Origin of the sequence: Nonomuraea sp. NPDC049400 (assembly GCF_044466425.1) — a bacterium.
Classification (GTDB): Bacteria; Actinomycetota; Actinomycetes; order Streptosporangiales; family Streptosporangiaceae; genus Nonomuraea.
The window spans coordinates 227,639-285,309 of sequence record NZ_JBITMP010000002.1; the positions used below are offsets into that span (position 1 = coordinate 227,639).

45 protein-coding genes (2 of these 45 running past the window's edge) are annotated in these 57,671 nt (G+C 70.4%); 10 read left to right on the forward strand and 35 right to left on the reverse strand.

The genetic code is table 11. The annotated features are described in order from the left end of the window. From ACIBVN_RS03010 to ACIBVN_RS03080, 15 genes are all read right to left on the reverse strand, one after another. Positions 1-587 carry the 5' portion of a DUF5605 domain-containing protein gene (locus ACIBVN_RS03010; protein WP_397132028.1) on the reverse strand. Its footprint begins 418 nt before the window's first position, so only the first 587 of its 1,005 coding nucleotides appear in the window; it begins with the start codon at positions 585-587; the stop codon falls past the left edge of the window. A gap of 5 nt (positions 588-592) precedes the next feature. Continuing rightward, entirely contained in the window at positions 593-1,966 is a 1,374-nt protein-coding gene (locus ACIBVN_RS03015; RefSeq protein WP_397132384.1) for a DUF5060 domain-containing protein, read from the reverse strand. Positions 1,967-1,979: 13 nt separating this feature from the next. Further along, the gene (locus tag ACIBVN_RS03020) at positions 1,980-3,428 is read right to left on the reverse strand and encodes an ABC transporter substrate-binding protein (RefSeq protein WP_397132030.1); all 1,449 of its coding nucleotides are present in this window, start codon (positions 3,426-3,428) and stop codon (positions 1,980-1,982) included. Next, positions 3,425-4,609, reverse strand: coding sequence for an exo-alpha-sialidase (locus tag ACIBVN_RS03025; RefSeq protein WP_397132032.1), 1,185 nt, complete (start codon positions 4,607-4,609; stop codon positions 3,425-3,427). Before ACIBVN_RS03025 ends, ACIBVN_RS03020 begins: the two co-directional genes overlap by 4 nt. Then, a complete protein-coding gene (locus ACIBVN_RS03030; RefSeq protein WP_397132034.1) occupies positions 4,606-5,667 on the reverse strand; it encodes an exo-alpha-sialidase in 1,062 nt (353 codons plus the stop codon). Before ACIBVN_RS03030 ends, ACIBVN_RS03025 begins: the two co-directional genes overlap by 4 nt. Next, entirely contained in the window at positions 5,664-6,704 is a 1,041-nt protein-coding gene (locus tag ACIBVN_RS03035; RefSeq protein WP_397132036.1) for an ABC transporter ATP-binding protein, read from the reverse strand. Before ACIBVN_RS03035 ends, ACIBVN_RS03030 begins: the two co-directional genes overlap by 4 nt. Then, positions 6,701-7,696 carry an ABC transporter ATP-binding protein gene (locus ACIBVN_RS03040; RefSeq protein WP_397132038.1) on the reverse strand — a complete coding sequence of 332 codons (996 nt, stop codon included), beginning with the start codon at positions 7,694-7,696 and terminating at the stop codon, positions 6,701-6,703. Before ACIBVN_RS03040 ends, ACIBVN_RS03035 begins: the two co-directional genes overlap by 4 nt. After that, positions 7,671-8,795: an ABC transporter permease gene (locus ACIBVN_RS03045; protein ID WP_397132040.1), complete on the reverse strand. Its 1,125-nt coding sequence runs from the start codon at positions 8,793-8,795 to the stop codon at positions 7,671-7,673. The genes ACIBVN_RS03040 and ACIBVN_RS03045 overlap by 26 nt, the downstream gene beginning before the upstream one ends. Before the next feature lie 6 nt (positions 8,796-8,801). Beyond that, positions 8,802-9,800 (reverse strand): ABC transporter permease, encoded by a 999-nt coding sequence (locus ACIBVN_RS03050; RefSeq protein WP_397132042.1) that lies wholly within the window; start codon positions 9,798-9,800, stop codon positions 8,802-8,804. Positions 9,801-9,809: 9 nt separating this feature from the next. Next, positions 9,810-11,792, reverse strand: a complete 1,983-nt coding sequence (locus tag ACIBVN_RS03055) for an ABC transporter substrate-binding protein (RefSeq protein WP_397132044.1) — start codon at positions 11,790-11,792, stop codon at positions 9,810-9,812. Positions 11,793-11,807: 15 nt separating this feature from the next. Continuing rightward, positions 11,808-14,102, reverse strand: coding sequence for an Ig-like domain-containing protein (locus ACIBVN_RS03060; protein WP_397132046.1), 2,295 nt, complete (start codon positions 14,100-14,102; stop codon positions 11,808-11,810). A gap of 298 nt (positions 14,103-14,400) precedes the next feature. After that, positions 14,401-15,423: a sugar-binding transcriptional regulator gene (locus tag ACIBVN_RS03065; protein ID WP_397132048.1), complete on the reverse strand. Its 1,023-nt coding sequence runs from the start codon at positions 15,421-15,423 to the stop codon at positions 14,401-14,403. Between the two features lie 132 nt (positions 15,424-15,555). Beyond that, positions 15,556-15,711 carry a hypothetical protein gene (locus tag ACIBVN_RS03070; RefSeq protein ID WP_397132050.1) on the reverse strand — a complete coding sequence of 52 codons (156 nt, stop codon included), beginning with the start codon at positions 15,709-15,711 and terminating at the stop codon, positions 15,556-15,558. Positions 15,712-15,762: 51 nt separating this feature from the next. Continuing rightward, positions 15,763-16,998, reverse strand: a complete 1,236-nt coding sequence (locus ACIBVN_RS03075; RefSeq protein WP_397132052.1) for a hypothetical protein — start codon at positions 16,996-16,998, stop codon at positions 15,763-15,765. A gap of 29 nt (positions 16,999-17,027) precedes the next feature. After that, complete coding sequence (locus ACIBVN_RS03080; protein ID WP_397132054.1) at positions 17,028-18,473, reverse strand: pectinesterase family protein; 1,446 nt, start codon at positions 18,471-18,473, stop codon at positions 17,028-17,030. 145 nt (positions 18,474-18,618) lie between these two features. On the opposite strand from ACIBVN_RS03080, the gene ACIBVN_RS03085 reads away from it, so the two are divergent. The 3 genes from ACIBVN_RS03085 to ACIBVN_RS03095 all read left to right on the forward strand — a co-directional run bounded on the left by ACIBVN_RS03085 (position 18,619) and on the right by ACIBVN_RS03095 (position 24,126). Continuing rightward, positions 18,619-19,491: a nucleoside hydrolase gene (locus ACIBVN_RS03085; protein WP_397132056.1), complete on the forward strand. Its 873-nt coding sequence runs from the start codon at positions 18,619-18,621 to the stop codon at positions 19,489-19,491. A gap of 187 nt (positions 19,492-19,678) precedes the next feature. Continuing rightward, the gene (locus tag ACIBVN_RS03090) at positions 19,679-22,030 is read left to right on the forward strand and encodes an ATP-binding protein (RefSeq protein WP_397132058.1); all 2,352 of its coding nucleotides are present in this window, start codon (positions 19,679-19,681) and stop codon (positions 22,028-22,030) included. Positions 22,031-22,038: 8 nt separating this feature from the next. Continuing rightward, a complete protein-coding gene (locus ACIBVN_RS03095) occupies positions 22,039-24,126 on the forward strand; it encodes an ATP-binding protein (protein WP_397132060.1) in 2,088 nt (695 codons plus the stop codon). A 53-nt stretch (positions 24,127-24,179) separates the two neighbouring features. Here the strand turns inward: ACIBVN_RS03095 and ACIBVN_RS03100 are convergent, their stop codons facing one another. Continuing rightward, on the reverse strand, positions 24,180-25,562 hold the full coding sequence (locus ACIBVN_RS03100) for a hypothetical protein (RefSeq protein ID WP_397132062.1): 1,383 nt from the start codon (positions 25,560-25,562) through the stop codon (positions 24,180-24,182). 340 nt (positions 25,563-25,902) lie between these two features. Here ACIBVN_RS03100 and ACIBVN_RS03105 point away from each other — a divergent pair, with 340 nt between their 5' ends. Then, on the forward strand, positions 25,903-26,397 hold the full coding sequence (locus tag ACIBVN_RS03105) for an IS5 family transposase (protein WP_397132064.1): 495 nt from the start codon (positions 25,903-25,905) through the stop codon (positions 26,395-26,397). 509 nt (positions 26,398-26,906) lie between these two features. Here the strand turns inward: ACIBVN_RS03105 and ACIBVN_RS03110 are convergent. From ACIBVN_RS03110 to ACIBVN_RS03140, 7 genes are all read right to left on the reverse strand, one after another. Next, the gene (locus ACIBVN_RS03110) at positions 26,907-29,825 is read right to left on the reverse strand and encodes a glycosyl hydrolase (RefSeq protein WP_397132066.1); all 2,919 of its coding nucleotides are present in this window, start codon (positions 29,823-29,825) and stop codon (positions 26,907-26,909) included. 91 nt (positions 29,826-29,916) lie between these two features. Then, positions 29,917-31,728: a right-handed parallel beta-helix repeat-containing protein gene (locus ACIBVN_RS03115; RefSeq protein ID WP_397132068.1), complete on the reverse strand. Its 1,812-nt coding sequence runs from the start codon at positions 31,726-31,728 to the stop codon at positions 29,917-29,919. Then, positions 31,725-32,492, reverse strand: a complete 768-nt coding sequence (locus ACIBVN_RS03120; RefSeq protein ID WP_397132069.1) for a hypothetical protein — start codon at positions 32,490-32,492, stop codon at positions 31,725-31,727. The genes ACIBVN_RS03115 and ACIBVN_RS03120 overlap by 4 nt, the downstream gene beginning before the upstream one ends. 8 nt (positions 32,493-32,500) lie before the next feature. Then, a complete protein-coding gene (locus ACIBVN_RS03125; protein WP_397132071.1) occupies positions 32,501-34,435 on the reverse strand; it encodes a hypothetical protein in 1,935 nt (644 codons plus the stop codon). A gap of 2 nt (positions 34,436-34,437) precedes the next feature. Beyond that, positions 34,438-35,244 carry a carbohydrate ABC transporter permease gene (locus ACIBVN_RS03130; RefSeq protein WP_397132073.1) on the reverse strand — a complete coding sequence of 269 codons (807 nt, stop codon included), beginning with the start codon at positions 35,242-35,244 and terminating at the stop codon, positions 34,438-34,440. After that, on the reverse strand, positions 35,241-36,173 hold the full coding sequence (locus ACIBVN_RS03135; protein WP_397132075.1) for a carbohydrate ABC transporter permease: 933 nt from the start codon (positions 36,171-36,173) through the stop codon (positions 35,241-35,243). Before ACIBVN_RS03135 ends, ACIBVN_RS03130 begins: the two co-directional genes overlap by 4 nt. Then, positions 36,170-37,441: an ABC transporter substrate-binding protein gene (locus ACIBVN_RS03140; RefSeq protein ID WP_397132077.1), complete on the reverse strand. Its 1,272-nt coding sequence runs from the start codon at positions 37,439-37,441 to the stop codon at positions 36,170-36,172. The genes ACIBVN_RS03135 and ACIBVN_RS03140 overlap by 4 nt, the downstream gene beginning before the upstream one ends. A gap of 161 nt (positions 37,442-37,602) precedes the next feature. On the opposite strand from ACIBVN_RS03140, the gene ACIBVN_RS03145 reads away from it, so the two are divergent. Then, the gene (locus ACIBVN_RS03145) at positions 37,603-38,784 is read left to right on the forward strand and encodes an FCD domain-containing protein (RefSeq protein ID WP_397132079.1); all 1,182 of its coding nucleotides are present in this window, start codon (positions 37,603-37,605) and stop codon (positions 38,782-38,784) included. 141 nt (positions 38,785-38,925) lie between these two features. On the opposite strand, the gene ACIBVN_RS03150 is transcribed toward ACIBVN_RS03145, so the two are convergent. Continuing rightward, on the reverse strand, positions 38,926-41,325 hold the full coding sequence (locus tag ACIBVN_RS03150; protein ID WP_397132081.1) for a glycosyl hydrolase family 95 catalytic domain-containing protein: 2,400 nt from the start codon (positions 41,323-41,325) through the stop codon (positions 38,926-38,928). A 181-nt stretch (positions 41,326-41,506) separates the two neighbouring features. Here ACIBVN_RS03150 and ACIBVN_RS03155 point away from each other — a divergent pair, with 181 nt between their 5' ends. Next, positions 41,507-42,337: an amidohydrolase family protein gene (locus ACIBVN_RS03155; protein ID WP_397132083.1), complete on the forward strand. Its 831-nt coding sequence runs from the start codon at positions 41,507-41,509 to the stop codon at positions 42,335-42,337. On the opposite strand, the gene ACIBVN_RS03160 is transcribed toward ACIBVN_RS03155, so the two are convergent. From ACIBVN_RS03160 to ACIBVN_RS03185, 6 genes are read right to left on the reverse strand one after another with little or no spacing between them, the layout of a single operon-like run. Then, a complete protein-coding gene (locus ACIBVN_RS03160) occupies positions 42,330-43,376 on the reverse strand; it encodes an aldose 1-epimerase family protein (RefSeq protein WP_397132085.1) in 1,047 nt (348 codons plus the stop codon). The two genes, ACIBVN_RS03155 and ACIBVN_RS03160, sit on opposite strands and share 8 nt — an antisense overlap. Then, positions 43,373-44,071 (reverse strand): SDR family NAD(P)-dependent oxidoreductase, encoded by a 699-nt coding sequence (locus ACIBVN_RS03165; protein ID WP_397132087.1) that lies wholly within the window; start codon positions 44,069-44,071, stop codon positions 43,373-43,375. The genes ACIBVN_RS03160 and ACIBVN_RS03165 overlap by 4 nt, the downstream gene beginning before the upstream one ends. Further along, positions 44,068-45,096, reverse strand: a complete 1,029-nt coding sequence (locus tag ACIBVN_RS03170) for a hypothetical protein (RefSeq protein ID WP_397132089.1) — start codon at positions 45,094-45,096, stop codon at positions 44,068-44,070. Before ACIBVN_RS03170 ends, ACIBVN_RS03165 begins: the two co-directional genes overlap by 4 nt. Further along, a complete protein-coding gene (locus tag ACIBVN_RS03175) occupies positions 45,084-46,274 on the reverse strand; it encodes a CaiB/BaiF CoA transferase family protein (RefSeq protein ID WP_397132091.1) in 1,191 nt (396 codons plus the stop codon). Before ACIBVN_RS03175 ends, ACIBVN_RS03170 begins: the two co-directional genes overlap by 13 nt. Beyond that, positions 46,274-47,038, reverse strand: coding sequence for an enoyl-CoA hydratase/isomerase family protein (locus ACIBVN_RS03180; protein WP_397132093.1), 765 nt, complete (start codon positions 47,036-47,038; stop codon positions 46,274-46,276). Before ACIBVN_RS03180 ends, ACIBVN_RS03175 begins: the two co-directional genes overlap by 1 nt. Before the next feature lie 27 nt (positions 47,039-47,065). Then, on the reverse strand, positions 47,066-47,776 hold the full coding sequence (locus ACIBVN_RS03185; protein WP_397132095.1) for a FadR/GntR family transcriptional regulator: 711 nt from the start codon (positions 47,774-47,776) through the stop codon (positions 47,066-47,068). Between the two features lie 83 nt (positions 47,777-47,859). Here ACIBVN_RS03185 and ACIBVN_RS03190 point away from each other — a divergent pair, with 83 nt between their 5' ends. From ACIBVN_RS03190 to ACIBVN_RS03205, 4 genes are all read left to right on the forward strand, one after another. After that, positions 47,860-48,507 carry an aspartate/glutamate racemase family protein gene (locus ACIBVN_RS03190; RefSeq protein WP_397132097.1) on the forward strand — a complete coding sequence of 216 codons (648 nt, stop codon included), beginning with the start codon at positions 47,860-47,862 and terminating at the stop codon, positions 48,505-48,507. Continuing rightward, the gene (locus ACIBVN_RS03195; protein WP_397132099.1) at positions 48,504-49,751 is read left to right on the forward strand and encodes a RuBisCO large subunit C-terminal-like domain-containing protein; all 1,248 of its coding nucleotides are present in this window, start codon (positions 48,504-48,506) and stop codon (positions 49,749-49,751) included. The genes ACIBVN_RS03190 and ACIBVN_RS03195 overlap by 4 nt, the downstream gene beginning before the upstream one ends. Positions 49,752-49,800: 49 nt before the next feature. After that, positions 49,801-51,120: a four-carbon acid sugar kinase family protein gene (locus ACIBVN_RS03200; RefSeq protein WP_397132101.1), complete on the forward strand. Its 1,320-nt coding sequence runs from the start codon at positions 49,801-49,803 to the stop codon at positions 51,118-51,120. Between the two features lie 158 nt (positions 51,121-51,278). After that, positions 51,279-52,031 (forward strand): SDR family NAD(P)-dependent oxidoreductase, encoded by a 753-nt coding sequence (locus ACIBVN_RS03205; protein ID WP_397132103.1) that lies wholly within the window; start codon positions 51,279-51,281, stop codon positions 52,029-52,031. Positions 52,032-52,164: 133 nt separating this feature from the next. Here ACIBVN_RS03205 and ACIBVN_RS03210 read toward each other — a convergent pair whose 3' ends face one another. The 5 genes in view from ACIBVN_RS03210 to ACIBVN_RS03230 are tightly spaced (at most 3 nt apart) and all read right to left on the reverse strand, a layout consistent with a single transcriptional unit that may run on beyond the window. Then, positions 52,165-53,235: an Ldh family oxidoreductase gene (locus ACIBVN_RS03210; protein WP_397132105.1), complete on the reverse strand. Its 1,071-nt coding sequence runs from the start codon at positions 53,233-53,235 to the stop codon at positions 52,165-52,167. 3 nt (positions 53,236-53,238) lie between these two features. Further along, positions 53,239-54,018 (reverse strand): alpha/beta hydrolase, encoded by a 780-nt coding sequence (locus ACIBVN_RS03215; protein ID WP_397132107.1) that lies wholly within the window; start codon positions 54,016-54,018, stop codon positions 53,239-53,241. Then, positions 54,015-56,051, reverse strand: coding sequence for a glycosyltransferase family A protein (locus ACIBVN_RS03220; RefSeq protein ID WP_397132109.1), 2,037 nt, complete (start codon positions 56,049-56,051; stop codon positions 54,015-54,017). Before ACIBVN_RS03220 ends, ACIBVN_RS03215 begins: the two co-directional genes overlap by 4 nt. Further along, the gene (locus tag ACIBVN_RS03225; protein ID WP_397132111.1) at positions 56,048-57,142 is read right to left on the reverse strand and encodes an alpha-hydroxy acid oxidase; all 1,095 of its coding nucleotides are present in this window, start codon (positions 57,140-57,142) and stop codon (positions 56,048-56,050) included. Before ACIBVN_RS03225 ends, ACIBVN_RS03220 begins: the two co-directional genes overlap by 4 nt. Continuing rightward, on the reverse strand, positions 57,142-57,671 hold the final stretch of the coding sequence (locus tag ACIBVN_RS03230) for an amino acid adenylation domain-containing protein (protein ID WP_397132113.1). The gene runs 1,639 nt beyond the window's last position; the window shows 530 of its 2,169 coding nt (coding positions 1,640-2,169); the start codon falls outside the window, past its right edge — the gene reads right to left on this strand; it ends in the stop codon at positions 57,142-57,144. The genes ACIBVN_RS03225 and ACIBVN_RS03230 overlap by 1 nt, the downstream gene beginning before the upstream one ends.

Sequence of the window (57,671 nt, forward strand, 5' to 3'; positions counted from 1 at the left end):
TCGGCGGTCAGGCTCAGCCACGGATCGTCCGAGTCCCCCTCGTACCCGCACATGTCCATGAGCACCGGCTTGTGATGGTCGCGCGTCTGCATCCAGGCGTCCCGGGGGCTGGGCGCGCGCACGCTCCCATGGGTGAAGGCGCGCCGCCACAACAGCGGCGACCCCGCCTCCACAGTGATCGACAGCGGGTGGTGACCGGGGTCCTCCTCGGCCACCAGATCGGCCAGGCGCGCCCAGTCGTGCTCCGACAGGAACGGGAAGGCGGCGGGATCGGCGGCCAGCGACCACCACACGTTCGCGTGGGGAGCCAGCCGCGGGACCACCTCCGCCAGATAGCGGACCGCCGCGCCCAGGTCGGCGATGCCGTCACCGGGATGCAGCAGCACCAGCTCCGCGTCCACGCCGATCGCCGCCAGCTCCGCCACCCGCTCTTCCAGCTCGTCGAGCGTGCACCTGGTGGCGCACGCCGCCATCCGCACCCGGTCGAAGGGCGAGGACTCCAGCGTGGCGAGCGTCTGGGCGCGCCGCTTCTCACCGTGCAGGTGCCAGCCGAGCGCGGTGGTCGCCATCGGGCCAGCAATGGTCATCGGCCTCACACCCTCGTCATTCGCAGCGCCAGGTACGGCCGGCGCGGCAGCCCGACCCGCACCCGATCCCGGTGCGTCCCGTCCACCGGGGCGATCGTCATGTTCCAGGCGTCGATCAGCTCGGCCGCGTACTCGCCGTCCGGTGGCAGCTCCACCGTGACGTGGGCCGGTTGCCGCCGCCCGAGGTAGCGCAGGACGGTGCCGTCGCGGCGCTCCTCCATGATCCGGCGCAGGAAGGCGATCCTGGCCGGGCTCTCCCCGAACAGCGCGCCGCCATTGCCGATCCAGGCCCTCTCCTGGTGGCCGGTCAGCGACTCGCCGTGGCCCACGTAGCCGCCGCGCGCCATGCCCTCCCAGAACCGGTCCACCAGCTCGGCGCCGGTGACGTTGCCCCAGCGCTTGCCGAGGTTGCCCTCGTAGCAGATCTCGTCGATCACCACCGGCTTGGCGCAGGCCGTGAGCCACTCGCCGGTCAGCGTGGCGTCCCAGTGCTGGATGCTCTGGTGCGTCACCCACGGCTTGGTGAAGTCGTACAGCGACGCCACCTCGTACATCCGCGTCCCGTTGTGGATCGACCGCAGATGCTCGTACGGGTCCAGCCGGAGAATCGTGCGCAGGAGGTCGTCCCAGTCGTGCACGGTCTTGGCCCGGTTGAAGTCGTACTCGTTGGCGGCCGACCACCACACGTTGCGGTAGGCCGCCAGGCGGGCGATGACGTGGCGCAGGTAGGCGTGGTCGGTCTTGCGGCCCATGTCCTCCACGCCGCGCAGCCCGCCGTCGTACGGGTGGAAGAGGATCACGTCGGCCTCGACCCCGATGTCCCGCAGGTCGCGGACGCGCTCCTCCAGGTGGCGGAAGAACACCGGGTTGAAGCGGGTCTTGTCCAGGCCGTCCGGATCCGCGCCGGCGAACGGCACCTCCGGCGGCGCCATCTGCCCGGTCGGCAGCACGCACATGCGGATCTTGTTGAACGGCGAGGCCGCGAGCGTGCGCAGCGTCTCGCGCTCGCGGTCCTCGTCCATGTCGTGCGTCCAGTGGTAGCAGGTCGTCCCGAACGGCAGGTACGGCGTTCCGTCCGCGTAGGCGAAGCCGGTCCCCACGGCCCGCACGGGGCCGTGGTTCCCGGAGGAAGCAGGCGTCACCTCGAAGCCGCCCGTGTGCCCGTCCAGCTCGGCGACGTTGCTGACGGTCGTGAACCGCCACGGACCCACCGCGTCCGGCATGAACCGGACGCGGTAGACGCCGTCACCGTCGTAGAAGCCCTCGGCCTCCACGATGCGGTTGCGGTACTGGTACCGGGCCGACAGGCGGACCTCCGCGAAGGGGTTGCCGCCCGCCGGACCGGCCAGCTCGAGCTCGTGGACGCCCCAGCGTTCCACGGTGGTCAAAGGGTCACCAGTCCTTCCCGGCGGCGGCCTGAGCCTTGATGTAGGCGGGGATGCCCTCCTGCTCGGTCACGGTCAGCGACTGCTCGGGCGTCATGCCGTCGCGCAGGACGTGCTGGCGGAAGACCTGCCACAGGGGCAGGTCCCAGTACTCGGTGTTCTGGTAGTTCTTCACCGTGGCGTTCTCGCCCCAGTAGACGGCCGAGGTGTCGAGGTTCGCCAGCTCGGGCACGCTCTTGCCGAAGTTCGACACGACGGCGTCGGTCTGCAGGACGGCCTTGACGCCCTGCTTCGACAGCTCCGTCTGGGCCTCCTCCGACACCAGCCACTTCACGACCTGCAGCGCCTGGTCCTTGTGCGCCGCCGCCGGCGGGATGAACGCGGCCCGGCTGTTCGGCTGGTAGACCGCCTTGGAGCCCGACTGCAGCACCGGCACCGTGGAGACGCCGATGGAGACGCTCTTCGCGTCCTCCTTGAACTGCTCCTCGTCCCCGTCCTCGATGAACAGCTCGCGGCCCGCGTACATGTTCAGCCGCGACAGCGTGTCCACGGCCATGGCCAGGTGGCCCGGCTTGGCCATGTCACCCTTGAAGAAGTCGTTCACGGTGGTGAACTCGTTGCGTGGGATCATCAGGAACCGGTACAGGCTCTCCACCTGCTGCTTCCACCCGTCACCGGTGATGCTCACCTTGACGTCCTCGGGCTTGGGCTGCTCGCTCGTGGTCGGCAGGAACGGGTAGAGCCCGAGCTGGTTGAACTCGAGGTACTGGTCGGGGTGCTGCATGTAGCCCTTGTAGTGGTCGAGCCCGTCGTCGCGGGTCAGCCTCTTGGCCAGCCGGTACGCCTCGTCGTACGTCATGCCGGCCTTGGGGTGGGGCACCCGGAACTTGTCGAAGATCTTCTTGTTGTAGAGCAGCACGTGCTCGTCGATGAAGAGCGGCACGCCGTAGATGCCGCCGTCGGAGCGGGACTTGACCAGCTCGACGGCCGCCTGGTTCAGCTTGCCGAGGTCGATGCCGGCCTGCTGCAGCGACGGGGTGAGGTCGCCGACCCAGCCCAGCGGCTCGAGGTCGCGGTCGATGCGGGTACGCGGGTCGTCGATGACGATGTCGGGCGTGACGCCGGCCTTCTTCAGGTCCTCGTAGCGGACCGGGTAGTCCCACGTCGCGTACTTGATCTTGACGTTGGGGAACGCGGCGCGCAGCTTGTTGCCGATGACCTCGTCGAAGACCTTGCTCGCCTGCCGGTTCTCATCGGCGGTGGCCTCGAACGGCTTGTAGTTGGCCGCGAAGACGAACAGCTCGTCGTCGCAGACGCTGAACGGCTTGTTGTACTTGTTCGGCACGTCCTTGCAGGCCGCGGCCGAGGCCCAGGAGTTGGCAGGGGCGGAGACCGGGGCGGTGGTGACGGTCAGAGCGAGCGCGAGCAGCGCGAGCCCACGGGCCTTCATGTTCATTCAGACTCCCCCTTGGAAGGCGTGTAGCTGCACCTGGGCACGACGTTGCGGCGCACGCCGTTCTTGAACTCGGTGATCGTGTGCTGGGGCCAGTTCGACAGCAGGCCCACGGCGTCGCGGAGATACTGCTCGTTGAAGACGACGTGCCGGATGTTGTTGCGGTTGTAGGAATAGACCATGTGGATGAAGCCGTCGCTGCTCTGCGTCATCACCGGGTAGGTGAACTGCGGCCCCGACTGGGCCTCCACGTCGACCGAGTTCTCCCAGGTCCGGCCCTTGTCCGGAGAGAGCGACACCCGCATGGGGGAGCGGTGCTCGACCCAGGGGTTGTAGGCCAGCACCAGCTTGCCGTTGTCCAGCTTGAGCGCGGCGATCCGGGAGTTCGGGTTGCCGATGGGCTCGGCCACGGGAGCGCTCCACGTGCGGGCGAAGTCGGTGGACTGGCTCTTGTAGATGGCGCCGTCCCCGGTGCGCATGTACGCGACCAACTTGCCCGGCTCGACCTCCACCACCGTCGGCTGGATCGAGCTCTTCGGCGTGCGGATCCAGCTCGTGTGCTCCTCCGGGTACGCCTTCCACGAGCTCATGTCCTGGCTGAACACGTAGAAGCCCGAGCTGGACCCGGCCTCGTCGTAGATCGGCACCAGCACCTCGCCGTTCGACATGCGGATCGGGTTGGTGCCGACCATCCACCCCCACTCCCTGCGGATGTAGGCCGGGTCGCTCCAGGTGTGGCCGCCGTCGTCCGAGGTGATCAGCCTGATCGGGGCCTGTGCCCAGCCGCGCCCCTCGATCGTCACGAAGAACAGGTACAGGCGCTTGCCGTCCGACCACAGCACGGGGTTGCCGTCGGCCTTGCCCGGCTCGTCGAACACCACCTCGGGTGTGGACCAGGTCCGCTTGCCCACCGCCAGGCGCGACAGGTAGAGCGCCTGGTTGGACGCGCCCTCGGAGGTGCCGCCGTAGTAGACGGTCACGATGTCGCCCGTCGGCGCCTGCGCGATCGCGGCGGCGTGCACCTTGGGGACGTTCGGGTCGGGGGCGGCCACGTCCTGGCGGCAGGCGTAGGAGCCGGTGGGCTCCACCTGCACCTGGCCGCCGCCGTCGTCGTCGGTGAAGTACGACGGGACGGCCACGGCTGCCGCCAGCGCCCCGTATAAAATGCTCTGCCGGAATTTCATGGCTGGCCAATCTCCAGATATTTGATGGTTTTGCGCAGGTAGGAAAAGGCGACGTGCAGGCGTCCGCCGCCGCCGTCGACGACGCTCGGATAGGAGTAGCCGAGCTCGTTCTGCCAGTACTCGGGGTCGGTGTCCTGCAGCACCTGCCGGTACGGCCAGCAGGCGCCGCCGTCCTCCGACACCGCGAGGACCAGCGGGGTGCGCACCGCTTTCTTGCGGAGTTGCCCGTTCTTGCTCACCCATCTGAACTGGTCGCGCTCCAGGCTCGCGTCGTTGTAGACGAGCGCGAGCCGTCCATCCACCCTCGTGAGCTGGACGGAGGAGTCGTTGTTGGGCAGGCTGGTCCGCTCGGGAGCGGACCAGGTCCGGCCGTCGGACGAGGTCGAGGCGTGGATGCGGCCCGCCCTCCGGTCCCTGAACAGCGCGAGCAGCCCGCCGTCAGGCCGCCGCGCGATGGTCATCTGCACCACGTCGCCGCTGCCGGGGACCTCGTGCTCGTCCCACGTGCGCCCGCCGTCCGCGCTGACCTTGACGACGCTGCGGTCGCCGGACTTCCCGCAGTGGTAGGCGGGCAGCAGCCAGGCGCCGCCGTCCAGGATCAGCGGCGGGTGCCGGACGAAGGTGCCGGGCTCGGCGAAGAGCACGCGCGGCTCGCTCCACGTACGTCCCGCGTCCGCGGAGGTCCTCGCCACGACGTGCGCGGTGGTCTGGTCGTACGGCTCGCTGGAGGTGTGCAGCAGCCAGACCAGCCCGTCCGCCTCGAACAGCACGGGGTTCTGCTCGCTGCGCCCCGGGTCGGCGGCGACGACCCGGGGCCGCTCCCAGCGGTCGCCGGCCAGCCGTGACAGCACGACGTTCGTGCCGGGATGGCCCTCCTCGGGGCCGCTGAACCAGGTGCACAGCAGGCCGCCGTCGCTCGTGCGCAGCAGGTTGGCCGCGTGGTTGTCCGGCCCGTGCGGCGCGGGCAGCAGCGCCTCGCGCGCACCCGGCAGGACCGCCGAAGGGCGCACGATGCCGTCGAAGCGCGGATCGGCTGTGTTGATTGCTCGCTCGCTCATGCGCTCATCTCCCGCACGTCGGGGTCGGGCACGCCGCGCAGCTCCAGCTCCTCCGCGAAATGGCAGGCCACCCGGCGGCCCCCGACCTCGCGCAGCGGCGGCGGGTCCGTACGGCAGGTGTCCTTGGCGTACACGCAGCGCGGATGGAACGGGCACCCCGGCGGCACGTGCGCCGGGTCGGCGATGTCGCCCAGCAGCTTGATCCGCTCCCGGTGCCGCTTGGCCGCCGGATCGGGGTCGGGCACCGCCGACAGCAGCGCCTCGGTGTACGGGTGCCGCGGCCGGGCGTACAGCTCCTCGGTGGGGCCCTGCTCGACGACCTTGCCCAGGTACATGACCGCGACGACGTCCGCGACGTGCTCGATGATGCCCAGGTCGTGGCTGACGAACAGGTAGGCCAGGCCCGACTCCTCCTGCAGGTCCATCAGCAGGTTGAGGATCTGGGCGCGGACCGACACGTCCAGCGCGCTCACCGCCTCGTCGGCCACCACCAGCCGGGGCGACAGGGCCAGCGCCCGCGCGATCCCGACCCGCTGGCGCTCGCCGCCGCTGAAGGCGTGCGGGTAGCGGTTGGCGTACTCGGGGCGCAGGCCCACCCGGTCGAGCAGCTCGCCGACCCGCGCGTCGATCTCCTCCTTGGTGCCGTACTTGTGCGCCCGCATCGGCTCGCCGATGATCTCGCGCAGGGTCTTGCGCGGGTTGAGCGAGGAGTGCGGGTCCTGGAAGATCATCCGTACCTGCGCCCGGTACGGCTTGAGCTCCTTCTCCTTCAGCCCCGCGACGTCGATCACCGAGCCGTCCGGCTGCCGGTAGAGCATGCGCCCGCCGGTCGGGTCGTGCGCCCGCACGATGCAGCGGCCGAGCGTGGTCTTGCCGCAGCCGGACTCCCCGACCAGGCCGAGCGTGCTGCCCGCCGCGATGGTCAGGTCCACCTGGTCCACGGCCTTCACCGCACCCACCTGTCGGCCCAGCAGCCCGCTGCGGATCGGGAAGTGCTTGGTCAGCCCCTCGATGCTGAGGAGAGGTTCGGTGCTCACGCTTCCTCCTCGTAGAGCAGGCAGGAGACCTCGCGGTCGCCTACCGGAACCCGGCGCGGCGGCACCGTGTCGCACTTCCCGGCCAGCACGGCGTCACAGCGCGGGTGGAACGTGCACCCGTCCGGGCGGTCGAACGGCGGCGGCACCATGCCCTTGATCGCCGTCAGCCTGGTGCGCGAGGCCCGCCCGAGCCGGGGCATCGAGCGCAGCAGCGCCCGCGAGTACGGGTGCCGCGGCTCGGCCAGCACCTGTTCGGCGGCCCCGTACTCGACGACCCGGCCCAGGTACATGACCGCCATGCGGTCGGCCACCTGCGCGGCCACTCCCAGGTCGTGGGTGATCAGCATGATCGCCATGCCGAACTCCGCCTGCAGGTCCCGCAGCAGCTCCAGGATCTGCGCCTGGGTGGTCACGTCCAGCGCGGTCGTCGGCTCGTCGGCGATGAGCAGGCTCGGCCGGCACGACAGCGCCATCGCGATCATCGCCCGCTGCCGCATCCCGCCGCTCAGCTCGAACGGGTAGGCGTCCACCCGCCGCTCCGGCTTGGGGATGCCGACCCGGTCGAGCATCTCGATCGCGCGCTGCCGGGCGGCGGCCTTGCCGACGTTCTCGTGCAGCCGGACCGCCTCCACGATCTGGCTGCCGATCGTGTGCACCAGGCTCAGCGACGCCATCGGCTCCTGGAACACCATCGCGATGTCCCGCCACCTGATCTGCCGCAGCAGCCTGCGGTCCGCGCCGACCAGCTCGACGGGACCGCCCTCGCGGTGCAGCGTGATCCGCCCGCCCTCGATGTGGCCAGGCGGGTCCACCAGGCGCAGGATCGAGCGCGCCATGACGCTCTTCCCGCAGCCGGACTCGCCGACGATGGCCAGCGTCTCGCCCTTGCGCACCCGCAGGTCCACGCCGTCCACCGCGCACACCACGCCGTCGTCCAGCAGGAAGTGGGTACGCAGGTCCTCGATCTCAAGCAGCACGTCGTCTGCGGCCACGCCGGCTCCCTCCGTAAGGATCGGCGGCGTCACGCAGACCGTCACCGAAGAAGTTCATGGCCACCACGACGATGACCACCGCGACGCCCGGCGCCAGCAGCCAGGGCGCGTTCGCGACCACGCGGACGTTCTGGGCGCCCTCCAGCAGCACGCCCCAGCTCACCGCGGGCGCCTGCAGGCCGAGCCCGAGGAAGCTCAGGCTCGTCTCGCCGAGGATCATGCCCGGGATGGCCAGCGACAACGACGCGATGATGTGGCTGGCGAACGACGGGATCATGTGCCGGAAGATGATCGACAACCGGCTCACGCCGTCCAGCCGCGCGGCCATGACGAAGTCCTCCTCGCGCAGCGACAGGAACCGCCCGCGCACGTCCCTCGCCAGCCCGGTCCACCCGATCAGCGACAGGATCACCGTGATCGCGAAATACCTGGTCAGCGGCCCCCAGTCGGTCGGGAGCGCGGCCGAGAGCGCCATCCAGAGCGGGAGCGTCGGGATCGCGATGAGGAACTCGATCACCCGTTGCACGGCGTTGTCCACGCCGCCCCCGAAATATCCGGATATGCCGCCTATGAGCATGCCGAGTAAGAAGCTCGCCGCGACGCCCACCAGCCCGATCGACAGCGACACCCGGGCCCCGTGGATGAGCCTGGACAGCAGGTCGCGCCCGTTCTGGTCGGCGCCGAGCAGGAAGACCGGCTCGCCCTTGGTGACCGGGCCGATCAGGTGGATGTCCGACGGGATCAGGCCGAGCAGCTTGTACTCGTCGCCGTGCACGAACAGCCCGACGTCGATCCGCTTGCCCGGGTCCTCGGTGTAGCGCTGCTCGTACGTCTTGGGGTCGCGCTCGGTCCGGTAGCCGCGCACGTAGAGGCCCAGGTCGCCGGAGTAGCGCAGCGGCTGCGGCGGCGCGTACGTCATCGACGTGTTCGCGGTCGAGCTGGACATCGGCGCGAAGAACTCCGCGAAGATCGCCCCGAAGTACACCGGCACCAGGATGGCCATGCCGGCCAGCGCGAGCCGGTGCCTGCGGAACTGCCGCCACATCAGCCGCCACTGCGGCAGCGTTCCCACTTCCTTGGAAGGTCGCCTGAGGAACATGTGGCGCTACTCTCTCTTGTACCGTTTGCGGATTCGCGGGTCCCACCACGCCAGCGCCAGGTCGCTCACCACGGTTCCGATCACGGTCAGCGTGCTGAGGATCATGATGAAGCTGCCGACCAGGTACATGTCCTGGTTCATGACGCCGTTGAGCAGCAGCGGGCCGCCGGTCGGCAGGCTCATGACCACCGACACGATCGTCTCCCCGCCGATCAGCCCGGGCAGCAGCCAGCCGACCGTGCTGAAGAACGGGCTGAGCGACATCCGCACCGGGTACTTCAGCAGCAGCTTCCACTCCGGCAGACCCTTGGCCCTGGCCGTGTGCACGTACGGGCGGTAGAGCTCGTCCAGCAGGTTCGCCCGGGTGACCCGGATCATGCCCGCGGTGCCCGACACGCCGATCACCACGATCGGCACCCACAGGTGGCCAAGCAGGTCGAGCATCTTGCCCAGGTTCCAGGCGGCGTCCTGGAACTCGGGTGAGAACAGGCCGCCCACGCTCTGGCCGAAGAAGCGGAAGCCCACGTACATGAGGACCAGGGCCAGCATGAACTCCGGGACCGCCATGCCGATGAACCCGAAGAAGCTCGCCGTGTAGTCGCCCCACGAGTACTGCTTGACCGCGCTGTAGATGCCGATCGGGAACGCGATCGCCCAGACCATGAGCAGCGAGCTGATCGACAGCATCGCCGACAGGGCGACCCGCTCGCCGATGAGCGTGGAGACCGCCTGATTCCAGGCAAACGATTGACCAAAATCGCCGTGGAAGACGATCGCCGTGATCCAGCTCCAGTACTGCACCAGGAGCGGCTCGTCCAGGCCGTAGCGGTGCCTGAGGTTGGCGATCTCCGCCGGGGTGATGCCCTCGCCGCCCGCCTGCGCGTTCGCGACGAGCGTCGAGACGTAGTCGCCCGGCGGCAGGTTGATGATGACGAACGTGACGATCGAGATCGCCCAGAGCGTCACCACCACGTACACCAGGCGGCGGCCGAAGTAGCCCAGCACGTCGGCCCCTCAGAGGGAGTACTGCTCGGGCTGGGTCGGCCCGGGGGTCACGGGGGCGGAGGCCATCGAGTCGGGCACGTTCTTGAAGCTGTTCGACACGATGCCGTACTCGTCCGGGTACGTGCTGATGCCGATCGCGTAGAACTGCTGCGCCGCGATCTCCACGACCTTCTTGGCGGACTCGATCGCCTTGGTGGAGTCGTACTCGGTGCGCATCTTGGTGAACGCCTCGAGCTGCTCCTTGACCTCCTTGGGCGGCTCGTCGCCGGACTTGCCCTTGCTGCCGTACCACTGCGCCCAGCGGATGGCGTAGCGCGCGCTGCCGGAGTTGCTCGGCACGTAGTAGTGGTCGCCGCCGGTGCCCGTGATGATGTCGAAGTCGCTGCACGTGTACGACGAGGCCTGCGGCTGGTTCGCCATCGTGCGCTCGGTGAACAGCGTGTCCGCCACCGGGTCCACCCGGAGCCCGACCCCGACCGCCTCCCAGCCCTTCTTCACGAACTCCAGCGCCTGGGTGTGGTGCGGGAACTCGGTGCTGGCCATGACCGTGACGACCAGCGGCTTGCCGTCGGGACCCAGGCGCTTGCCGTCGGCGTCCTTCTTGGTCAGCCCGGCCTTGTCCAGGAATTCGTTGGCCTTGGCGACGTCGTACTCGGTGTACTGCTTGGCGAACTGCTCGTTGTAGACCACGTTGCGCTTGGACGGCGCGGCCTGCCACGGCTCGCCCTGGCCGGCGTACACGCCGTCGATGATCTCCTTGCGGTTGATCGCGTACGACAGCCCGATCCGGAAGTCCTTGTTCCTGAACAGCTCACGCAGCTTCTCGTCCGCGATCGTCTGGTTGAACTGGATGATCATCGTGTTGCTCAGCCGGCTCGGCACGTCGAACAGCCGGTATTTGCCCTTCGCGGCGTTCTGGGCGACCAGCGGCTTGTTCTCCGGCGTGTTGAAGTTGCGCAGCTGCATGCCGAGCTCGCCGTTCATGATCTTCAGCAGCTCGACCTGGACGTCACCGAGGAGCTCCGCCCTGAACCGGTCGAAGTAGGGGAGCTGGCGCCCCTGCTGGTCGACCTTCCAGTAGTACGGGTTGCGCTCGGCCACCAGCGCGGTGCCCTTGCCGACCGGGTTGCTCACCTTCCAGGCGTGCAGCGTGGGCTGGTCGGCGTTGTGCCACGGGTCCTGCTTCAGCATGAACAGCTGCGTCCAGTCCTCGAGCTGCGCCTCCTTCGCCAGCTGGTCGACGTCCGGGTTGTACTTCTTGTGGAACTGCTTGAGGTAGTGCTTGGGCAGCAGGAACCCGGTCGCGCCCGGCCGCTCGAACGTCGCCACGGCGATCTGGAACAGGAAGCCCGCCTTGGGCTCCTTGTAGACGTACCGGACGGTCCGCTCGTCCACCTTCTCGACCTTCACCCGCTCGGTGGTGCTCCCGTTCTCCAGGAAGAGGTCGTAGATGCCGGTGGTGTGCAGGTCGTGGTAGGTCGCCACGTCCTCGAAGGCGAACATCAGGTCGTCGGCGGTGCACGGCTGGCCGTCCGACCACTTGAGGCCCTCGCGCAGGCGGAAGACGTACTCCCGGCCGTCGTCCTTGACCTCGAACTCGGCCACGTTGGCCACGATGTCGTCCAGGCCCTTCTGGCCGTTCGTGCCGGGCTTGAGCCTGACCACGGGCTCGTACCCGAGGGTGCTGGTCAGCCACTCGAGGTCGTCCTCGCCGACGATGGCCGAGGCCCACGTGCCGCCGTACTTGCCCGCTTCCTTCAGCGGCGTGACGACGAGGGGGTTCTTCGGCAGGCGCTGCTCGAGCGGCGGCAGCTTGCCGCTCTTGACCAGCTGCGCCAGCGCCGGCGCCTCCTTGGCCGACAGGTCCGCCGCCTGCGCGGCGCCGCCCGTGTCAGGGCTGGTGTCGAAGAAGCTGCATCCGGTGGCGGTCGTCAGCAGGAGAAGGCCTCCGCCGCGGAGCAGGTTCCTCCTCGTCAACGGTTGGTGTGTCATTGGCGTGCTCCCGTTCTAACGATTGACCTTCACCTGGCTGAATGTGGCCGCGGTGTAGGCGTGGACGGCGTTCGCCTCCTGGTTCCCGTCGACCGCGAGGCCGATGTAGAACCGGCCGGTCCGCATCGCGATGCGCTCGTAGCCGATGCGCGTCCAGCTCAGCGTGTCCGTGGAGATGAAGGCCTCGAACTCGTTGTCGCCGCCGGTCAGACTGCGGCAGACCAGGCGGAGCCAGTACGGCTTGCCCTTGTCGAGGGGCTTGTCCGCGACGGCCGGATAGAGCCCGACGCTGGCCTGCTTGCCCTGGCCGGCGACCCTGATGGCCTTGGCGCGCTTGCCGTCCTCCGACCAGCCGAGTGCGGCCAGCATGAACGGCGAGTTCGGTGCGAGATCCTGGCGCACCATGAGACCGGCGACGGCCTCGACGTGCTCCCTGCTGATCTCGTCGATCCTGGCGCTGATCTCGATGACCTCGCCGCGCTTGCTGAACCCGACGGCCTGGTAGGCGAAGTGGAAGGAGTCCTTCCAATCGGCGATCTTCCCCGAGCCCTTCACGGTGATCGTGCCGTCCTGGACCACGGTGTGCCCGGGAATGGGCACCTCGCCGATGTCCTGGGCCTTCCAGGGGGCGGTGCCGCCGGCCTGGTTGACGTGGATCGGCACCAGTGACGAGGCCGTCATGGACCCGGTGCTGTCGGTGGCCCTGGCGGTCAGGTAGTAGGACCCGTCCGCCACGCCCGCCCAGGTCACCTCGTACGGCGCCGAGGTGGCCTCGCCGATCTTCTGGTCGCTGTGGAAGAACTCGACCTTGGCGATGGAGGCCTGGTCGAGGGCCTTCGCGCGCGCCTGCACGGTCACGTTCTGGCCGGCCCTGAACACCTGGTCCGTGGTGGGCTGCGTGATCGCGACCTCGGGGTTGCGGCTGCCGGTCCGCTGGATGGAGTTCAGGTACCGCTCGAGGTTGGTGTAGCCGCTCGCGTCCACGGCGTTGCGGTCGTCGGCGCTCTCGGGGTTCAGCCCCTGCGCGCGCTCCCAGTCGTCCGGCATGCCGTCGTGGTCGCTGTCGGCCGGCGCCAGGTCGGAGGGCAGCGGCACGAAGCCGCCCACGTCTTTCTGGGAGTTGATGTGCCGGCCGGTGCCGGTGCGCACCTCGTTGATCAGCCGGGCGTCGACGGCGTCCCGTCGGGGTAATATCGCGCCGACCTGGTCGAGCACGGTCGTGTACGCCTCGGCGGGCGTCTGCGCGGTGATGCTGTTCTCGAACTCCACGGGCCTGGGCAGCAGCGTGATGCCGCCGACCGGGTAGGTGATGCCACGCGTGTTGTCGGCGGTCACGTCGGGGTGGCCCTCGATCACGTTGCCGCTGACGTGCCACTGCCCGAACCGGCCCGGCGCCACGATCTCCCGGGCGATCGCGGGCAGCGTGTTGGGGCCCGGCTTGTAGTAGTTGCCCACCAGGTTGACGCCGTTCGACCACTCACCGCCGTAGCACGACGTGATCCCGTGGTTGTAGATCACGTTGTTGCGGTGGTCGACCACCATGTTCATGCCTTCGGTGAAGCTGAACCGGGGGTTGCGGGCGTTCTGGTGGACCAGCAGGTTGTGGTGGTACGTGATGTTGTCGCCGCCCCACAGGCCGCCCATGCCGTGGCGTCCCTTGTCGTGCACCGAGTTGGTCAGGCCCTCGGAGATGATGCACCACTGGACGGTCACGTTCGTGTTGCCGTAGACGGAGAAGCACTCGTCCACGCCCCAGCTGAAGGAGCAGTGGTCGATGATGACGTCCCGCACGCCCCGGGCGCCGAACGTGTCGATGCCAGTGCCCAGCTCGTCGCCGCCGCGGAAGCGCAGGTAGCGGATGATGATGTTGTTGCCCCTGATCTTCGTCTCGTTGCCGGTGACGCAGATGCCGTGGCCGGGGGCGGTCTGACCGGCGATGGTCAGGTTGGAGCCGGTGATGTCGAGGCCGCCCTTGATCCGGATGTTCCCGGAGACCCGGAAGACCACCGTCCCGTCGGACTTCGCCACCGCCTCCCGCAACGACCCGGGACCGGAGTCGTCGAGATTGGTCACCTCGTAAACGGCGCCGCCGCGGCCGCCGGTGGTGTACATCCCGGCGCCCTCTGCCCCGGGGAAGGCGGGCACGCCCTTCGCCGACGTGGCCGTGGGGCTCTGGGTGGCGGCGGCGGCCACGGCGGCGCCGGGCACGCTGCCCCACGCCACGGCGGGGGTGACCAGCGCCGCGGAGCGCACGAAATCCCGGCGACTGAATTCTGATTGCTGGCGATCGAAGCCAAGGGCCTCGGTCATGCGAAACGCTCTCTTTCCGCCCGAATAGACAGGGCTGTGCCGTCCTTCGGCACGACTCCGGACCACGCTGTCGCTAGGTGAGAATTTTTATTCAGCCATGAATGGAGTGGATTCATCACATCGTGAACGACACCGTTGTGACTGTCAAGAGCGCTTTCCGACGCAGCCAGATGATCCGGTAAACGCCGGTGGATGCCCAGCGGACGCCGCATCGGGGCTCGACGTTGTGGCATGCCGGAGACGCCCCCGGTGTCCGCGTCCGGGGGCGGGTCGGCGGGCCGGCGGTCCGCCGGTGAGGTCAGTCCTTGAGGAGTTGCTCCGCCACGCCCACATCCGTGATGAGCGTGTTCACCCAACCCCCTCGAAGCGCCGCCCGGATCGCCGCGGTCTTGCGCCGTCCCCCCGCGATGGCGATCCGCCGGGGCACCCGGAGCAGGTCGGCGGCCGGGATCCCCAGGATGCGCTCCTCCAGAGGAGAGTCGACCAGCCGCCCGTCGGCGTCGAAGAAGCGCAGGCACACGTCGCCCACCGCCCCCAGCCCCCGCAGCGTCTCGAAGTCCTCCTCCGTGATGGCGTTGCCGCTGTCGCGCAGCAACGGTGACGGATCCAGGCTCCCGATCCCCACCAGCACGGTGGTCAGCCGCGACCAGGCGTCGACCACCTGGCGCACCACCTGGTCGTCCGAGAGCGCCTGCCGGGCCATCGCCGAGCCGACGAGGCCGGGTGCGGGCAGGAAGACGGGCTCGGCGCCGGTGAGGTCGGCCAGGTGGGCGGCCAGGCGGGTGGCCTGGACCTGCGCGGACCCCTTGCCCACGCCGCCGATGAGCTGGACGACCTCGTCCGCCACCCGTACCGGCCGGCGCTGCATGGCCTCCACCGTGGCCAGCAGGCTGGCGCTCCAGGAGGAGATGCCGAGGTGCTCGCCGCCGATCAGGGTGGCGTCCAGGTACGTCGCCCCTGCCGAGCCGAGCGCGGCCACCACGTCGTGGTTGTCGCCGGCGGCGTCCACGATGATGATCTGCTCGACGCCGTACTTGCGCTCGAGGTCCTCCTCCAGCAGCGCGTGCACGCCGCTGGGCACCACGACCACCGTGCGTACGATGCCGATCTCCGCGGCCTCCTTGAGCAGCCGCGACACCCGAGGCTGCGAGATGCGCAGCTGCGCGGCGATCTGCGGCTGGCGCACCCCGTGCTCGTGGTAGAGCCGGGCGACCCGCACCAGGAGCCGCATGCGCTCCGACTCCTGGCCGAGCCGGCGACCGCTGAACCTCAGGGGCTCGCCGCCGGAGCGGCCCTTCTCGAACTGACTTTCAGCTCCCACGATCGCTGGCCTCCGCTTCGGCTCCGCCGCTTGTGCTGGTCCGGTGGCGAGCCCGGCCCACTGCTGAGTCCCATTTTGCTAGCGCGCGGCGACGCTCGCATGACGATGGGCCAGGCGCATGGGACGCCTTCGTCATGGCCCGGCCTGAGGCCCCGCGAAGGCCCGCGGTTTCGACCCGCCGAAATGCGCGTCGACCGGCCCGCGAATGTCGAGGCTCGGCGAAAGCAGCGCGTGCACGATGGCGAATTGATCGTCCGCCGCGTTCTTGGAAAAGGTCCTGCCCGGCATGGACGGCCTCCGCTGCGAATATTCATTCAAAGCTGCATCTATATTCCGATATTATGTTGTGACATTTGTGGTGTCAAGATCCCAGAGGATGACGGACAGCGCGTACGGCGAGATGGTGTGGTCGTCGTGCGTCGCGTCCTCCAGCAGGTCCCACCGCCCCTGCTCGGGCCGCCCGCCGGCCAGCAGCGCGACCCGGTCGCGCACGGGAGCCTGGTAGACGCGGTGCCCGACCCCGTTGAAGCAGCACTCGTCGAACCGGTTGAGTATCTGCAACTGCCCCCGTCCCGCGCCGACGGAGGCCAGCACGTACATGTCGAGGAAGTCGTCGGAGGTCGCGGCGTAGAAGCCGGGCAGCGCGTCCTTGGTCTGCTCGAAGTCGCCGGTCGTGGGGCGCGGCTTGGGAGAGGCGGGACGCAGGAAGAACGGCAGCGACCCCGCCGTGGGGTAGCTGCGGGTGACGCGCGGGTCGAGCGCCGAGAACACCGTCGTCGTCCAGCCGCCGCCCGACAGGCCGATCATCTCCACGCTCTTGGGCTGGTACGTGGCCTGCGCGTAGTTGAGCGTGACCGTGAGCGGCTCCAGGAAGAAGGTCAGCGTCGAGAACTCGGCGCTCTCCCAGGGCGGCAGCTCGCGGTGGGAGGGGTTGGGCAGGAGCTTGGCCGGGTCCTTGGGGTCGGCGATCTGCTGCTGGTTCCAGTGCTGGAACGGCATCGCGTACGCCATCACGCGGTAGCCGCGGTCGAGCAGGGGCTGGACGGTGCGGAGCATGGTGTCGAACGGCTCGCCGTGGCCGTTGTGGTAGAGCGCCAGGCGCCTGTTCCAGGCGCGGTGCGGGACGATGTCGTACACCTTGGCGGACACCTGGTGACGCAGGGGGACCGTCAGGCGGTCGATCCTGCGTACCCCGGTCAGGGAGGCGAAGTCGGGCGCGCTCACGCCGGTCTCGACCGTGGGCAGCGTCTTCGGCCGTCCCGCGCCCTTCCAGATGTAGTCGGTCATGGCCTTGCGCTTGGCGGCGATGTCGGCGGCGGAGCCGATGCCGATCAGCGGCTCGATGTCCACGCCCGCCACGGCGGCGGGCAGGGTCTTGTACTCGGGGCCGAACCTGGCCGCGACCTCCTGGTTGACCGGCGCCACCGGCCGCGGCGTCCCCTTGCCGCCGTGGGCGCCTTCGGCGGGGCCGGTCGCCGCCGCCGCGGGACCCGCCGTCGAACCCGCGACGGCCGCCGCGCCGATGCCGCCCAGCACCCCGCCCAGAACGGTGCGCCTGCTCGCTGACCTGTCCATCTCATTCCCTTCAGTGATGTTCCATGACCTCAACGGCGCCCCGGCTCGGGATCCCATCCGCCCAGGACGAACGAGGGATCGCTCCACTGCTTCGCCTCGGCCGCCGTCATCTGGCGTGAGCAGGCCAGCCGCTGCGAGGTGTCGATCGCGCGACCGGTGGTCAGGTCGGTGCTGCCGTACTCCCAGAAGGAAAGACTCTGCGCCTGCGCGCAGTCGTTCGGGTCGATCACCCAGCCCACGGGGGCGATGTGGCCGTCCATCCTGGTGTCGATGAAGACCGCCTGGCTGTGCGTGAACCGCCACACGGCGCTGCGGCTCAGCGTCACCGAGCCGTCGGGCACGCCGGGGGCCCGGGTCAGCCTGGTGCGGACGAACACCGCTCCCGGGCGGGTCTCGTCGTTGCGGCTCTGCGAGATGTAACCGGCGTCCGTGGACTCCAGCACCGAGTCCTGGATGAACACCGTGCCGGTGCCCCACACGAAGTCGGTGTCGCCGCTGATCCGGCTGCGGGTGACGAAGCCCTTGCCCTGAAGGCGCAGGGTGTCCTGGTGGCTGCGCAGGTCCACGCGCTCGAGCGTGATCCGCTCGTTGTTGCCCCTGAACGCCTCGGCCTGCGAGCCGCCGTCGGGTGTCGTGTTGTGCAGCGTGAGGTCCTGGATGCGGAAGTCGGCCGCGTCCACCCCGAACATCGCCCGCCAGCAGTTGTGCAGGTCCGAGTTCTCCAGCACGCGGCGCGGGCACACATCGGCCGGCCCGCCGTTGCTCAACGCCTTGTCGCCGTTGCGCAGGTCGTTGTTGGCGTACCGGATCACGGTCCACCCCGCGCCGGCGCCGCGGACGGTGATGTGCGGGCGGTCCTCGCGCACGTAGACGATCTCGGTGTAGACGCCGGGCCGCACGTCGATGGTCACGGGCTCCCGGTTGCCTTTGGGAACGGCGTCGACGGCGCCCTGCACGGTGCAGAAGTCGCCGGTCCCGGTCCCGGAAACCGTCAGGTGCCGGCCGTGAGCGCCCCGCTTGCGGGTCCTGAACTCCCACTTCCCGGGCTCCCGCACTCCGTCGAACCCCGCGAACACGCCGGGCTCGACGGTGACGTAGTACTCCTGTCCGTACTCGAGCTGCCGGTGCAGGTAGACGCTGGCCGTGTTGCCGTCGATCATGATCGATTCGTACGAGAAGTCGTGCGGCAGCCCCCCGTCCGAGACCGCGGCGCCGATGTTCTTCTTGTCGGCCTTGGCGGCGGCGGCCTCGACGCGATCGACCAGCGCCCCGTCGGCACGGCGCACCTCGATCGCGCCGGACGAGCCGAGCACGGGAGGCTCGGGGAAGGTGATCTGCAACGGCGCGTCGGCGCAGGTCCCCCTCGCCTGGCCCGGCACCGAGAACCGGACCTCCGATTCCGGGGAAGCCGCGGCCGGGGTGATGGGGGACAAGGCGAGCGCCGTCGCGACGAGCGCGGTGATCGTGGCCTTCACATTCACCTCTCGAGGAGCGAATGGATATTGGAGATTGAATATATATGTAGACGGCTTCGCGGGGACGGTCAAGGGGCGCCGAGGTCTTGCCGGTGCGGCAGATGCATGGCATGCCTCAAGTGACTTCCTTTCGAAAGGGGCCGCGATGAATACTTCGACCATGCGCGTCATCTTCGACACCGACATCGGCACCGACGTCGACGACGCGCTGGCGCTCGCCGTGCTGCTCGGCTCGCCGGAGGCCGACCTGCTCGGCTGCACGACCGTCTACGGCGACACGCAGCTGCGGGCGCGCCTGGCCAAGCGGCTGGCACGCCTCGCGGACCGGTCACTGACCGTCGTCCCCGGCGCCGGCAAGACCCTGACGGACCGGCCCGTCTGGTGGGCGGGGCACGAAGGCCGCCTCTTCGCCGACCTGGAGACCGAGCAGCTGGATCACGGGGACGCGGTGGCGTACCTGGTGGACCAGGTGAGCCGCGCGCCCGGCCAGGTGGACGTGGTGGCGGTGGGGCCCCTCACCAACATCGCCAACGCGATCACGGCCTCCCCGTCCTTCTCCCGGGACGTTCGGCACCTCTGGATCATGGGCGGCCGCTTCGACGGCCCCGAACCGGAGCACAACCTGAAGTGCGACCCGGAGGCGGCGGCCATCGTCTTCGGCTCCGGAGCGCCGATCACGGTCACCGGGCTGGAGATCACCACCACGGTCCGGATGGACGCCGCGGACGTGGCCGCCATCGCGAAGGCGGGGGCGCTGGGGGAGGCCTTGAAGGCGGAGATCGAGCAGTGGTGGCGGTTCTGGAACAAGGAGTGGAACAACCCGCACGACCCGATCGCGGTGCTGGCCATGCTGGTGCCTGACCTGTTCGCGGTCACCCCAGAGGGCCGGGTGGCCGTCGGGGCGGACGGGTCGAGCACGTTCGAAGCGGGCGGCGGCCGTACGCGCGTGACCACGTCGGCTCTGACGGAGCCGGTGGCCCGGGAGATCGTCCGCCGCATCGTGGCCGCCGCCGCATAGCAAAACTTGTCCAATGCGCGGGGACCGATGTCGCCATGGCTTGCCAATGATTCGGTACGGGTCCCCGATATGCCCGATGACCAGGCATATTGTCCGGAGGGCAGCACCCGCCATGAGCATATGTTGGATACATAGGCTGTTGTCGGCATATGGTGACCTACTCGCTCAGGGCCGATGCGAGGCATGAATGACCACTGCCACGTTGCACACCGCGGCGCAGACGTACGCCGGCGGGCTGCCCGCTGAGGTAACCAGCTTCATCGGGCGTAAGCACGAAGTAGCGGAAGTCAAGCGCCTGCTGGCCGACGCCCGATTGGTGACCCTGACGGGGCCAGGAGGCGTCGGCAAGACCCGGCTTGCCCTGCGCGTCGCCGCCGACCTGCGACGGGCCTTCCCAGACGGGGTCTGGCTGGTCGAACTCGCCGAACTGGACGACCCGGCGCTGCTGCCCCAGGCCATGATCGCCGCGTTGAAGATCCAGGAGCACTCGGCCCGGCCGCCCGTCCAGGTGCTCAGCGAGCACTTGCGCGAGCGGCGGGCGCTGGTCGTCTTGGACAATTGCGAGCACCTCCTCGACGAGTGCACCATGATGGCCCAGACGCTGCTGTGCTCCGCCCCGAAGCTTCGCATCCTGGCCACCAGCCGGCAGCCGCTGGGAGTCGTCGGCGAGCAGGCGTTCCCCGTGCCGACGTTGCCGCTGCCGAGCAGCGAGTCCCAGCACGACACGCCGTCCCCCATGCCCGACGCGGTACGGCTCTTCGCCGAGCGGGCCGCGGCCGTGCTGCCTGGTTTCACCATCACGGACGAGAACCGGGACGCGATCGAGCAGATCTGCCGCCGCCTGGACGGTGTGCCGCTCGGCATCGAGCTCGCCGCCGTGCGACTGCGCGTGCTCTCGATTCACCAGCTGCTCGACCGGCTGGACGATCTCTTCGGGCTCCTCAGGGCGGGGCCGAACATCGCGCCCCGCCACCGGACGCTCCGCGCCCTGATCGACTGGAGTCACGGGCTCTGCACCGAGAACGAGCGCCAGCTGTGGGCAAGCCTCTCGGTGTTCACCGGCAGCTTGGACCTGGAGGCGGCCGAAGCGGTCTGCGGTGGGGACGGCATCCCCCGTGACGAGATCATCGATCTGGTCATCGGCCTGGTGGAGAAGTCCATCCTGATCCGGGAGGACCATCCGTGCGGAGTGCGGTACCGGCTGCTGGACACGATCCGGCAGTACGGGCGCGAGTGCCTCGTCGCCTCCGGGCAGGAGCAGGAGCTGAAACGCCGGTATCGCGACTACTACCGGCAGCTCTCACGTGAGGCGCAGGCGAAGCTGTTCGGCCCGGCGCAGGTCGAGCTGCTGAACCGGCTGCGCGCCGAGCATCCCAACCTGCGCACCGCCCTGGAGTACTGCCAGGCCGAGCGCGCCGGGCTCTGCATCGACATGGCGAGCGACCTGCTCGACCACTGGATCACCAGCAGCCACCTGGGCGAAGGACGCACCTGGCTCGAACAGGGACTCGCGCACGCCGCCGGCCGCTCCGAGGTCAGGGCCCGGGCGTTGTGGGCATGCGGCTCGCTCGCCATCTTCCAGGGCGATCCGGCCTCGGCCATCGGGCTGCTGGCCAAGAGCAGGACGCTCGGCGAGCAACTGGGGCTGGAACCGGTGCTCGGCTACGTCGCGCTCTACTCCGGAATGGTCGCCATGCAGGAGGGAGACACCGCAACGGCCATCAGCTCCTTCGAGGAGGCGGTGAACCACCATCGCGCCGGCGGAGATCCCGCGGGCGAAGTCCAGGCGCAGACCTGGCTCTGCCTCGCGCACTCGTTCCTCGGCGACTCGGAACGCGCAGTCGCCGCCGCCGAGGAGGGCATCGCCATCTGCGACGCTCATGGCGAGAGCTGGCACAGGGCGTACACCATGACGGCGCTCGGCATCGAGCTCTGGCGCCAGGGCGACACGCGGCGCGCGACCGCCTTGGAGCAGGAGAGCCTGCGCGTCTTCCACACGCTGGGCGACTCGGTCGGCGTAGGGGTCGATATCGAGGTGCTGGCCTGGATCGCTGCCTCACAGGGTGAGTACGCGCGAGCCGGCGAACTGCTGGGCATCGTGCGCAACGTCTGGGAGGCGATCGGCGCGCCACTACTGGGATTCGGGCACCTCATCCGATACCACGACGAATGCGAGGACCGTACCCGTCGCGGCCTTCGCGAACAGGCCTTCCAGGCCGCCGTCAAGAGGGGCGCCAGGCGCTCCCCTGACCAGGCGCTCGCTTACGCCCTCATGGAGGAGGCGCCGCCTCGCAGCCGATCCGATGAGGACGACCCGTACGCGCCGCTCACCCCACGGGAGGTGGAGATCGCCCAGCTCATCGCCAAGGGAATGCGGAACAAGGAGATCGCGGCGGCACTGGTGATCGCCCAGCGCACCGCGGAAAGCCACGCCGAGCACATCCTGCAGAAACTCGGCTTCACCTCCAGGGCACAGATCGCCGGCTGGGTCGCAGAGCGCGCCCGCCCCGCCGGCGAGGGACCTGCCGGCGGCGAGTGAGCATGCCCGTGAAAGACACGATCCGGAACGTCCAACAGCCGGCGGGGGACTGGCAGCAGACCGACGCCACCGGTTTCGTCGGACGACGGCACGAGATCTCCCAGGTCAGGCGGATCCTGGCCAAGACGCGCCTGCTGACCCTGACCGGCGCGGGCGGGGTCGGCAAGACCCGGCTGGCGCGACGTGTCAGCGAGCTCCTGCCGCAGCGCTACCGGGACGGGGTCCGGCTGGTGGAGCTGGCCACCATCGACGACGAGGACCTGCTGGCCCCGGCCGTGGCCGCCTCGTTGGGGATCCATGACCGCACACCGGACCTCGTGGCCCTGCTGACAGAGCATCTGGCGGACAAACAGCTGCTGCTGGTGCTGGACAACTGCGAGCACCTGCTCGGCGCGTGCGCCCGGCTGGTGCACCAGCTCCTGCGCGGCACCTCGCGGCTGCAGATCCTGGCCACCAGCCGCCAGTCACTCGGGGTGTACGGCGAGCAGGTGCTGCCGGTGCCGTCATTGCCGATCCCGCAGCCCGGCGACAGTACCCGCGACATCGCCCGGCGGGACGCCGTGCGCCTCTTCGCGGAGCGGGCGGCGACCATCCGGCCGGGCTTCCTCGTCAACGCGGCCAATGCCCAGGCGGTCGCCCGGCTGGCCCGCCGCCTGGACGGGATTCCGCTGGCCATCGAGCTGGCGGCGGTACGGCTGCGGACGACATCGGTGGAAGACCTCGTGGACGAGCTCGACGAGCGCCTGAAAGTGGCGGCCGAGGCCGACTCCGGCAGGCTCGCCCGCCACCAGACACTGTGGGCGACCATGGAATGGAGCTTCGGGCTGTGCTCGTCCGGCGAGCAACGGCTGTGGGAGCGGCTGTCGATGTTCGCGGGCGGCGTGGAGCTGGAGACCGCCGAAGCCGTCTGTCCAGGGCAGGGTCTGGCACGCGAGGACGTGCTGGATCTGATGATGGGGCTCGTGGACAAGTCCATCCTGGGCGGCGAGCAGCACGGCACCAGAGTCCGCTACCGCATGCTGGAGACCATCCGCGCGTACGGCCGCGAACAGCTGTCCTCACTGGACGCGGAGGCGCTGCGCGAGCGCTACATCGGCCACTATCGCCGGCAGGCGGAGCGAGTGCGCGTGGACCGGGCGGACCCGGACCAGATCGATCGCATGCGGGCGCTGGAGCTGGAGCTTCCCAACGTGCGCGTCGCCCTCGACCTCTGCTTCGGCCGGCCCGACGACGCCCCCGCCGGTTTGGAGATCGCCGCCAAGCTGTGGGCCAACTGGCTCGTCGCCGGCGCTCTCGGCGAAGGCCGCTATTGGCTGACACGCGGCCTCGCGCTCGTGCCCGGACCGAGCGTCAGCCGGGCGATGGGCCTGTGGGCCGACGGGCTGCTCGCCTACTACCAGGGCGATCCGGTGGCGGCAGCCTACGCGCGCGAGTGCTTGGCGCTCGCGCGGCAGCTGAACGACGAGGCGGCGCTCGGGTTCGCCGTCCAGCTCTCCGGCGTCGCGAAGTTGTGCGAGGGCGACGCCGAGGGTGGGCTCGCGCTCCTGGAGGAGGCCCGCGACCTGCACTGGGCGAGAGGCGACGTCCACGCCGTGGGGGTCACCCTGTACCTCGCCGCCATCTTCGCCGCCACGATGAGCCCGGACCGGGCCGCCGAGTACGGCGAGGAACTCGTGATGTTGTGTGAGAAGCGCAACGCGGCCCTCTTCCGCGCGTACGCACTGTACGGGGTCGGCATGGCCCGCTGGGAGCAGGGCGACTGGCAGCAGGCCGAGGCCAGCATGCGGGAGGTGGCCGCGTTCTGGGGCGCCGCCGACGACCGGTGGGGCCTGCCCAACTGCCTGGAGGTGCTGGCCTGGACGGCCGGGGCACGCGGCCGGCACGAGCGCGCCGCCCGGCTGCTGGGCGCCGCCCACCTCCTGTGGGAGGCGGTCGCCTGCTCTCCGATGCGGCAGCGCCTCCACGCGAGATCGCACCAGGAGTGCGCCGAGCGGGCACGCCGCGCGCTGGGGGCCCGGGCGTTCACGGCGGCTTTCCGGGACGGCACGCGGCTCGAGCTGTCCCGGGCGGTCGCCTACGCGCTGGAAGAGCCATGACGAGCACCACCAGCCCCCGCCGTGCTCTGTACTGGTGTCCGAGCGTGTCACAGCTACTTGAGGTCGGAGACGAAGGTCTTGGCCAGCCGTACGAGGGCTGACTGCGCGACGGAGGACTCGAAGGCCGGGGCCAGGTAGCCGGGACTGCCCACGATGCCGCCGCCGGTGGTCGTACCTCGGTAGGTGAATTCGAGCGTGCGGTCGCCGAGGAGGACCTCGACCAGGACCTCGTGGGTGGTGCCTTCCTCGGGGCGGTTCGGCCGGTACGTGGAGGACACCACGGCGAACGCCTTCTCCCCGAGGCCGGAGATGTTCTGGCGGACCTCGTAGTCGGTGTGGATGTTGGCGTCGCCGACGCCGCCCTTGGCGTTGTAGCGGTCGAACTTCTTGGCGGCCCGGTCGAACTGGAACTTCGAGCCGAAGCCGTCCTTGCCCCAGTTGGTCAGGTGGATGACCAGCGTGCCGCCACGGGCGGTGAACTCCTGGCCGGGGCTGTGTTTGACGACCTCGCTGATCTTCCAGGTGCAACTGGTCTGCTGGATGCCGCCGGAGTTGCCGCCGACGGACGGGCCCTCGACGGTGGGGAAGAAAGCCGACTTGATGTCGGAGGTGGTGAGGATCGCGCAGGGGCCGGAGAGCTTCACGGCGGCGGCGTCCTTGGCCATCTCGGCGGTGATGAGCTCAGCGACCTTGCCCGTGGCCTCGCGGACCGAGTCGCCGGTGGGGTATTTGTCGCCGGTCCGGTTGTCGCCGCCGTACGAGATCTCGATCAGCCAGGGGCCCTGCCGCACGTACACGGTGGTGAAGAGGCCGCTGCGGCCGATCGAGCTCTGGCTGTAGGACGCGTCACCGAAGGTGAGTTCCTTGAGCGGGCCGAACGCGGAGCCGGTGGTTTTGCCGTCGATCCGCTTGCCGTCGCGGACGTTGACGCGGCGCTCATACGATTTCTTGTCGCGGTCGAACTGGTCCTTGGCGTAGTCGAGCGCGTTCTGGGATTTGCTGCTGCGGGCCTCCACGGAGATCTTCAACGAGCGGTAGCCGAGGACGCCGGAGCCCACGTCCATCTTGCTGTTGTTCCACGAGCAGGCCGCGCGCTTCTCGGTCTCGGTGGCCACGCTGGTGGACGCGTCGTTTCCGCCGTACTTGCCATCGGTGACCAGAGTTTTGCGGTACGCGTCGGGGACGGCGGCGCAGAGCTGGTCGCCGGTGAGCGCCCGCAGTTTCACCGCCGCGACCGTCGGTGTCGCGGACGCGACGGCCTTCCGCCGGGTGGCGGAGGTGGTCGCGGCCTGGGGAGGTTCGTCGCTGGACGCGCGTAGGAGCAGCCAGCCGCCGGTCGCCAGCCCGCCGACCATGAGGGCGCCGAGCACGATGATCAGCCCGATCAGCAGCCCCTTTCCGCCGCCGCGGCGAGGCGGCTGAGGTGGCGGTGGCAAGTACCCACCGGTCTGCCGGCCCTGCGCTCCGTGTCCCTGAGGCTGCCCAAGCGGCTGGCCCTGCGGCCACTGGGGATGAACGGGCCCGTTGGACGGCGGGTACGGCGTGGGCATCGCGACCTTTCAACCGGCAGATGGCTGGTCGCGATTCTACGGAGAGCTGAATGCCCGGTCTGTCAGGCGAACACTCGACAGGATGATCAGCTTTTGGCGACTACCCGGGAAGAAGAATCGCAAGAAGTCCGCGTGAGGTGGCGGGCCAGCGGCTGGTTGCCCGTCAAATCAGCAGATAGTGCGCGTGGAGTGTCTGGGTGATCAGGCGGGCGGCCATCTTCGCGGTGTGCAAGGCGTCCAGCGTCACGGCGCGTTGTTCCGCGCGGCGTTCCTCGCGCTCGGTCGGTCCGGGGGCGGGAATCAGCCACCAAGGCATGATCCCTATTTCGAGCGGACCGGTCTGCCCATCTCTGTCGCAATCAGCGCGGCCAACACCCACGACAGCCTGGGCTTGGAGCCGCTGGTGCACAGCATCCCGCCGATCCGCTCCCGCCGTGGCCCGCGCCGTCGCCGACCGGGCAAGCTGCACGGCGACAAGGGCTACGACTACCCGCACCTGCGCACCTTCCTGCGCGGACGCGGTATCGTCCCGCGCATCGCCCGCCGCGGCATCGAATCCAGCCAGCGCCTGGGCCGGCACCGCTGGGTGGTCGAACGAACGGTCTCCTGGCTGGCCGGATGCCGCCGCCTTCATCGCCGCTACGAACGCCGGGCCAACCACTTCGCATCCTTCGTCGCCATCGCCGCAGCACTCATTTGCTACCGCCGACTCGCCAAATGAGACGTCGTCTAAGTCTGCGACCCGTTCGTGTTGACCACGCCACACCAGTCACAGGGCTCAGGACCAGGCTCATCGGTGCTCATGCCGATCGACTACCCGGGTCCGGGTAGTGCTTCGCGACGTCTGCCCGCGACGTGAGCGCACGCTGCTTGAGAAATGGCGGGACGAATTGTGGCCGCGTGCTTACATCGGTGGTCGCGTCGGGGTCGTTTTGGTGCCCATCACGCTCGACCGGCCCTTGGGGCGCCGGAAGGTCGTCGACAAGGAGGGCCGCGAGATCCGGGTCTGCCCGATCACGGGCTCGCGATTGAAGACCATGCAAGAGTGCCTGAAGTAGGGTGTGGGTGCCGAATACCCTGTCATGTCATGTGACCTGCTTGTATTCGTGGATGAATCAGCTCCTATCGGTGCGGCCAGCAGCTCGCCGATCATGTGGAAGTGCTCCGGGGAAGCGCCTCGGTGCCTCCGATGGAGATGCCGTGGGCCCCATCGCAGACGGAGCTGAGCAGTCAACTTGTGTGAGGCACCACCACGCGAGCTTCGCCGTACGGCACCAGCCGGACAGGGCCCATGAGGCCATAAGGCTGGCGGGTCAGCCGCCCGTACACGGCAGGGTCGGCGACCCTGAGCCGGTTGCCGAGCGGCGTCGCCACCTCCACCTCGATCGTGTTGGCCCCCTGCCTGAGGTGCGGCCCGACGTCCACGACCGGGTTGATCTGGTCCACCGGGTCCAGGCGCCGCCCGTTGACGCTCACCCGGCACGTGTCCGTCACCTCGCCGAGTTCCAGGTACGCCCCGCCCTCCAGCCGTATGTCGGTGGTGTAGACGCCGATGCCCGATACGTCGGCCAGATCGGGAATGTCCGACCAGGGGGACAGCCGGTCGAGGGCCATCCGGTGCGTGGTCGTCCCCTCCGGTCGCCAGTCCTCGACCTCCAGCTGCCATGACGACAGGACGACCGGCTCGGGCACCGGTCCGATCACGGAGGTCACCGTCCGGCCGTCGGACAGCGTGGTCGTGTACGTCCCGGCGCGGGAGGCACGCACCACCAGCGCGCCCTTCTCGAACCTCACCAGGTCCGCGTCCGTCGCGACGGCGTGCGGCCCCTCCGCCCTCCCGGTCCCGAACAGGCCGGGCCGGCCGATGGCCACCACCATCGACTCGCCCGGGCGCAGCCTCGCCCGCAGCCGGATCCCGTCGCCGTCCTCCGCGCAGAGCGCCAGCCGCTCGGCCTGCCCGGTCCACGGGTCCAGCAGGTACGGCACCCCGTCGCGGGCCGTGCGGGCCAGCGTGACCTGGTGGTCGACAGGGGCGATCGGCGGCTTGGGGTTCTCGACGTGCTTGCCGTTGCACAGGTAGTAGTAGTCCACGTCACCGGCCACCCGGCGGGCCGTGAGCAGCGTGGACGCGGTGGCGTACCGCACGTCGGGCCGCACGCCGAGGGCGTCGAGCGCGGACGGCACGTCGCCCGCTGCCGCGACCATGCGCACGGTGGGCCGCGAGAGCAGCTCCGCCAGGACGCCGCGGAGCCGCTCGTTCTCCCCGTCCCGTGCGACGCCGGGCACCGAGGCCGCCCGCCAGTCGCCCAGCAGCACGATCGGCAGCCCCGCCGTGGCGTATCCCAGCAGCCGCCGCGCCACCCCCACGGTCATCGTGCACTCGCCGGCGTTGAAGCGGTCGCCCTCGACGAACAGCGCCTTGTACGCCGGCCCGTCCGGCGCCAGCCGTCCGTGCGCGACCCGGGCGGCCGGCAGGTCGAGCAGCGGCCCGCTGACGAACTGATGGGTCCAGCCGATGGGCACGCCGCTCGCGGTGAACCAGCCGGCGCCGATGCCGGTCTTCGTGTAGCCGGTCTGCCGCAGCACCGCCACGTCGGCGCGCGGCGCGCCTTCCCGCATGACCTGGTGAATTCTTGCGAAATATCCAGAAATGTCAGCCATATGCCGCCAGGTGGGCTGGCGCGGCCCCCAGGACTCGGCGTACCCGGCGGTCCCGTTGTAGGGCGTGAAGGCGGCGAACCCGGGCCAGGCCGCGCCGGGCGCCGTGGCGTAGGAGAAGCCGTGCAGGACGGTCTGGTTGAGCCCCGCCGCGTACGCGCCACCCATCGTGCGCAGCAGCTTCGTCCAGGTCGTGGTGTACGCCCCGCCCTGGTACGCCCCCGCCTCGCAGGACAGCACCTCGCGGCCCGCCAGGTCCCGGCCGCCCGCCAGGCACCGGTAGTCGTCGAGGTTCTTGAACCCCAGCGACTCGCCCTCGGCCACGTCGAGAATCGCCGCGCTCGCGATGGCGTCGGTGCGCAGCCCGTACGGCTGCGCCCGCAACTCCAGGCCGATCGAATGCGCCCAGTCGCGCAGCATCCCGAGATGGTGCTCGTTGAACAGCTCGGAGACCGTGTCCCAGTAGTCCTTGCGCGCGTGCCTGGTCAGCGCGGCATCGTAGGCGAAGACCTGGTCCTCGTCCTTCAGCACGATGACCGGCAGGAAGGGCGCCAGGTCGTAGCCCCGCCGCCGCCCGAACTCCGCCGGCAGCCCGGGCGTCCACGGCAGCGCGTCGCTCTCGATCTCGATGGAGTCCTCGAACAGCGCACCGCCCGCCCGCTTCAGCAGCCGCCGCACGGTGGGCGTGAGCAGCGTGGACTCCCAGTAGTCGATCACTGCCCGGGTGCCGGCCCGGCTGAAGTGGTCCACCACATACGCTTCGGGCACGGTGTGCGGCCCGGACTCCGGACGCTGGCCCGAGCCCCGTTCCCAATAGGCGATCAGCACCCATTCGCCCTCGGCGGGCGCGGTCCAGTCGACGCGCCCGTCGCTCACCGGCACCCGCACCACCGAGGCGGGGTCGAGGCCGGTCTCGTCGCGGGTGGAGTTGGCGGACTCGACCCTGGCCGCCTGGACGAGCAGCAACTTGCGTACCGGATGCCCGGCCACGGCGGGAGGCGGCGCCTCGCCCGCGTACGTGGCGCCGCCCGCCACGGTGACCGAGCCGTGGGCCAGCTCCTTGACCGCCGCGTCGCTTTCAGGCGTGATCGTGGGGACGGCCGCCGGCCAGGAGGGGCCGAGGGTGAGGTCGATGCGGAGGCCGCGCCTGGCCGCCTGGTCGAGCGCGGCCTCGACGGCGGCGTTCCACGCGGGGGTGCCCCAGCCGTGCCCGGCCGGGTCCAGCACGGACTTGTCGCGGATGCTGTGGTGCACCGCCGCGATCTCCGCCCCGCCGAACCCGGCGTCCGCGAGCTGGTCCACCTCCCGCCTGATCTCGGCGGGATCCACGTGCGCGTCGGGCCACCACCAGCGCACCATCGGCCGGGCGGCCCGGCGCGGGTGCGCGAACCAGCCCGCCCCCGCAGAGGTGGCGGAGGCGGGCGAGCCGGTGAGGGCGAGCGTGGTGGCGGTGCCCAGGAAGAGGAAGCCTCGGCGCGTGAGGTTGTTCACGATGCGCTCCAGGGGGTGCGCGGCCGGGCGGCGAAGCCCAGCTCCAGGGGGTGCGGGGCCGGGCGGTCAAGCCCGGCCCCGGAGGGTTCGCCTAGCTCGGGATCGGGTACGGGAACGCGCTCGTCACGCCGATCTTGTCGTACTCCATCTTCGAGGTGTCGAAGCCGTCCGCCCAGTTGGCGTTGGTGACCTCGTTGCACTTGTAGGCCTGGTACTTGTCGTCGCTGACCTTGCCCACCTCGACGTTGGAGATGGAGAAGCCGCAGCCGCCCGCGTCCATGTGCACGCCGCGCGTGCCGGAGTCCGGCATCTGCCCGGCGGGGTCGTTGAGGACGTCGCCGATCACCATCTGCGTGACGTAGTTGTCGATCGGGTGCGGCTCGACGTTGTGCACGCCGTAGGTGTAGAAGGCGCCCATGTCGCCGCTGTCGAGACCGGTCTCCTCCAGGCGGATGTAGGAGAACTTGTTGCCGCGGGCGTAGTTGTCCTCGTTCTTGATCTCGGGGCGGACCTCCAGGCTGATGCCGTAGCGGGCGCTGTGCTTGACGACGATGTTGCTGACCTCGTTGTAGCCCGTGCTCATCAGCTCGATGCCGGCCGCGTCGCCGGGGACGAGCTCGCCGACGTGGTAGATGTAGTTGTTGGTGAACACGTGGTGTCCGGAGATGGCGCCCTCGCCGGGATAGCCGCCCTCCACCTTGATGCCGTCACCGCCGATGTTGGCCAGCAGGCTGTCGGCCACCTTGACCCGCTCGTTGGCGAAGTTCAGGAAGACGCCCGTGTAGCCGCTGTCCGAGATGTGCAGCCTGGTCAGGTCGATGTCACGGGTGTTCTCCAGCGTGATCATGCCGAACCTGTTGCGCGGCAGCTCGATCTGCCGGTCGTAGACCGGGTACTTGTGCTCGTAGCCCGAGTCACCCGGGCCGTTCCAGCCGTACCGGTACCAATCGACGAAGTCGGAGTACTGCAGCGCCAGCCCGTCGAAGGCGACGTTCTGCACCCGCCGATCGGGCGACGACCCGTGCAGCGAGATGAGCGTCTTCACCGTCGGGGCCAGGACCTTGTCGATGGAGCTCTTCGGCCAGTAGTAGACCTCGCTGTTGGCGAAGTCGAAGTAGTACTCGCCCGGCTGGTCGAGGAAGCGCAGCGTGTTCTGCAGGAAGTAGCGCGAGCCGCTGCGGCTGTTGACGAGGTGGAAGCGGGCGTCGTAGCTGAGCGTGAAGAAGTTCTTGCGGAAGTCGGCACCGCCGAGCGGCACGGTGTCGGTGAACCAGCTCCACGACCCGCCCGACCAGACGACCATCTGCGCGTTCTTGTCGAAGTCGGGGTCCCACTCCTTCGGGACGTCCTTGGCGTCGAAGAAGAGCCAGTTGTGCACGGCCTGGTACTCCGCCTCCGGCAGCACGGAGAACAGGTACGGCGACCACAGGTCGTCGCTGGTCCTGTTCGGGTAGCGGGCGGTGGTGGCGCGCTTGCCGTCCTCGAAGAGCGTGTAGAAGTTCCGGTCGACCTTGGTCTTGTAGATGTTGTCCTTGTACTTCTGCCAGCCGGTCAGCGGCTTGGCCCCGAGCAGCCTGGCCTTGCCGGGTCCGTCGGCGCTGCGGTAGATGATCTTGTGGCCGTTCTCGCCCGAGTCGGCCTCGGTGAAGTTGATCGTCTTGTCGACGACGTAGCCACCGGTCTTGAGGTTGACCACGATGTCGCAGTTCTGGTGGTTCTTTTTGGCCCGGAGCTGGTCGCGGGCCTGCTCGATGGACTTCCACGGGCGCTGGGCGCTGCCGTCGCCGCGGTCGCTGCCTGACGGGGAGACGTAGTAGTTGCAGTTGGCACTGGCGGCGTCCGTACTCGGGGACGTCAAGCCGCCCAGGAGTAAGACGACCGCGCCCAGGGACCTGAGGATCACTGGCTCTCCTTCACATTCCGCCACCGCTCGTACTCGGCGCGGGTTTCGGGGGTGAGTGGGTAGTAGTCGGAAAGCGCCCCGCCCTCCTCGATGCGGGCGCGGCTGTAGCGCTCCCACTGCTCGTGGTCGGCGGCGGCCTCGAGCACCGCCTCGGCCCGGCGGCGCGGCACCACCACGGCGCCGTCGTCGTCGGCCACGCACAGGTCGCCGGGCAGCGCGAGCGCCCCGCCCACCGCCACCGGCACGTCGTACGCCCACGGGAACAGCTCCGCCTGCGAGGCGTAATGCGGGGTCGCGCCCGTGGTCCAGAGCGGCAGGCCGATGCCGCTCACCCGAGGCAGGTCCCTGATCCGGCCGTCCACCACGATGCCCGCGCCGCCCTTGCGCTTGAAGTAGCGCACCAGCATGTCGCCGAAGCAGCCGGTGTACGCGCTGCCGTAGGCCTGCACCAGCAGCACGTCGCCGGGCTCGATGGCCTCCAGCACGGCCCACAGCGCGGTGTGCCGCTCGACGTACTCCTGGCCGAGCCCCGAGGCGATGTCCTCGCGCTGCGGCATGAACTGCAGCGTGCGGACCCGGCCGGCGATCTTCTGGCCCTGGGCGATGGGACGCGGTCCCTCGATGAAGGTCCGCCGTATGCCCTGGGCGTGCAGCTTGGCGCAGGCGGTGGCCGAGCTGATCCGGGACAGCCCCTCCACGAGGACGGGATCGGGTTTGGCGGGCAGCGGCCCGCGAACAGGCAGATCCCAGATGGCGTCGTCCATGTATCTCCTCAGTAGTGCTGGTGTGACGGCGTGCGGACGCGCGCGGTCGTGTGCAGGTCGAGCCGGATGCGGCGGCCCGGCGGCAGCTCGACGAGCAGGCGCGGCCCGTCCACCGTCACCTCCTGCTCCGACTCGGTGATGGGGGGAGAGGTGTAGGCGCGCGGGTCGCCCGGGAAGCCCTCGCTCGCCCGAGTGACGACCGCGCGGTCGATGTCGTGCTCGCCGAACGCGCCCGCCTGCACCACGACCCTGCGGGTACGGGTCAGGCCCAGGTTGACCAGCTCGACGCGGACCCCGTCGGGGCGTACCGAGTCGACCAGCGCGGCCACGTCGTGGGGCAGCCCCGGGCGGTAGCGGTCGGCGTCGAAGTAGGCCAGCCTGGTGGGCAGCAGCCCGCCGTTGTAGAGCACCTGCGGGGTGCCGGTGACGAGCTGCAGCAGCGCCTCGGTGAGCACAGGGTTGAGCCGCTGCCAGTGGTGCACGTGGATGGCGGCCAGGTCCTCCTGGTCGGCATGGATGAGCGCCATCCGCCGCTGCACCTGGCTGAGCGCGGTGGACAGCATGGCCTCGGGGAAGCCGGGGTTGGCGCCGCGCAGGAACTCCAGCCAGGGCGCCTCGTGCCCGGCCTCCTCCTTGTTCCTGAACGGGCGCACCGTGGACCAGTCGTAGCCGGAGGCGGCCCGCAGCCGGTCGATCCGTTCGGCCTCCCCGCGCCCGAGCGAGGCGTGCCAGAGCCAGACCGGCAGGCCGAGCTGCGGCGGCTGGAAGTCGAACCAGCCGTGGTCGTCGTGCCGGTTGGGCACCAGCATGGTGGGCTTGCCGGCCTCGTCGCCGAGCTCGGCCAGCCAGCGGTCGCTGATGCTCATCTCGGTCTCGGTCACGCCGGCTTGGACGGCCTTGTCGTACACGGTCTCCAGGGGGGCGCGGCCGATGGCGAGCGCGTCGTCGTCGCCGGTCAGCAGGTGGGCGTTGAGCGCGGCGATCGCGGCGGCGGCGCCCACGCTGTAGAGGCCGTGCGGCCACTGCCAGCCGTAGTTGCCGCCGTACCAGCGGCCGCCGTGCAGCTCGCCCACCTCGCCGGACGGGCCGACGTTGTCGGGCAGGATCCCGTCGTTGGCCTCGGCCCGCCGCTGCCAGGCGCCGATGTAGCGCAGCGCCCAGTCGCGGTAGCGGTCGTCGCCGTCGTACAGCCAGGCGTTGACGGCCAGGCTGGTCGCGGCCAGGTTGACGGCCACGTCGCCGCGGCCGATGCGCTCGCTCATGGCCGCGCCCATGCGGGCGGCGTTGTTCGGGTCGGCCAGGTCCTCCCACGTCGTGATGCCCGGCAGGTCGCGCAGCGGCAGCCCATACGGCCGCATGCTGACCAGGTCCGTGTGGTAGGAGGCCCACTCCCACTGCAGGCCGTAGCGGGGGCCGCCGGCGCCGTTGTGCGGGGCGCGGATGATGTCGTGCTCGGCGTCGTAGTTGGCGGAGCCGGGCAGGTAGAGGTCGGCGAAGCGGCGGGCGCGGTCGCGGAAGCGCTCGTCGCGCGGGTCGGCCGCGCAGATGCCGTAGAACAGCAGGAGCGACTCGCCCTGGTGGAACCAGTCATAGCCGCGCTCGAACTCGTCCACCAGATAGCCCAGCTCGGTGAGCTGCGCGGTCACGCCCTCCCAGTGGTGCTTCGACGCGTCCAGCAGGTCGTCGGCGCCGCCGAGCTGGTAGAGCGTCGGCCAGTTGAAGAACGCCTCGTAGAAGTCGTCGGCGCCGTCCCTGTCGGCGGCGGGGCCGTGGTAGATGAGCCGGCCGTCGGGCCCGCAGTAGCGGCCGGCGAAGGCCCGCCAGGCCTCGTCGAGGGCGTCGAACAGCCTGCGCTCGAGCACCGCCCAGGCCGGTGGCACGCCGAGCGGGACGGTCGCTGTGACAGAGGGATCGCTCGCGTGTCCCGGAGATACAGCTCGCATCTTCACCCTTTCGTTGCTCCCGCGGTGAGGCCGCTGATGATGTGCCGTTGCATGAAGACGAAGAAGACCAGCAGCGGGGCGATGGCCAGCAGCAGCGTCGGGAAGACCACCGTGTAGTCGGTGGAGTACTGGCTGACTGCCGCGTAGACGCCGGTGGTCACGGTGTAGAGGCCGCTGCCGGGGCCGAGGATGATCTGCGGGTTCACGAAGTCGTTCCACACCGAGAAGGTGTTGAGGATGACCATCGTGGCGACCGCGGGCCTCATCAGCGGGAAGACGATCTGCCAGAACGTACGCAGCCTGCCCGCCCCGTCCACGGCCGCCGCCTGGTCGAGCACGGCCGGGATGGTGGCGATGTAGCCGGCGTACAGGAAGATCGAGAAAGGTAGCGTTAACACGGTCTCGAACAGCACGAACCCCCGGATGGTGCCCATCAGGCCGAGGGTCTTGAGCACGTACACGACGGGGATGACCAGCACCTGGCCCGGGATGAACGTGCCGGCCAGGAAGAAGAGCATCAGGATCCGGAAGCGGCGCTTGGGGCTGCGCGCGATGACGTAGGCGGCGGGGGCGGCCAGCACCACCGACAGCACGTTGACCGCCACCACGAACAGCAGCGTGACCGCGTACCCCTTGACCACGTTGAACTGCGGGTTCGTCAGCGCCCTGCCCAGGGGTTCGAGCGTGAGGTTCCCCAGGCCGAACGGGTTGCCCAGGATGTCCTGCTGGCCCTTGAACGCGTTGACGGTCAGCACGTACAGGGGGATGAGCATGAAGGCGACGGTCGCCCAGAGGAAGGTCTTTCTCATTGGTGCGCCGCCAGCTCGCCGCGCCTGCGCAGCTTGGTCACCACGAACGCCAGCGCCGCCGTCACCAGCATGAGCAGCACCGACTGCGCCGAGCCGAAGCCGAGGCGCGAGTCGTGGAAGGAGTTCCACAGGATGAGGTAGGCGACGGTCTGCGTCTGGCCCGCCGGGCCGCCCGCCGTCAGCGACACCACCAGGTCGTACGTCTTGAGCAGCGTCACCAGCGACAGCACGATGTTGACCGTCACCGACGGGCCCAGCGCGGGCAGCGTGACGTTCCTGAACACCTGCCAGCGCGTCGCGCCGTCGATGCGCGCCGCCTCGATCAGCGAGTGCGGCACCGCCTGCAGCCCGGCCAGGTAGAGCACCACGTTGACGCCGAACCCCGCCCACACCAGCACCGCGATCATGGTGATGGTGGCCCAGGCCGGGTCGGACAGGAACGGCAGCACCTGCCCGCCCCACTTGCTCACCAGGTTGTTGACCGCGCCGGTGGTGCCGAGGATCGCCGACCAGAGGAAGCCGACCACGAGGGCGCTGAGCACGTGCGGGTAGAACAGCACGATCCGGAAGAACGTGTTCGCCTTGGAGACGCCGTTCACCAGGACGGCGAAGCCGAGGCCGAGGAGGTTGAGCCCGGCCGTGCCGGCCGCGGCCACCAGCAGGGTGACGAGGGCGGCGCGGCGCAGCTCGGGGTCGTCGAGGAGATCGAGGTAGTTGGCGGCGCCGACGAAGGCGGGGTCGGCGCTGAAGCCGTCCCAGTCGGTGAGGCTCAGGTAGAGCGCCAGGCCGACCGGGACGATCAGCATCACGGTGTAGAGGACGGTGGCGGGGCCGACCATGATCGCGGTGGCCCATCCGTCGCCGCGCTTACGCTTCGGGAGGGCGGGTGCTTCGGTGAGGGCTGGGGGTGCTTCCCGGGTGAGCGTCATTTGCGGCCGGCCAGCCAGCGGTCCACGCCCTCGGCGACCTCCTTGGGCGACTTGCCCACGTACAGGCCCTGGACCTCGGTGTTCCAGGCGGCGTTGAAGCCCTTGGGCAGGGTCGCGTCGCCGTACCCCTCACCCTGCGGGACGCCGGAGGGGGCGCCGTCGAGGATCTGCTGCACCTGCTTCTCCAGCGGGGTGAACTCGCGCTCCACGCCGGCGCGGAAGTTGCCGTCCTGCTTGAGCTGGCTCTTGACCGCCGCCGGGTCGGTGACGAGCCACTGCACCAGCTTGAGCGCCTCGTCCTTGTTCGGGGTGGACTTGAGGATCATGTACGGGGCCGCCATCGTGGCGCCCTGCGGCCCCGGGTACTGCTGGCCCTTGTCGACCGGGGCGGGGAAGACGCTGACCTCGAAGTCCTTCTTGGCCTTGGCCTCGGCGGCGGTGAACCAGCTCCCCATGATGTACATGGCCGACTTGCCGGACAGGAACGCGGTCTCGGCGTCGGCGTACTTCATGCCCAGGGCGTTCTTGTCGACGTACCCCTTGTCGATCCAGGCGCGGTAGCGCTCCAGGTACGGCAGGAGCGACTCGCCCGCCTTGAGCTTGCCCGCCTTGATGTCCTGCTGCCAGGTGGGGTGCGACTGGGCGCGCGACGGGCCGGAGAACTGCAGGAGCTGGAGCCCGGTCAGGAACTCGCCGCCGGTCTGCAGCGGCAGCCACCCGGCCGCCTTGAGCTTGCCCATCGCGGCGTCGAACTCGTCAAGCGTGGCCGGCGGCTTGTCGATCCCCGCCTTCTCGAACGCGCTCTTGTTGTAGAAGACCAGCGACTGCGCCTGCACGCCGACGCCCACCGAGTAGATCTTGCCGCCCAGGCTCGCCTCCTTGGCCAGCGGCGTGTCCTTCGCCCACGGCTGGTCGGTCAGGTCGAGCATCTGCTTGGAGAGCGTCTCGTCCGCCGTCAGCGTCTCGACCACGTCGGGCGGGCTGCCCGCGGCGAGCTGCTGCGGCAGTGTGTCCGCCACGCCCTTGCCGGTCGGTGCCTCGACCTTGACGTCGATGCCGGGGTTGGCCTGCTCGAACGGCTTGACCAGGCCGTCCCAGTACGCCTGAGTGAGGTTCGGGGTGATGTTGACCAGCATCCTCACCGTGACCTGGCCGCCCTCGCTCTGCTTCGCCTGCGAGTCGCCGGCGAAGCCGCCCCCGCCGCAGCCGGTGAGCAGGAGCAGGCAACCGAGGGCGGCTGGGGCGAGGAATGGACGGGGGGAACGCATCGCACCTCCAAGGGGGCGAGATCTGCGACGCCTTTTAATGGGTCGATACTCGATTAGCGATTATTTAATACGTTGGTCACATAGCCTCGTCAAGGGGCTATGCGGCGCTACAAATAAGTTTCCAGCGGGTTGCTGAGTCATAAATACGTTAAGGTGGGGCTGTGGCTGGACGCACTGAGGACAAGCGGCTGGTGCTGGGTGAGGAGGAGCGCGCCACTCTTCGCGAGTGGGCGGAAGGGTCCTCCGAGGGGTTGAGTCTGCGGAGCCGTATCGTGCTCGCCTGCGCCGACGGGCTGCCCCGCAAGGAGATCGCCGACCGGCTGGACGTGAGCCCGGCGACGGTGGCGAAGTGGCGGGCCCGCTTCGTGGAGCGGGGGCTGGACGGGCTGGCGGACGCGCCGCGCCCCGGCCGGCCGCGCAGCGCCGAGCGGCAGGAGGCCGAGCGGGTGATCGCCGCCGCGGCCGGCGGCTCGGCCGTGCCCTCGACCCGTACGATGGCGCGCCAGCTCGGGCTCTCCCAGTCGACGGTGGCGCGGATCTGGCAGGAGCAGCAGGTCGCGCCGCCCGCGGCCCGGCTGCTGCCGAGGGAGCTGCTGTCCGACCGGGTCTACGCGCTGCTGCGCGGCTGGATCGTGTCGGGGGAGCTGGTGGCGGGGCAGCGGCTGGTGGAGGCGGAGATCGCCCGCCGGGTCGGCACCAGCCAGGCCCCGGCTCGTGAGGCGATCAAGCGGTTGGCGCACGAGGGGCTGGTCATCTCCTATCCCAACCGGGGGAGCTACGTCGCGGAGATCTCGGACGAGCAGGCCCGCGAGGTCCGCGACATCAGGGTGTTGCTGGAGGAGTATGCCGCACGCGGTGCGGCCGTCCGCATCCAGGCCGACACGTTGCGCGAGCTCTCGGCCGACGTGATGGCGATGCGCCAGGCGGCCCGCGACGGGGACATCGGGGCCTTCCGCGACGCCGACCTGGCCTTCCACCGGCGGGTCTGCGCGGCCTGCGGAAACTCGTTCCTGCTGCGGTTGTGGCGGACGATCGAGTCCAACCTGTGGAGCCTGCACGTGGTGGGCAACCCGCTGTACGACGGGGACTGGACGGCGATGGCCGGTCACCACGACGACCTGGTGGCGACCCTGGCGTCGGGCGACCCCGACGAGGCGGCCCGCCTGTTCGCCGCGCACGCCCGCGGCGAAGCCTCCCGCACCCGCCCCCGCACCCGCCCGGCCACTGTCCCGGCGGGCTCGTCGCCCGAGGCGCGGGCGACCGCCCCGGGCCTGGCGGGCTCGTCGCCCGGCGCGTCCGGCGTCCCGGCGTTCTCGGACACCGCACCCGAGACGGCCCCCTGACGCGCCCGCTGAGGAGACGGGAGCGTCGCGCCGTGCCATGGGTCCGCCCGTCGGGCCGTCCGCCCGTGCACCGCGCCTGCCCGTGCGTGTCGAGCACCCGTGCCGCGCCACCGCACGCCGGTGGCGCGGCGCGGCGGGTGCTCAGGGGGCGAGGTCGTACGTGGCTCCTCGGCGGGTGTCGAAGACGAGCACGCCCTGCTCCGGGCGGTCGGCCTGGACCGGGCGCCCGTGCGACGTCACCGTCACCGGCTGAGCCGTCCTGAGCGTGAGCTTGCGCCCCAGGTCCGAGCAGATGCGCCCCCGGACCAGTGCGCCGGCGCTCCACGACAGGTCCACCTCGAAGCCGCCCCGCGCCCGCAGCCCGCGGAACGACCCGGCGGGCCAGGCGGCGGGCAGGGCGGGCAGCAGGTGCACCTGGTCGCCGTGGCTCTGCAGGAGCATCTCCGTGATCCCCGACACCCCGCCGAAGTTGCCGTCGATCTGGAACGGCGGGTGCAGGTCGAACATGTTCGGCGCCGTACGGGCGGGCAGCAGCAGGTTGGACAGCCGCTTGTACGCCTCGGGAGCGTCCAGCAGCCGCGCCCAGAAGTTGATCTTCCAGGCCAGCGACCACCCGGCCCCCGCCTCGCCACGCAGTTCGAGGGTGCGGCGGGCGGCGGCGGCGAGGTCGGGCGAGAGGCGGGGGTCGATCTGGTGGGCGGGGAAGAGGCCCCACAGGTGCGAGATGTGGCGGCTGCGCGACAGCGCGGCGTCGCCCCGGTAGTCCTCCTGCCACTCCTGGATCTGTCCCAGGTGACCGATCTGGTTGGGCACGAGCCGCGCCCGGGCCTCAAGGACCTTCGAGCGCATCCCGTCCTCGACGCCGAGGGCCGAGGACGCCTCCGCGAAAGCCTGGAAGAGGTCCCGCAGGATCTGCATGTCCATCGTGGGCCCGGCGCAGATGCTGACGTTCTCCCCGCCGTCCTCGTGGTGCCCGACCTCCGGAGAGTGCGACGGGTTCGTCACCAGGTAGCCGGTCCTGGGATCGGTCTGCAAGGTGTCCAGGAAGAACTCCACCGACCCCTTGATCAGCGGGAAGTGCTCGTGCAGCCGTCGCTCGTCGCCCGTGTAGAGGTAGTGCTCCCAGAGCATCAGGCACAGCCACGCCCCGCCGGTCGGCCACACCCCGTAGAACGCGAAGTCCACCGGAGCCGTCCCGCGCCAGCCGTCGGTGTTGTGGTGCGCCACCCAGCCCTTCGCGCCGTACTGCTTCTCGGCCGTCCTGGCGCCCGACTCCGCCAGGTCCTTGACCAGGTCGAACAGCGGGTCCATGCACTCGACCAGGTTGGTGGGCGCGGCGGGCCAGTAGTTCATCTCGCAGTTGATGTTGATGGTGTACTTCGACTCCCACGCGGGCGTGAGCGAGTCGTTCCAGACGCCCTGCAGGTTGGCGGCATAGCCGGGCGCGCGGGAGCAGGAGATGAGCAGATAGCGGCCGAACTGGAAGTACAGGGCGGCGAGCGCGGGATCCGTGTCGAGCTGCTTGCGCGCGATCCGCTCGTCGGTGGGCAGCGCGGCCGCCTCCGACGTGCCCAGGTCGATCTCGACCCGGCCGAAGAGCTCCTGGTAGTCCCGTACGTGCTTGCGCCGCAGCACCTCGTACGGCTGCCCGCTCGCGCGTACGAGATGCCGCCCCGCCACCTCTGCCGGGTCGCCGCCGACGTCCTTGAAGCTGCGGTAGCTGGAGCCCATGGAGATCAGCAGCGTGACCTCGTCGGCGCCCTCGACGATCAGCGTGCCGCCGTCCGTACGGACCGTGCCGCCGCGCGCCTCGGCCTTGGCCACGGCGCGGAAGCGGACCTCGCCCTTCAGGCCCTGGGTGTCGCCGCTCACGCCGTCGAGGGCGATCGAGTCCCGCCCGGCCGAGGCGGTGGCGGACTTCTGCGGGCTGGAGAAGGTCGCCTGGAAGCTCACCGAGCCCGGTTTGTCGGCCGTGTGCCGTACGACGATGACCTGGTCGGGGTTGCTGGCGAAGGCCTCGCGCGTGTGGCGCACGCCGTCCCGCACGAACGTGACGGTGGTGACGGCGCGGGTCAGGTCCAGCTCGCGGCGGTACTCCGTGAACTCGGCCGAGCCCGGGTACGTCAGCGCGAGGTCGCCCAGCACCTGGTACGCCGCCTGCTCGCTGGGCTTGCCGAGGAACTTCTTGTCCGCCAGGTTCTGCGCGGCCTGCCATTTGTCCTCCCAGACCAGCTGCCTGATCTGGGGGAGCGCGGCCAGCGCCTCGGGGTTGTCGTAGTCGTGCGGCCCGCCGGCCCAGATGCTGTCCTCGTTGAGCTGCAGGCGCTCGGTGGCGACGCCGCCGAAGACCATGGCCCCGAGCCGGCCGCAGCCGATCGGTGTCGCCTCGAGCCAGACAGCCGCCGGGCGCTTGTACCAGAGCACCAGCGGGTTGCTGCCGGGCTCGGCGGCGAATGCCGGGCTGGTCACGAGCAGGGAGCCCGCCGCCGCTCCTAAACCGGTCTTGAGTACGCCTCGTCGTGTGTAGCCGTCGTTGGACACAGTTACTCCAGAAGGCAGTGAGGGCGCGTGGATGCGTACCACCTGTCCGGCGTGAAAGCCGCTCACAGGGACGCCACAGGCGCGGTGAACGTAGGATGTATCTTTACGTGAAGTAGTCATCAGATGTCCAGACCTCCCAAGGATCTAGTCCAAAGATGGGATGTCTGCTAATTTGCCGACCATGGCCCGCATTGACGCCCACCACCACGTCTGGGATCTCGCCACCCGCGCGCACGGCTGGCTCGACCCCGAGCCGATGGCGCCCGTCCGCCGCACGTTCACCCTCGACGACCTCGCCGGACCCGCCGCGGCGGCAGGGGTGACCGCGACCGTGCTGGTCCAGGTGCTGCCCGACCTGGCGGAGACGCGGGAGTTCCTGGCCCTGGCCGCGCGGTCCGAGCTGGTCGCGGGCGTCGTCGGGTGGATCGACCTCACCGCGCCCGACGCCGCCGACACCCTGGCCGGGCTGCCGCAAGGGCTGGTGGGCGTCCGCCACGGCGTGCAGTCCGAACCGGACCCCGGCTGGCTGAGCCGGCCCGACGTGCGGCGGGGGCTCGCCGCGGTGTCCGCCGCCGGGCTGGCGTACGACCTGCTCACGTTGCCACACCAGCTCCCCGCCGCCATCGACACGGTGGGCGCCCTGCCCGAGTTGACGTTCGTGCTCGACCACCTGTCCAAGCCGCCGATCGCCTCGGGCGAGCTGGAGCCGTGGCGGAGCCGGATCCTGGAGCTGGCCGCCCACCCCAACGTCTACTGCAAGCTGTCCGGCATGGTCACCGAGGCCGACTGGGCGTCCTGGCAGGTGGCCGACCTGCGGCCGTACGCCGAGACCGTGCTGGAGGCGTTCGGGCCCGAGCGGGTGATGTTCGGCTCCGACTGGCCGGTCTGCCTGCTCGCGGCCGGGTACGAGCAGGTGGCGCAGGCCGCCGGCGAGCTGTGCGCGGGGCTGTCGGAGGGCGAGCGGGCCGAGGTCTTCGCCGGCACGGCCCGCCGCGCCTACCGCATCAGCTGACCGAGACACGGAAGGTCGTGTGGTACGTGCGCGACTCCTGCGGCTCCAGCCAGATCATGCTGCCGTCCTGCCTGGCCGCGGCGTCGCCCGACACGTGGTGGGTGGACGGCTCCAGGCCGACCGCGTAGTTGCCCGAGCGCAGGTTCAGCCACTCGAAGAAGTACGGGAACTCCGCCGCCCGCCACTCCACGGCGACCTTCATGCCGAGCCGGTCGTTGACCACCGCCACCCGGTGCAGCCCGTCCGCGCCGGGGTTGAGCGCGTGCTCGTACACCTGCTCCACGAAGCCGGGCGCCGGCCCGGGGAAGGTGACGTGGTCGGCCTTCTGCTCGGCCACGCTGTCGCTCTGCCAGAGCGTCTCGCGGATGTCGGCCTCGAACCTGGCGCCCTCGTCGAGCAGCGGCCAGCCCAGGTTGATGTGGTAGAGGAACATGTGCGGCGCCGGCTCGAACCCGGCGTTGGTGACGGTGTCGACGAGCCTGATCTCGTCGCCGCCCAGGTCGGTCTCGATGCGGCGGACCAGGCGCAGGTTCTCGGCGAACACCGCGGCCTGGCGCACCTCGCCCTCGGCCCACAGCACGCAGCGGTCGCCGTCCCAGCGCTCGCCGTACCCGGTGAGCCGGGCCGGGATGTTGCCCACCCGGCCGTGCAGCCCGTGCCGCACGGACTGGCGGGGCGGGTAGCGGTAGCTGCCGGCGGGCACGTCGCCCCCGAACAGCGTGTGGTCGAGCCCGGCAGTGACGACGAGCCCGGAGAACGAGCGCAGCCAGGAAAGCCCGTCCTCGTCGGCGTTCTCGTGCAGCCCGGGGTGGCGGAAGCCGGTGGGGGAGCGCCAGCCGAACGAGCGCCCGGCGTGCTCGGCGTGCCCGATGTCCATGCACCTGTCCACCAGCACGTCGAACGCCAGGCCAGAGCCGGTGCGGAACTCCAATGTCCTGATGCCGCGCTCGAGACCGTCCCCGAGCGTCACCAGCCGGACCCCGCCGGCCGCGCTCAGGTCCCCGGTCAGCTCGGCCAGCCGCCTGCGGTCGGGCGTCATGCCATCACCCACCCTCCGTTGACTTCGATGGTCTGCCCCGTGACGAACGAGGCGTCGGGACCCGCGAGGAACGACACCACGGCGGCCAGCTCCTCGGGCGTGCCGCGCCGCTGGAGCGACTGCCGCTCCAGGACGAACCGGTTGTACGCCTCGGGGTCCTCGTGGATCTCCTCGGCCGCAGTCGGGAAGGCGCCGGGGGAGACGCAGTTGACCCGGATCTCGCGCGGCCCGAGCTCCCGGGCCAGCGCCCTGGTCAGCGCCGCCGCCGCGCCCTTGGTCGCCACGTACGCGGCCAGGTCGGACCAGCCGCCGTGCATGGTGATCGAGGCGATGTTGACGATCGCGCCGCCTGAGGTCATCTGCCTGGCGGCGTGCTGGGAGGCCAGCCAGTAGGCCCGCTGGTTGACCGCGTGCACGTCCTCGTACTCGGCCAGCGGCACCTCCAGGAACGGCCTGGCGGGGTAGACGGCCGCGTTGTTGACGAGGATCCCGACGGGGCCGAGCCGCGCGGCCGTCTCGGCGAACGCGGCCTCGATCGCGGCCGGGTCGCGCAGGTCGGCCTTCAGGTTGAGCGCGCACTCCAGCGCGCTCGCGTCGAGGTCGAGCGCCGCCACCTGGTGGCCGTCGGCGGCCAGGCGGCGGACGATCGCCCTGCCGAGCGCTCCGGCGGCGCCTGTCACGAGCGCCGTGGTCATTGCTGCCTCCATTCCTTGTGCAGTTCCCTGAGGAGTTCGCGGGCCTTGACGCGGGCGAGCAGCCCGTCGCGGATCAGCGCGGACGATCTCTCCTGCAGGGCGATGTAGCCGGGGAAGCGCGGCCTGATCCAGGCGGCCTCCATGGTGGCCGTCGTGGGGCCGTCCTTCCAGGCGGAGCGGGCCGCGCCCTGCCCGCCGGCGGCCGGGAACAGCTCCGTCTGCACGGGCTCCGACACGAGGCGGCGCAGGTGGGCGCGCACGGCCTCGCGGATCGCGCCGATGCGCCGCCTGGAGACCACGAGCCCGGTGCCGCCCAGCACGCTCCCGGGTGCCCGCCCCGGCCAGGCGGGCGCGTCGGAGAAGGCCAGCGGGTACGCGGTGTACTGGTACACCAGGGGGCAGTAGTCCGAGGCGTTCCCGGCCATGGCGTCGAGGACGCCGATCGGGTTGAGCAGCGACACCGCCGGATCGGCGAGCGCGAGCAACTCCGACATCAGCTCCAGCGCCCGGATCCCCTCCTCCTCGTCGAGGAAGTCGCCCGAGCACAGTGCGCAGAACATCAGGAAGGCGTGCGGACCGCCCAGGCACAGCGCGGTCCGCGTACCCTTGGCGAACTCCGCCACCTCCGGCCAGGACTTGGGCGCGTCCACGCCGGGCCGGGCGACGGCGACCTGGGTGGCCGCGTCGAGGGGCAGCGCCCACTGGCGCCCCTCCGGGCGGTAGCTGTCCCAGGTGCGGCCGACCGTGCCCGCCCGCAGCCGCGCCAGCTCGTCCGGCTCGAACAGCTCCTCCATCGGCACCAGCGCGTCCATGGCCGCGCCCAGCCCCGGGTGGTCGATGACGAGCACGTCGTACGTCTCGCACAGCCTCGCGATCGGCTCCGACTCGAAGCCTTCGAGCGGCTGCCGGTCCCACTCGATCGGCTCCGGCACGTCACCGTAGGGGTTGCTCCCGGCGAGATCCAGCCGCGTCAGCTCGTCCAGCGGGGCGTATCCCCGGGGATGGTCCCAGGTCAGTCCTCGCATGCCAGCACGCCCTCCGCCACCAGCTCGGCCGTGCGCTCCGGGGAGTAGCCCAGCTCGTCGAGCAGCTCCCTCGTGTGCTCGCCCACCAGCGGCGCGCCCCTGCGCACCTCCGGCGGGGTGGCGCTGAAGCCGTAGGGGAAGCCCGGCGTGGTGACCGTGCCCTCGGTGCGGTGGTCGTAGGTGACGAACGAGCCGTTGTGCTCGGCCTGCGGGTCCGCCACCAGCTCCGCGTACCCGTACACCGGGCCCGCCCACAGGTCGTGGCGGGCGCAGATCTCCAGCCACTCGGCGGTGGTGCGGTCCGGCAGCCTGCGGGCCACGATCGCGGTGATCTCGTCGCGCCTGGTGTGGCCGTCGGCGTCGCCGTCCATGCCGGCCAGCTCCGGCAGGTCCAGTGCCACGGCCAGCGCGTCCAGCCGGGGCATGCCGAGCGCGAGGTAGCCGTCCTTGGTGGCGAACACCCCGTACGGCGCCCGGATGTAGGTGTGGCCGTGCGGCTCGCGCCCGCGCCGCTGCGGCACCCCGCCGACCGTGAAGACCGACAGCTCCTGCATCTGCACGGCGATGGCCGCGTCCAGCATGTTGACGCTCACCCGCTGGCCCTCGCCGGTGCGCTCGCGGTGCAGCAGCGCGGCCAGCGCGCCCTCGAACGCGCTGTAGGCGGTGATGGCGTCGATGGCGTACGTGCCGGCGGGCGCGGGCGGATCCCCGTCGCGGCCCGTGCTCAGCATGGCGCCGCTCATGGCCTGCAGCAGCAGGTCCTGGCCCGGCCTCGACATGTACGGGCCGCTCTCGCCGTAGCCGGACATGGAGACGTACACGATGCCGGGGTTGAGGCCGCTGATCGTGTCGTGGTCCATGCCGAGCCGCTCGGCCACGCCGGGACGGTAGTTCTGCAGGAACACGTCGGCCGTCGCGGCGAGCTTGTGCACGATGGCGCGGCCCTCGTCGGACTTGAGGTTCACGGCGAGGCTGCGCTTGTTGCGGTTGAGCGACAGGAACGAGGCGTTGACCCGGTTGCCCGTCGCCCCGCCGGCGGGGGCGTGCCGCTGCCACTCGCCGGTCACCGGCTCCACCTTGACCACGTCCGCGCCCAGGTCGCCCAGCCGCATGGCGGCCAGCGGGCCCGCCATCGCGATGGACAGGTCGACCACGCGGTAGCCGTCCAGGACGCCCATCAGCGCCCCTCGAAGACCGGCTCGCGGCGCTCGGCGAAGGCGGCCCTGCCCTCGGCCGCGTCCTGCGTGGCGAAGCAGACGGTCTGCAGGTCGCGCTCGTACTGGATGGCCTGCTCGAGCGGCATCGAGTAGGCCGCCTTGAGGTTGGCCTTGGCGGTCTGCGCGGCGATCGGCGGCCGCTTGGCGATCGTCCCGGCCAGCTCGAGCGCCGCCGGCAGCAGCTTGTCCTGCGGGAACACGTCGGTGACCAGCCTCCAGGCCAGGGCGCGGGCGGCGTTGATCGGCTCGCCCGTCAGCAGCATGGTGGCGGCGTTGCCCGGCCCGACGCAGTGGGCCAGCAGCGCGGACTGGCCGCTGCCGCCGATCCAGCCCAGCTTGATCTCCGGGGCGGCGAACGTCGCCGTGTCGGCCGCCAGCCGGATGTCGCAGGCCATGGCCAGCTCCAGACCGCCGCCGTAGGCGTAGCCGTTGATGGCCGCGATGATCGGCTTGCGCACGGCGCGGACGGCGTCGCCGTAGTCGCCGCGGTTGCGGAACTCCCACGGCGTGGCGTACTCATCCAGCTCCCGGATGTCGCTGCCCACGCAGAACGAGCGCTCGCCCGCACCCGTGAGCACCGCCACCCGGATGGCGGGGTCGGCGTCCACCCGGCTCAGGCAGGCACGCAGCGCGGCGGCCATGTCGGGGGTGATCGCGTTGAGCTTGGCAGGTCTGTTGAGGGTGACGACGGCCACGGGGCCGTCCACGTCGATGAGGACGTCCAAGGGTGGGCTCTTTCTTGCCGAGGTCTTCTAGCAGCAGAGGCGTACGTGCTGCTCGGCGTCGGCGCGGGCGACCTCGACCACCTCGCGCATGGCCTCCTCGGCCTTGCGGTGGTGGCGGCGCCTGATCGCCAGCGCCACGCGTTCGTGGCCGGGCAGCGTTTCCTTGTTGTGCGCGACTGAACGGGTGTGCACCTGCCGTACGGAGCGCAGGGCGATGCTGATCATGTCGTAGATGTAGAGCAGCAGGTCGTTGCCCGCCGCGGCGAACACGGCCTTGTGGAAGGCCAGGTCGGCCTCGATGAACGGCTCGGGGTCGTCGGCCGTGGCGTACAGGGCGGCCAGGGCCTCGTCGATGCGCTGGACCGCGATCGCGTCGGCCCGTTCCGCCGCGACCCTGGCCGCGCCCGGCTCCAGGGCGACGCGCAGGTCGGCCAGCATCTGGATGTCCTCAGGGCGCGGCTCGGGCTCGAACCGCCAGCTGAGGACGTCGGGATCCAGCAGGTTCCAGGACTCGCGCGGGCGCACCCTGGTGCCCGCGCTCCGTCTGGTCTCCAGCAGGCCCTTTCCCGCCAGGACCTTCACGCCCTCGCGTACGGCGGAGCGGCCGACGCCCAGCTCGCCGACCAGGTCCTCCTCGATGGGGATGGAGGTCCCGGGGGCGAGCTCGCCAGTGACGATGCGGGGGCCGAGGGCCTGGACGACCTGGGCGTGCCTGTCCCGCTTGGGATCGATTGCCACGCCCTGGACGCTACCGCCGGCGCCGGATTTTGCATAGCATTTCATCCGATGAAGATGAGATTTCATCGGATGAAGTGAGGCCCATGACGAAGAGGCTAGGACTGATCCACACCTCCGCGACCCTGGTCGACGTGTTCGCCAAGCTGTGCGCCGAGCACCTGCCGGGAGTCGAGACCTTCAACATCGTCGACGACAGCCTGATCAAGAACACCATCGCCGCCGGCCACCTCACCCCGCAGACCGCCCGGCGCGTCGCCGGCCACATCGCCTCCGCCGAGGCGGCAGGCGCCGACCACATCCTGGTGACCTGCTCCTCGATCGGCGCCGCCGTCGAGGCCGCCGAGCCGCTGACCGGCGTGCCGGTGACGCGGGTGGACCGTCCGATGGCCGACCGCGCCGTCGCGCTCGGCCCCAGGATCGGCGTGCTCGCCACCCTGTCCACCACCCTCGACCCCACCGCCGACCTGGTACGCCGTCGCGCGGCCGCCCTGAACAGCGACGTCGTGCTGACCGCCAGGTTGTGCGAGGGCGCTTTCGAGGCCCTCATGGGCGGGGACGCCGCCACGCACGACGCGCAGGTGGCCGAGGCGCTGGTGGCGCTGGGGGGCGAGGTGGACGTGATCGTGCTGGCCCAGGCGTCGATGGCCCGCGTGGCCGGCACGGTCGAGGCCCCGGTCCCGATCCTGGCCAGCCCGCCGCTCGCCATGGAGCACCTGGCGGCGGTGCTGTGACTGAATCGATCGTGGCGACGTACCGCGTGCTCACGCGCCTGCCGCTGGAGCAGGCCGTGAGCGCGATCGCGGGGGAGCAGAGCACCGGCACCTTCGTCAGCGTGCGCGGCGAGACCGCCGAGCTGCGCGCCCGCCACAGCGCCGTGGTGCGGTCCATCACGGAGATCCCGCTCCCCGTCTCCGAGCCCCTGCCGGGGGCGATCGGCGACGGGCCCTTGACGGCGGCCCTGGTGAAGATCGGCTTCCCGCTGGAGAACACGGGACCCTCGCTCACGAACCTGCTGCCCGTGGTCGCGGGCAACCTCTACGAGCTGCGCGAGCTGGCCGGGCTCAAGCTGGTCGACCTGGAGCTGCCCGCGGCCTTCGGCTCGTCGTACCTGCCTGCGCGGTTCGCCGTCTCGGGCACCCGGCGGCTGGTGGGACGGCCCTCCGGGGTGCTGATCGGGACCATCGTCAAGCCCAACGTCGGGCTGCGCCCCGCCGACTACGTGGACCTGGTGCGCGAGCTCGGCCTGGCGGGGGTCGACTTCATCAAGGACGACGAGGTGAACGCCGACTGCCCGCCCGCCCCGCTCCCCCAGCGGATCCGCGCGGTCACGGCCGCCCTCGACGAGGTGGAGCGGCGGACCGGGCGGCGGCCGATGTACGCGTTCAACATCAGCGACGAGCCCGACCGCATGCTGCGCAACCACGACATGGTGGTGGCGGCCGGCGGGACCTGCGTGATGGTCAACCTGAACGTCGTCGGCTTCCCGGCCGTCGCGATGCTGCGCAGGCACGCCAGGCTGCCGATCCACGCGCACGTCACCGGCATCGGGGCGCTGGCCCGGCATCCGGGGCTCGGGATCGGGCACGTCGCGTACCAGAAGCTGGCCCGCCTGACCGGCATCGACCACCTGCACTGCGGCGGCTTCCACAGCAAGTTCTACGTCACGGACGACGACGTGGCGGCCACGGTCGCGGCGGTCCGCGAGCCGCTGCTCGGCGGCTTCCCCTGCCTCCCCGTCCTGTCGTCCGCCCAGTGGGCCGGCACCGCGCCCGTCACCCTGGAACGCGCCGGGACCACCGACCTGCTGGTGCTGGCCGGGGGCGGGGTGCTCGGCCACCCGGACGGGCCGGCGGCGGGGATCGCGAGCATCCGGCAGGCGTGGGCGGCCGCCGAGGCGGGCGTGCCGCTGGACGAGGTGGACGAGCCGGAGCTGCGGGCGGCGCTGAAGCACTTCGGCGGGGTGATCAGGAAATGACGCCGGGCGGGGCTCACGCGCGGCTGCTCCGGCACGGGGCGGTGCGGCTGTGACGCTGTTCGCCTTCGTCGCGGACGACTTCACGGGGGCTACCGACGCGTTGTGGCAGTTCAGGCGGTTCAGGCTGACCGGCTCGCTGGTCACCGACGTGGCGCACCTGCACGACACGGACGACGTCATCGGCATCGCCACCACCGCCCGGGCGTCCGCGGACCCGGTTTCGATGGTGCTGCCCGCGCTCAAGGCCATGGCGGCGCTGGAGCCGCTGGCCATCCAGTACAAGGTCTGCTCGACGTTCGACTCCTCGCCCGCGCACGGGAGCATCGGCGCGGTCATCGCGGCCCTCCACCGCGAGGGACTGGCGCGTGGCCCGGTCCCGGTGCTCGCCGCGCAGCCCGAGCTGGGGCGCTACACGTGGTTCTGCAACCACTTCGTACGGACCGGCGACGAGGTCCACCGGCTCGACCGCTACCCGCCGATGCGCGACCACCCGGTCACGCCCGCGTCGGAGGCCGACCTCCGGTTACGCCTGGCCGAGCAGGGCGCGGGACTCGTCGGCTGGCTACCCGCGCCCGCGCCGCCTTTCTCATCGCTATCACCGCCGTCGCCGTCGGAGGGTGCGTACCGGGCGCTTGGCGAGGAGTCGGCCTTCATCGCGGACGCGCTCACCGAGGACCACGTCCGAGCGCTCGGCCGCCTCCTGCTCGCCGACGCCGGCGGCCGTGCCCCGCTGTACTGCGTCGGGTCCGGCGGCCTGAGCTACGCCCTCGCCTCAGCCAGGAGCACCACGACCACGGGACCGGCCGGCACCCTGGGACCGGCCGCGCCGGTGCTGGTCGTGTCGGGCAGCCGCTCCCCGATCACCGCCCGCCAGATCGACACGGCCGAGCGGGCGGGGTGGCGGGTGCTCGACGCATCGGACGGCCTTCGACGCGCGACCCGCGGCGGGGCCGTGAACGCGATCTCCGACGGGCCGCCGAGCGGGACCACGGGCTCGTTCGCGGACCTCTTCGCCCAGGTGGCGGAGAGCCTGGGCGAGGGCCGGCACACGATCGTCCAGTCGACACGCGGCCCGGCTCGTGACCCCGCGGCCGTCGGAGACCTCCTCGGCCGGATCGCCTCGGCAACCGTCCGAGCGGGGCTGGTCCGGCGCCTGGTGGTCGCGGGCGGCGACACCTCGGGCCAGGTCGTGGCCGCCCTCGGCGCGCGCTCGCTGGACGTGATCGCCTCCCTCGCGGTGGGCGGCCCGGTGTGCGTGCTGTCCGCCGACGACCCCGCCTGCGACGGGCTCGAAGTGGCGCTGAAGGGCGGACAGGTGGGCGGGGACGACTACTTCCTCCGCGCCGCCGCCGGAACGTCGTCGTGCTGACCGCTCCCGGCGTACGACTTGTGGAGTACGGGCGGCGACCCCGGCGCACTCCGGGGGACGCAATCAGAAACACCCCTCGCGCCTGACGCCCTGGACCGCTCGCTCAGGGCAACGTGGACTCCACGGGACGGCCGCGATTCGCAGAGGGAGCGTAAGTCATGATGTATCCGGACCTGCAGGGCAAGGTAGCGCTGGTCACCGGCGGCTCCGGAGGGATCGGGCGAGAGGCCGCCCGGGTGCTGGCCCAGCAGGGGATGCGGGTCGTAATCAACGGGCGCGACCCCGTGGCCATCGAGGCGGCCGTGAAGGAGATCGGCGGCGCGGCGATCGGCGTGGCCGCCGACACCACCGACTTCGCCGCCGTCGAGGCGATGCGTGAGGAGGTCGAGCGGCGGCTCGGGCCCGTGGACGTGCTGGCGATCTTCGCGGGCGGCGGGACCGGGATGCCCCGGCCCATCGACCAGACGAGCGAGGAGGACTGGCACGCCACCGTGCACGCCAACCTCACCTCGACGTTCCTCGCCATCAAGAGCTTCCTGCCCCGCATGAGAGAGCGGCGGAGCGGGTCGATCATCACGATGTCCTCGCTGGCGGCCCGTACTCCGACGCCCGCCTCGGTGGCGTACACGGCGGCCAAGGCCGGAGTCATCGCGCTGACCCGGCAGTTGGCGCACGAGCTCGGGCCCGCCGGCATCAGGGTCAACGCGGTCGCCCCTTCGACGATCATGACGGAGCGGCTGGAGGAGCGGATGCCGTGGGAGTTCAAGGAGCGGCTGCTGGCCGAGCACCCGCTCGGTCGGCTCGGCACCCCGCTCGACGTGGCGAACGTGACCGCCTTCCTCGCCTCCGACGTGTCGTCCTGGCTCACCGGGCTCACGATCGACGTCGCGGGCGGCAAGTGGATGCCTTGACAGGGTCGCCCTTCCGGTCCAGCGCCATCAGGTACGTCCTCGGCCGGGGTCGTTCGAGGAAGGCCATGCGCTCGGTACGGCCGGCCAGCCCGGCCGTAGTTCGATCTGCTCATGGCGGGGCGTCGTGCCCAGCTCACGGCTCCCGCTGGGCCGGGACGCCGTCGAGGGCCGGGATCGGGGACGGCAGGGGCGGGATGACGAGCGATCTCCGCGAATGTGACCGGCGCTCCGCCAACTCACGTTCCAGGAAGTCGGGGAGCGGGATGCCCGCAGCGCGGCTTCGCATCTGGTTGAGATGAGATCGATCGCCTGGCACGGAGACGTGCGAGCAGCCAGGCACGGTCGCCGACGCGCGCAGTGTGCGCAGTGCTTCCGCCGCGTTCGCCGGCGCGACGCTCCCCGCCACGTCGATCACCAGGAGAAAGCCGCCGCGGACGGCTGTGTCGTGGCCGTCCGCGCCGAGCCCGGAAAGGAGACCAGCCATAAGGCTCAGGCCGTACCCCTTGTATCCCCCGAAAGGTTGCATGACGGAGCCCTCGAAGATGGCTGAGGCGTCGGTGACCTGTGTGCCATCGCCCCGCTTCAGAGTTCCCGGTGGCACACTTTCCCCCCTGCGTCCGCGTTCGACCAGGTCGTAATAGGCCAAGGCCGAGGTCGCCAGGTCCACGACGACCGGCGGGTCTCCAGGATGCGCGAACGAGATGGGATTGGTCCCGAGCATCGGCTCGACGCCGTCGGGCGGAGCGACCAGTGCGTCGTCTCGGTCGGCGATCGTGCCGACGCACAGCAGCGCGGCGCACGATCGGCGGGCCGCCGCGAGCGTGTAGCCGCCCAGCCTGCCGACGTGCCCGGTGCGGACCAGGCTCGCGGCGCAGAGACCGTGCGTTCTGGCTCGTTCCACGGCTATGTCGAGCGCCCACTCCACCGTGTGGTGCCCGAACCCATGACGGCCGTCGACGACGATATGGCCGGGCTGGTCGGAGACCAGTTCCGGCTCGGCCGCGGGGATCAGGCTGCCGTCGTGGATCTGGTCGATGTACACCGGGAGCATGCCCAGCCCGTGGGAGACATGACCGGCCGCGTCCGCGTCCACGAGGTTGCGTGACACGGCCTGGGCGACGTGTGACGGCGTGCCGAGGCCATGGACGAGCCGGGTCGCCCAGTCGCGCAGGTCGTCCAAGCGATAGTGCTTCGCCGGGCTCATGGCTCAGAACCCATGGCCGCGTAGCCAGCGGACACAGTCGTCGGTCCACCGCAGCCCGAGGTCGCGAGCCAGGCCGGACGCGTGCGGGCCGGTCTGATACAGGTGCAACTCGTAGCGGATGCCACGGTCGTGCAGGGCCCTGGCGAACTTCATGCTGCCCACGGCGGTGACTTCCTCGTCGGCCAAGGTGTGCCAGACGAAGCATGGAGGGACTCCGTCGTCCACCAGGAGCTCCCCGGAGAAGCGCCGCTGGGTCTCCTCGTCGTCGGCCAGGTCACCAAGGAAATTGCCGCGCGTCTCGTGATGGGCGAGCGGGTCCAGCATCGAGATGACGGAATAGCACAGCACGCCGAGCGCGGGGCGGGTGCCCACGGGCTCGGCGCCGTCGGCCGTCACACCAGTGAGCATCATGGCGGCCAGATGGCCGCCCGCCGACGTGCCGATCACGCCGATGCGGTCGGGGTCCAGGCTCCAGCGCTGCGCGTTCGAGCGGGCCACGGCAAGGGCACGCCACGCGTCCGCCAGTATCGCCGGATACCGGTATCCGGCGGAGCCGAGCCGAAAGTTCACCACCATTCCGGCGATGCCCGCGTCCGCCAGCCATCGCGCGTACTGGACGCCTGACTTCTCCGAAAGGAACGTATAGGCGCCGCCGGGGAGGATGAGCATTCCCGCGCCCGTGGCCCGCTCCGGCTCCGGAAGGTAAACGTCGAGGTGCGGGATGTCCGCCGCCTCTGTGCCACAGGCGTATGGCGCCGGCCCGTCCCACAGACGCGCCCTCATGCGCTGGGCCCGTCGGCCGGGCGCATGCTCACAGCCTGGCCACGCTCTATGTCGATCTCGAACTCCTCCCCGTCCCACACGGTCGCGGGATCCACGGCCGAAGGCCGCTCGCGCAGCGCGTTGCGTGTCTTGTCCAGATCTGTGAGCAGCCATTCGAACCGGTCGGCGGGCACGCGCTGGCGTGCGAAGAAATCGCGCAGCGTACGCTGGTAGCAGCGCATGATCTCCGGGTGATGCTCCGCGATGAGCTCTTCCGCCAGCCGTTCCGCGACGTCGGGCCGGTCGTCGTGCGAGGCCCGCGCGACGAGGTCGACGGCCGCGGGCGTGAACCAGCGTTTCTCGACGGCCGCGGCGGCGTCGCCGAACACGATGTCGAGAAGCTGTTCGCGGACGATGCGCCGCGCCTCCGGCTCGCTGTGGGCGTAGAACCGGAACGCGTTCTGAAAGATCCAGCGCAGCGGGAAGAGGATGCGCTCGGGGAAGATGACCTTTTCGAACGCGGCGTCGTCGTACCTGCGCACCTCCGCCTCGATGTTCTCCTGGATGCGCGTCATGTGCACGTACAGCCCGCTCGCCCGTTCGATCACCGATCCACGTGTCCGCCCGTAGAAGACCGCCTGTTGCCTCATCAGGTTCCTGGCCATCTTGATCAGCCGGTCGATCTCCGTCTCCGCGTGCGCCTCCGCGGGCCCCAGACGCACGGTGCAGCCCGTGGCCTGCAGGATCCTGCCGGACTGATAGTCGCTGCCGGTCACGATCCGCAGCTCCGGGCGTCGCAGCTGGTGCTGCCCTCCGATGGAGAACGCCCAGGTCCTGAAGGTCTTGAGCGCGTCGCTGGTGTCCGGGTAGATCATGTTCTCCGACGCTCCCATCCCGGCGAACAACCAGGTGAGGAAGATGTCGTGGCCGACGACCGCGTGCCACCGCCACTTCTCGTCCCGCCGGACGAGCCCGTTCTCCAGGAACACCAGCGCCGCGTCCAGCCCCGAAGCGGGCGCCTCCGCGAGCACGATCGTGCGGTCCTCCAGCACGTAGGCGAGGCGCCCCGACGGGTCCCTGAGCACTCCGAAGCGCCGCCCCATGTCGTCGGTGTCACGCAGCTCGACGCTGAGCGAGCCGATCTCCATCCGGTTCCCCACGCGCTTCCTGCGCCACCGGGGAAGCTCGTCGAACGCCTCGATGCCGGAGAGGTCGACGGAGACCGGCACGGTGGCGCGGAGATCGGCGTACCGCGCCAGGACCTCGGGCGGCGCGGGCCGATGAGCGGCGAAAAGTCGCAGGGCCGCGGTGGCCTTGTAGGTGAGGAACGGCATGACCCCATCCACGGTGGGGCATTCGTCGAAGATCCGCAGGACCTCGCGCAGCGCGCGGGGGTGATAGACGGTGTCGCCGTCCGACAAGGCGATCAGGGACTTCTGCAGCCGGCTCCAGTCGCCGTCGAGCGCGCACATGGCCTGCACCGTCGCCACGCACCGGTCGACCCCGAGCCGCGCCGCGTTGCCCGCGCCGGGCCGGGGTTGGTTCATGTAGACGATCCGTGCTGCTCCCTTGTTGGCGGAGATGATGCTCTTGACGATCTGGTCGGAGCCGTCGGTGGAATTGTTGTCCACCGCCACGATCACTACTCGACGCAGGTCGACACCCCGCTGGTTCAGCAGGGAGTGAAAGGTCGCGGCGATGTGCGGCGCCTCGTCCATGAACTTGACGACCACGAACACGTCGCGCCCCTCGTCGCGCAGCCGCTCGACGTCGTCGAGGGGCTGGCATTCGTCGGGTCCGAAGTAGGCGGAGCGACCGGTGAGGAAACGCTCGACGACGCCCCGTTGATGCCGGATCGCGCCCTCCATGTCGGCGGCGTCTCGACGCCGCAGGACCTCCCGTGCCTGCCTGATCTGCGCCATATGCACCGGATCCACGTCCGAGCTCATGTGCAGGGCGAACAGCGGGCTCCGCAGCGTGACCTCCGCGGGCTCGCTCCATCGCTGCTCGGTCCACGCGTGGTGGAAAAGGCCAGGCCGCGCGTGTGGTTTCACGATCGTCTCCATTCCCGGCCGCCCGGGGGCGACAGCCGTACCCGGTCCCGGCTGATGTCCCGCACCGCCGGACAGCCGCAGAGGGCCATCGTCAGGTCGAGTTCGTCCTTGAGCATCCGCAACACCTCCCGCACGCCGACCTCCCCCGAGACGGCCAGACCCCAAAGGACCGGACGCCCCACGAACACCATGCGGGCGCCCAGAGCCAGCGCCTTCACCACGTCGGCGCCTCGCCTGATGCCGCCGTCCACGTGCACTTCCGCGTCCGCGCCGACGCGGTCCACCACTTCCTCGAGTGCATCGAGCGCCCCGATCGCGCCGTCGGCCTGCCGCCCGCCGTGGTTCGACACGATCACGCCGGAGGCGCCGGCACGGACGGCGAGCGCGGCGTCCTCCGCGGTCAACACCCCCTTGATCAGGATCGGCAGCCCGGTCAGGCCGCGCAGCCAGTCGATGACCGACCACGTCACCGCGGGATCCAGCAGGTCCGCCGTGGCGTCGGCGAGCTTCAGGCCCGAGCCGAGGGAGCGGGACGGGCGCAGATTGGCGGCGGTGACGCCCTCAGGCAGCGTGAAGCCGTGGCGGACGTCGCGGTCGCGCCGTCCCAACAGGGGGGTGTCGCCCGTGAGGACGAGCGCCCGGCACCCGGCCGACTCGGCCCGGCCGATCAGGTCCGCCGTGATGGCGCGATCGCGGAAGCAGTAGAGCTGGAACCACAGCGGTCCCCGGGCCGCGGCGGCGATCTCCTCGATCGTCCGGCTGGCAAACGTGCTCACCACCGTGACCAGCCCTTCGTCGCCGGCGGCGCGGACGGTGGCCGTCTCGCCCTCGGGGTGCACCAGACGGTGGTACGCCATCGGAGCCACCCCTATGGGCGCGGCGACCTCGGCGCCCATGACCCTGACCCGGGTGTCGCGCCCGCCCACGTCCACGAGCACCCGAGGGCGCAGTGCGGCCCGACGCAGTGCCCGGCGGTTCGCCGCGAGGGTCCATTCGTCTCCCGCGCCGCCGTTCACGTAGTCCCAGACGTCCCGCGGCAGCAGGCCGCGCGCCAGCCTCGAGTAGTCTCGCGCGCTCGCCGGATGAGGCATCACGACAGGCGAGGGATCGTGTCGAGGTGGGCTGTGGCGGCCTGCGCCGGTCCCCGCGGGCCGAGCCTTTCCACCTCTTCCACCATGTCGGCGAGGACGGACTCGGGCACGGCGGAGATCAGCGAGTCGACGTCCGGCGGCGGGTCGGTCTGGGCGGTGACAACCACGTCGCTGATCCCGGGATGCTCGCGCAGCACCGCCTCGATCTCTTCCAGCTCCACGCGGATTCCGCGCACCTGCACCTGGTGGTCGTTCCGGCCCGCGAGCTGGATCACGCCGCCGGGGAGCCAGCACGCGAGGTCGCCGCTCCGGTAGAGCCGGCTGTCCGCTGGGGACTCCGCGAACGGATTGGGCACGAAGCGCGCGGCGGTGAGGTCGGGGCGAGCGACGTAGCCGTGCGCCAGCGCGACGCCCCCGGTGAATATCTCCCCGACGACGCCAGGCGGTACCGGGCGCATAGCCTCGTCGAGGATGTACATCCGCGTGTTGGTGATCGGCCGCCCCACGGGCACGGCCCTCTCGTCCTGGA

What these genes read in the sequence shown, in the direction of transcription:
- ACIBVN_RS03020 (WP_397132030.1), bottom strand. Translation starts at nt 3,428, where the DNA reads ATGAACATGAAGGCCCGTGGGCTCGCGCTGCTCGCGCTCGCTCTGACC.
- ACIBVN_RS03025 (WP_397132032.1), bottom strand. Translation starts at nt 4,609, where the DNA reads ATGAAATTCCGGCAGAGCATTTTATACGGGGCGCTGGCGGCAGCCGTG.
- ACIBVN_RS03030 (WP_397132034.1), bottom strand. Translation starts at nt 5,667, where the DNA reads ATGAGCGAGCGAGCAATCAACACAGCCGATCCGCGCTTCGACGGCATC.
- ACIBVN_RS03045 (WP_397132040.1), bottom strand. Translation starts at nt 8,795, where the DNA reads ATGTTCCTCAGGCGACCTTCCAAGGAAGTGGGAACGCTGCCGCAGTGG.
- ACIBVN_RS03055 (WP_397132044.1), bottom strand. Translation starts at nt 11,792, where the DNA reads ATGACACACCAACCGTTGACGAGGAGGAACCTGCTCCGCGGCGGAGGC.
- ACIBVN_RS03060 (WP_397132046.1), bottom strand. Translation starts at nt 14,102, where the DNA reads ATGACCGAGGCCCTTGGCTTCGATCGCCAGCAATCAGAATTCAGTCGC.
- ACIBVN_RS03070 (WP_397132050.1), bottom strand. Translation starts at nt 15,711, where the DNA reads ATGCCGGGCAGGACCTTTTCCAAGAACGCGGCGGACGATCAATTCGCC.
- ACIBVN_RS03075 (WP_397132052.1), bottom strand. Translation starts at nt 16,998, where the DNA reads ATGGACAGGTCAGCGAGCAGGCGCACCGTTCTGGGCGGGGTGCTGGGC.
- ACIBVN_RS03085 (WP_397132056.1), top strand. Translation starts at nt 18,619, where the DNA reads ATGAATACTTCGACCATGCGCGTCATCTTCGACACCGACATCGGCACC.
- ACIBVN_RS03090 (WP_397132058.1), top strand. Translation starts at nt 19,679, where the DNA reads ATGACCACTGCCACGTTGCACACCGCGGCGCAGACGTACGCCGGCGGG.
- ACIBVN_RS03120 (WP_397132069.1), bottom strand. Translation starts at nt 32,492, where the DNA reads ATGGACGACGCCATCTGGGATCTGCCTGTTCGCGGGCCGCTGCCCGCC.
- ACIBVN_RS03125 (WP_397132071.1), bottom strand. Translation starts at nt 34,435, where the DNA reads ATGCGAGCTGTATCTCCGGGACACGCGAGCGATCCCTCTGTCACAGCG.
- ACIBVN_RS03130 (WP_397132073.1), bottom strand. Translation starts at nt 35,244, where the DNA reads ATGAGAAAGACCTTCCTCTGGGCGACCGTCGCCTTCATGCTCATCCCC.
- ACIBVN_RS03135 (WP_397132075.1), bottom strand. Translation starts at nt 36,173, where the DNA reads ATGACGCTCACCCGGGAAGCACCCCCAGCCCTCACCGAAGCACCCGCC.
- ACIBVN_RS03140 (WP_397132077.1), bottom strand. Translation starts at nt 37,441, where the DNA reads ATGCGTTCCCCCCGTCCATTCCTCGCCCCAGCCGCCCTCGGTTGCCTG.
- ACIBVN_RS03155 (WP_397132083.1), top strand. Translation starts at nt 41,507, where the DNA reads ATGGCCCGCATTGACGCCCACCACCACGTCTGGGATCTCGCCACCCGC.
- ACIBVN_RS03160 (WP_397132085.1), bottom strand. Translation starts at nt 43,376, where the DNA reads ATGACGCCCGACCGCAGGCGGCTGGCCGAGCTGACCGGGGACCTGAGC.
- ACIBVN_RS03165 (WP_397132087.1), bottom strand. Translation starts at nt 44,071, where the DNA reads ATGACCACGGCGCTCGTGACAGGCGCCGCCGGAGCGCTCGGCAGGGCG.
- ACIBVN_RS03170 (WP_397132089.1), bottom strand. Translation starts at nt 45,096, where the DNA reads ATGCGAGGACTGACCTGGGACCATCCCCGGGGATACGCCCCGCTGGAC.
- ACIBVN_RS03175 (WP_397132091.1), bottom strand. Translation starts at nt 46,274, where the DNA reads ATGGGCGTCCTGGACGGCTACCGCGTGGTCGACCTGTCCATCGCGATG.
- ACIBVN_RS03190 (WP_397132097.1), top strand. Translation starts at nt 47,860, where the DNA reads ATGACGAAGAGGCTAGGACTGATCCACACCTCCGCGACCCTGGTCGAC.
- ACIBVN_RS03205 (WP_397132103.1), top strand. Translation starts at nt 51,279, where the DNA reads ATGATGTATCCGGACCTGCAGGGCAAGGTAGCGCTGGTCACCGGCGGC.
- ACIBVN_RS03210 (WP_397132105.1), bottom strand. Translation starts at nt 53,235, where the DNA reads ATGAGCCCGGCGAAGCACTATCGCTTGGACGACCTGCGCGACTGGGCG.
- ACIBVN_RS03215 (WP_397132107.1), bottom strand. Translation starts at nt 54,018, where the DNA reads ATGAGGGCGCGTCTGTGGGACGGGCCGGCGCCATACGCCTGTGGCACA.
- ACIBVN_RS03225 (WP_397132111.1), bottom strand. Translation starts at nt 57,142, where the DNA reads ATGCCTCATCCGGCGAGCGCGCGAGACTACTCGAGGCTGGCGCGCGGC.